Source organism: Enterobacter sp. 22499, assembly GCF_052044815.1.
GTDB lineage: Bacteria > Pseudomonadota > Gammaproteobacteria > Enterobacterales > Enterobacteriaceae > Enterobacter > Enterobacter bugandensis.
Genome location: NZ_JBQENR010000009.1, coordinates 1 through 57264, shown reverse-complemented (window position 1 = coordinate 57264; position 57264 = coordinate 1). Strand labels below are relative to the sequence as shown.

Genomic DNA, 57264 nt, shown 5'->3' with positions numbered 1-57264 from the left:
GTGGCGCTTCGCTTACCGGGCCTACAAAACCAGACCGTAGGCCGGGTAAGGCGTAGCCGCCACCCGGCTATTTTATTGCAGAGAGCACCCACCCCACCGACAGCAAATCCGCGCTGCCGCCCGGACTCAGGTTTCGTTCAATCAGTGCCTTATCCATCTTAAGCAACGCCTCGCGATCCCAGCCGTTAGCCAGCAGTTCCCGCGCATAGCCCTGAACGTAGCGCAGCCCCTGAATGCCGCCGCGTGACACGAGATTACTGTCCTGATTGACCGCCATCAGGCCCAACAGCAGGCCGTGAAGCGACTGTCCGTTCCACTGCCCTAGCGCCTTACGCACCGTCGCAAAGCCGCTCTCCGCCTCGCCTCGCGCCCCGGTTAAGCCATACTGCTGAAACTGCCGCTCGCCCGCCGTCGCCTGCCCGCTGCGCGCTGCCAGCTCCCGCGACACCAGCCCGCGGCAGATGTTACTCACCTCACAACAGAGGCTGTCCGCAGAGACATTTTTCACACGCCCGGCAGCGAAGCACAGCAGGCCGAGAGCAAAAATCCCGCCCTTATGCGTGTTCACGCCGTTCGTCGCGGCATACATCGCCTGCTCGCAGGCCAGCCCCATCGGGCGGAGAAGCCGCAGCTGTGCGTCAGCGGGTTTATCCGCATGCACGTTACCGAGTTCAGCAAAGCGCGAAAACCACGGCGTGATTGCCGCGATGCTGCGGACAAACAGCGCGTGGTCCATATCGCGATGGGAACCGTTGTTGAGCTTGTCCACCAGCCCCGGCTTGGGCGTCAGCTCCAGTTCCTGCCACAGCGCCGCTTCGGCAAGCGCGGGCACATCAATCGGGCGCGGTTTAGTCGCGAGCAAACCAGTCATCGATCGTCTTCTCCACGCGGGAAACAACCTGCTCAACGGGGTGATTGCGCGAACGGGAGCAGGCATGCGCGGGCTCGTCGCAGATCAGACAGCGCCTGAGGTTTGCCCCCAGCGACTGACGCCCGACGTGGCCGTGCTGAGGGCAGATCACGTCCAGATCCCACAGCCTGCCGAGCGGGTGCGTCTGCTCCAGTTCCGCGCAGTGCGCTTTGATTTCCGCCGCCGCATGGGCGACGCACCACAAGGCTTCCGGTCCGGTGGGCAGCCACAGCACCTGCCGGTCCAGCACCTGCCAGCGGTTCTCCCACAGCAGCTGGTCGCACATCTGGAGCGCCACGCCCATGGTGTTGCGATAGCGCAGGCTGTCCTTGATTTCCCCTGGCGTGACCAGCGTGAGGGAGATCACCGGCTGTTTATAGTGCTCAAGCATGTCAGCCTGACGGGCTGCGCGACGCTCTTTCGCCGCCAGCAGTTCCTCGAGGCTGACACCCGCCCGCACGGGTGTCGCTAAAATCATACTGACTCCTTCACCTGTCGTACGGTGTCGATCACGCTGCCGTCGCGGTAGCGGATCACCCCGACGATTTTGTCGGTAAATTCAATCGGTTTCGGTATGCCGGTCAGGGAAATCGCCCGCTCATAGAGCGCGCTGATGTCCACTACCTTCAGCCCGGCCGCCAGCAGCCGCTCGCGGATCTCCGGGCGCGCCGGGTTGACTGCAATACCGTGGTCGGTGACCAGCACGTCGATGCTTTCGCCCGGCGTGAGGCGCGTGGTGACGCGCTTCACGACCGTCGGAATGCGGCTGCGCAGCAGCGGCGCGACGACGATGGTCAGGTTGGCTGCCGCCGCCACGTCGCAGTGCCCGCCGGATGCGCCACGCATCACGCCGTCGGAGCCGGTGATAACGTTGACGTTGAAATCAACGTCAATTTCCAGGGCGCTGAGGATCACCACGTCGAGCTGGTCGCAGCTTGCCGCCTTGCTGCCGGGGTTGGCGTAGACGTTGGTGGAGATCTCTACGTGGTTCGGGTTGCGCGCCAGCGAAGCCGCCGCCTGACCGTCAAAGCACTGGGTGTCGAGCAGCTTTTCGATGAGCCCCTTCTCGTGCAGATCCACCAGGCTGCCAGTGATGCCGCCGAGCGCAAAGCGCGCCTTTACGCCGCTGCGCTCCATCTTCTCTTCCATAAAGCGGGTGCAGGCGGTGGCCGCCGCGCCGGAGCCGGTCTGCATCGAGAAGCCCGGTTTGAAATAGCCGGAATGCTCGATCACATCCGCCGCATAGCGGGCGATCATCAGCTCGCGCGGGTTGCTGGTGACGCGCGCCGCGCCGACGCTGATTTTCGCCGGGTCGCCCACGCTCTCCACCTGCACGATGTAGTCCACCTGGTCCTGCACCAGGCTGGCGGGCATATTCGGGAACGGCACCAGTTCTTCGGTCAGCAGCACCACCTTGCGGGCAAAGTGCGCGTCCACCATCGCGTAGCCGAGCGAGCCGCAGCACGATTTACCGTGCGTGCCGTTAGCGTTGCCAAACGCATCGCTGCACGGCACGCCGAGAAACGCCACGTCGATATTCAGCTCGCCGTCCTGGAGCAGCTTCACGCGCCCACCGTGGGAGTGAATCTGTACCGGCTCGTCCATCAGCCCGTGGGAGATGGCGTCCGCCAGCCTGCCGCGCATGCCCGAGGTGTAAATCCGGGTGATGACGCCGCTTTCAATATGCTCGATCAGCGCGTCGTTGCAGGTCATCAGCGAACTGGAGGCCAGGGTCAAATTTTTAAATCCCATCCGCGCCAGCAGCGCCACAACGGTGTTGATCACCCGGTCGCCTTCGCGAAAGGCATGGTGGAAGGAGATGGTCATCCCGTCCTGCAGGCCGCTGCGCGCTACGGCTTCTTCAAGGGAGGCACAGAGCTTGCGGTTGTGCTTCGCGTCACTGTCCGCCAGCCAGGGCGTCGCGCTGTGGGCGGTATCAAAGGGTTTCAGGTCCCGCAGATGCGGGAAGTTTACGTGGAGAAGTTCTGTTTGATTCATTTTGTCATCCTTACCGACGCACGCCGGAAGCCGCCGCGCGCTCCAGCACCACCTGCGCGTGGTTAATAATTGGTGCATCCACCATTTTGCCGTTGAGCGACACCACGCCCAGGCCGTTACGCTCGCCCTCTTCTGCCGCTTCAATCACCCTTTTGGCATGATCCACCTCTTCCTGCGTCGGTGCATAAGCGTTATGCAGCAGGTCAATCTGGCGCGGGTTAATCAGCGATTTGCCGTTAAAGCCCATCTTGCGGATCAGATCGACCTCGCGAAGGAACCCGGCCTCGTCGTTAACGTCTGACCACACCACATCGAAGGCGTCGATGCCCGCGGCGCGAGCGGCGTGCAGCACGGCGCAGCGGGCATAGAACAGCTCGGTGCCGTCGCCGCGCTCGGTCTGCATGTCCATCACGTAGTCAAAGGCGGCCAGCGCGATGCCGATGAGGCGCGGGGAGCTGCGGGCAATCGCCACGGCATTGATGACGCCAATGGCCGACTCAATCGCCGCCATCACGCGGGTGGAGCCGACCTCGCGGCCGCACTCGCGTTCAATGCGCTCAAGATGGCCCTCCAGCTCGTAGATATCATCCGGAGTGTCGGTTTTTGGCAGGCGGATCACGTCCACACCCGCGCGCACGGCGGCTTCCAGATCCAGCAGGCCAAACGGCGTGCTGAGCGGGTTAATGCGCACCACGGTTTCGATATCCCGATACATCGGGTGCTGTAGCGCGTGGAATACCAGCAGGCGCGCGGTGTCCTTCTCACGCAGGGCGACGGCGTCCTCAAGGTCAAACATGATGGAGTCGGGGCGGTAGATAAACGCGGTGGAAAGCATGGCGGCGTTGGCGCCCGGCAGGAACAGCATACTGCGGCGGAGTTTGCTCATTTCAGCGCCTCCCAGTTGATGGCCCGTTCATCGGCGGCACGCATCAGCGCGCTTTGCAGGCGGGCGCGAATAACACAGTCCAGCGCCCCTTTGTCTTCAATAATGATTAATCCCTGGCGCACGTTCATGGCGCGCAGCGTGTCGTTGACCACCTGGCGAATTTGCTCGCCAAACTGCTTAATCACTTCACTGTGGATGACAATCTCCAGCTCGCCGTGAGCGGGGGCGATTTTCACCATCAGGTCGCTGGACTCCTGCGTTCCGGCCAGCGCCTCCCTTACAATATTCATGATAAATTCCTGATAGTTATGCGACTTCCGCACTCGCACGATAGTGTGTTTCGAGATGCGCGAAGGTGGAGTCCGGGACGATCTCCCGGATCCGGGAAAACTGCTGTGTCTTGAGTAAACGGCGCACTTCGGACGCCGAAATGGCGTTGCCGGTGGCCTTGATGCGCGGCATCTCCACCACCTCGATATGCGAAGCCAGCAGATCGTGCAGCGTCTGGTTGTACTGGCGGGTGATGTCGCAAAACGGCTCCGAGCCGATGAAGCGGTGCGTGATGCCGAGCGCCGGGGCGATGAAGTCCCGGAAGATCAGCACGTCGATCTCGCTCCACGCCTGCTGCACTTTGCCGGTCTCCTTCAGGAAGTAGGCCGGGAAGGTGGCGCGGGAGATGATGTACTGCGAGCCTTCATGCACCACCACGTTCGGCAGATGGGCTACGCCCGCGCGCACCATCTCGAGACGCGCGCTGAACGGGAAGAACGAGGCGTCTTCACGCACCACGAACAGATGCAGGGTATCGCACCGCTGCGCCGCCTGCTCCACCAGATGGCAGTGGCCGAGGGTGAACGGATTGGCGTTCATCACTATCGCGCCAGTTTTCTCCCCGCCCTTTCGCATCCGGCTTAAGGTACGGCAGTAGCGCGCGATCCCCTGCGGGGTGTTCTCCATCAGCACCGCGTTGTTCCCGCTCTGGGCAATTGGCCAGAAGCCGCTGCGGGCAAAGCGCTCCCGGTTGCACGGACGGGTGCAGAGGAAGAGGTGAAAATGGCCGCGCTCCAGCGCCGCATTTTCCACCTCTGCCAGCAGCCGCGCGCTGAGGTTTTCCCCACGAAGCTGCTCGTTGACCGCCACGCATTTGATGACGTTGCCGGCAAGTCCTGCGCAACCCACCAGCTGCGCGCCGGACCAGGCTTCGACAAACAGCGTGATGTCGTTGTCCAGGCCAAGGCCGCTGTCTGCCAGCAGGTAGCGGATCTGGCTTAAGCGTTCCGGGTGCTTCGCCACCAGCGTCTGGCGAAAATCGATGGGTTGACTGTTCATGCCGCCTTTCTCAGTGTGCCGCCGCAAGCCCGACGGCTGGCGCTTCAACAATCACGTTGCTCAGATGACCGATATGCTCGATCTCCACTTCAATGCGATCCCCCTCTTTCATAAACAGCGGCGGGTTACGCTTTTTACCCACGCCGCCCGGGGAGCCGGTGATGATCACGTCGCCCGGGCTTAAGCGGGTAAAGGTGCTGATGTACTCGATGAGCTCCGCGACCTTGTGGATCATGCTGCTGGTGTTGTCCTCCTGCACCATGCGGCCGTTAAGCCAGGTGCGGATCGCCAGGCTGTGCGGGTCCGGGATCTCATCCGCCGTCGCCATCCACGGGCCAAACGCCCCGGTCTGACGCCAGTTTTTACCGGCGGTGAACCAGGTGTGCTGCCAGTCGCGGGCGGAGCCGTCCATGTAGCAGCTGTAGCCCGCCACGTGGCGCAGGGCGTCGTCGCGGCTGATGTTCTCCCCGCCTTTACCGATGATCACCGCCAGCTCGCCTTCGTAGTCGAATTCGCTGGAGTGGCGCGGCTTCAGCACCGGCTCGTTGTGGCCGGTCTGTGAATCCGGGAAGCGGACAAACAGCGTCGGAGCCGGGTTGTGCTGGTCAAACTCCTTGCGCTTGTCGGCGTAGTTCATGCCTACGCAGAGGATTTTTTCCGGCTGCACGATCACCGGCAAGAAGGTGATGGCGCTCAGCGGTACATCCACCGCGTCGTTCAGGTAACGGGTGGCCAACGCCAGCCCGTTGCCCTGCAGCAGCGCTTTAAGGTCGCCGTAGCGGTCGCCGAGACGGCGGCCTAAATCAATCACGCCCTCGGCCTGGACGATGCCGTAGCTGCGTTTTCCCTGGTATAAAAAGCTTGCGAGTTTCATTGTTTTTTCCTGAAGACTTAGACGAGGAAGTTGCCCAGAATCAGCAGAGAGATTGAGACGTTAATCGCCCCGCCGATACGGGTAGCAATCTGGGCGAACGGCATCAGGCTCATGCGGTTGCCTGCGGTCAGTATCGCCACGTCGCCGGTACCGCCCTGTCCGCTCTGACAGCAGGAGACGATGGCGACATCAATCGGGTGCATACCGATCTTTTTACCGACGAAGAACCCGGTCGCCACCAGCGCGGAGACGGTGCTGATAATCACCAGCAGGTTGGTCAGCGTGAAGGCGGCCACCAGTTCATGCCACGGGGTAATGGCCACGCCGACGGCGAAGAGGATCGGGTAGGTCACGGAGGTCTGGAAGAATTTGTACACCACCTGCGAGCCCTCCAGCAGGCGCGGAGAGGCGCCGTTGCAGAGCTTCACCAGCACCGCCATAAACAGCATGCCAACGGGCGCAGGCAGGCCAATCAGCTTGTGGCCGAGCATGCCCAGCATATAGAGCAGCACCGCCAGCAGCGCGCCGGAGGCGATAGTCGTCACGTCCGCTTTACCGGAAAACGCAGGCTGAGAGACGGTGGCATCGGCATTCGCACGGTTAGGCATCAGCTGGCCTTCACCGGTCAGGTGCGGGTAGCGTTTACCGAGCTGGTTCAGGCAGCCGGAGATGATGATTGCCGTCAGGCCGCCGAGCATGACCATCGGCAGCACGCGGCCGAGCGCTACGCCCTGGTCCATATGCAGCAGGGTGGCATAGCCGATGGAAAGCGGAATCGCCCCTTCCCCGACGCCGCCCGCCATGATCGGCAGAATGATAAAGAAGAAGATCTGGAACGGCTCCAGGCCCAGCACCAGCCCCACGCCCATGCCAACAATCATGCCGACGATTTCACCGCACAGCATCGGGAAGAAGATGCGCAGGAAGCCCTGAATCAGCACCGTGCGGTTCATGCTCATGATGCTGCCGACGATAATGCAGCAGATATAGAGGTAGAGAATGTTGGTGGATTTGTAGAATTTGGTCGTGGATTCCACCACCACGTCCGGCAGCAAACCGTAGTAGACCAGCGCGGAAGGGATAAAGGTGGCGCAAATCGCCGCCGCACCAAGCTTGCCGACAATCGGCAGGCGTTTGCCGAACTCACCGCAGGCAAAGCCGAAGAAGGCCAGCGTCGCTACCATCACCACGATATCGCTCGGCAGCTTTCCGCCCAGGCAATCAATCGCGATCAGCGCGCCCGCCAGAACGAACAGCGGCAGAGGAATAATCCCGATTTTCCAGGTATCCATAATATGCCACCACCGCTCCTTGAGGGATGGCCGCTGAATTTCAATCGGGTCGTGGGTAACAGAGAAAGAATCGTCAGTTGTGCTCATAATAAGCCCCTTAGTTATTTTGTGCGTTCAGCTTAGAGTCACAAAGGCCTACTTTATGTGAGGAATGGCATATTAAAAGCGAAGTTTTAATGGCAGCTATGGTTTTTATGGTTTCTTTTATTTAATGTGATTTATGCCTTATTTATTATCGTGGTTTTTATGGTTTCTTTTCTTAATTGAACGACCAAATAACATTTAACGTAGCAGCATGAAGATCATAAGCCTTCTGGATAAATCATTTACAGCCCTTGCTGTGCAAGGGATCACAAGTTTCCCGCAAAGCGGACATCCGCATGAAAAAAGATGATATATTGACGATCTTTGCCGCTACTTTGCGTGATAGTTATGAAAGTCTCTTTCCAGATTAAGCTGTTTATTTCGCTCGTTGCCTTTTTCTCAGTGCTTTTTGTGCTGCTGGGCGGATATTATTATGCCGATGTCGGAAAACAGCTTTATCAGGAAATGAGTGCGCGCGCTAAAATACAGGCGGAAGAGATTGCGCTTATTCCGTCATTGCGTACTGAAGTTGAACAAAAAGATATCAACGCCATTCATGATTTCATGCAGAAAATGGCCGCGCACAGCGACGCCAGCTTTATTGTCATTGGCGATAATACGGGACGGCATCTTTTTCACTCCGTCTTTGCCGACAGGGTGGGCACGACGCTGGTCGGCGGCGACAATGAAGCCGTATTGCAGGGGAAAAGCACGACAACCATACGTAAAGGCGGGTTGGGCATTTCACTGCGCAGTAAAGCGCCCATTTTCAACGACGCCGGGCAGGTGGTCGGCATTGTTTCAGTTGGCTATCTCACCAGCTACCTGGACACCATTACCGTCAGTAAAGTGGTCAATATCCTGATTGCCGCCGTGCTGCTGCTGATCGCCCTCTTTGTCTTCTCCTGGTTCTTTACCCGTAGTATTAAGAAGCAGATCTTCTCCCTGGAGCCACGAGAGATCGGCCTGCTGGTGCGCCAGCAAAAGGCGATGATGGAGTCCATCTACGAAGGCGTGATCGCCATTGATAACGAACGGCGCATAGAGGTGATCAACCAGGCGGCGCGCAAGCTGCTGGGCCTGAGCCAGCCGGCCCGGGAACTGCGCGGGCAGCTGATAAGCCAGGTGATCGATCCGGTCCCGTTCTTCGACACGCAGACGATGCTGGCGAAAGACACCCATGACGAGATTTGCCGCTTTAACGATCTCACGGTGATTGCCAGCCGGGTACACATCATGCTTGAGGGGTCGCTGCAGGGCTGGGTGATCACCTTCCGCGATCGCAACGAGATCGACTCTCTCAGCAGCCAGCTCAGCCAGGTAAAACGCTACGTCGATAACCTGCGCATTATGCGTCATGAGCAGCTGAACCGGATGACCACCCTCTCCGGACTGCTGCATATGGGCCGCTATGAAGAGGCCATTCGCTACATTCAGGCGCAGTCGGAGCATGCTCAGGAGCTGCTGGACTTTATCTCCTCCCGCTTTAGTTCCCCGACACTTTGCGGGCTGCTGCTGGGAAAAGCCGCCCGCGCGCGTGAGAAAGGTGTGGAGCTGAGTTTCGACCCGGCCTGTCGGCTGGACAAACCGTTCCTGCCGCTGGGAGAGCAAGAGCTGATTTCGATTATTGGCAACCTGCTGGATAACGCCATCGAAGCGACGCAGCGATCGCCGCTCCCGCATGCGCCGGTGGAAGTGCTGATAAAACTCAGCGAGCAGGAGCTGATTATTGAAGTGGCCGACCAGGGCGTTGGCATTACCCCGGCGATCCGTGACCGGATATTTGAACGCGGCATCACCACCAAAACGCGGGGCGATCACGGGATTGGCCTGTATCTGATTGAAAGCTACGTCACGCAGGCTGGCGGCACAATAGAAGTTGCCGATAACATGCCGCACGGGACCATTTTCTCACTGTTTATCCCGGCCTCGGGAACCGTCCGGCAACTGGAAGATACCGACTATGCAACATGAACTTATCGACGTACTGATTGTTGAAGACGAGAACGAACTGGCACAGCTGCACGCGGAGCTTATCGGTAAACATCCGCGCCTGAGGCTGGTGGGGATAGCCGCGTCGTTGGCCGACGCGCAGCGACAGCTGGAGAGCAAACAGCCGAAGCTGATGCTGCTGGATAACTACCTGCCGGACGGCAAAGGCATCACCCTTATCAGCAACCCGATGTTGGCCCGCGCCAACTGCTCGGTGATTTTCATCACCGCCGCCAGCGATATGGACACCTGTAGCCAGGCCATTCGAAACGGCGCGTTTGACTATATCCTTAAGCCAGTCTCCTGGAAGCGGCTCAGCCAGTCGCTGGAGCGTTTTGTGCAGTTTGCCGAACAGCAGCGGGTCTGGAAGATTGTCGACCAGCAGAACGTGGATTCACTCTATCAGTTACAGGCGAAAAACTATCGTCTGGACAACGGCAGTAAGGGAATAGAGGAGAACACGCTGGCGCGGGTGCAAACGCTGTTTAACAGCAAGGCGGCGCACTGCTTTACGGTGGATGAGGTGGTGAGCGAGACGGGACTGAGTAAAACCACCACCCGACGCTATCTGGAACACTGCGTGGAGGTGGGTTTTCTGACGGTGGAGATGCTGTACGGGAAGATTGGGCATCCGAGAAGGATGTACCGCCGCGCAGAAGCCTGACGAAGTATTCCAGGCCCGGTAAGCTTGCGCCACCGGGCCTACGTTCAGACATTCAATACGTACCCATACAGCCGCTTAATCCCGTCCGCATCCTTCTCGCTGTAAACGCCCTGCAACTCCGGCGAGAAGCCCGGCAGCATATTAATGCCCTCTTCCAGCGCCAGGAAATAACGCTGTACCGCCCCGCCCCAGACTTCTCCCGGCACCACGCACAGCACGCCTGGCGGGTACGGCAGCGCACCTTCGGCGGCAATGCGCCCTTCAGCGTCACGAATACGCACCAGCTCCACGTTCCCGCGAATGTACTCCTGGTTGGCATCCTGCGGGTTCATCACTACGGCGGGCAGGCTCTCCCGGCGGAACATCGCCTTCTGTAGATCCTTCACGTTAAAGCTGACGTAGAGATCGTGCATCTCCTGGCACAGTTGACGGATCGTGTAGTCGCGGTAACGCACCGGGTATTTTTGGTAGATGGTCGGCAGCACGTCGGCGAGCGGCGTGTCGTCTTCAATATGCTGCTCAAACTGCCCCAGCATCGCCACCAGCTGCGCCAGCTTCTCGCTGCTTTCGGCAGGCGTCAGCAGGAACAGGATCGAGTTGAGGTCGCACTTCTCCGGCACGATGCCGTTTTCGCGCAGGTAGTGGGCGAGAATGGTCGCCGGAATGCCGAAATCGGTATAGTGACCTGTTTCTGCATCAATGCCCGGCGTGGTCAGCAGCAGCTTGCACGGGTCGACGAAATACTGCTCGCTCGCATAACCCTCAAACCCGTGCCATTTGGCCCCCGGCTCGAAGCTGAAGAAGCGACGCTCGCTCGCAATGACATGAGTGGGGTGATCCTGCCATGGCCGCCCCGCCACCACCGGCGGGATAAACGGTTTAATCATATGGCAGTTGGCGATGATGGCCTTGCGCGCCTCAATGCCCAGCTCAACGCACTCCGCCCACAGCCTGCGCCCGCTCTCGCCCTCGTGAATTTTGGCGTTCACGTCCAGCGCCGCAAACAGCGGATAAAACGGGCTGGTGGAGGCGTGCAGCATAAACGCGTTGTTCAGCCGCTTGTGCGGACAGAAGCGCGCCTGACCGCGGATGTGGTTATCCTTTTTATGGATCTGCGACGTTTGCGAGAACCCGGCCTGCTGCTTGTGCACCGACTGGGTCACGAAAATGCCCGGATCGTTCTCGTTAAGCTCCAGCAAGAGCGGGGACGTTTCCGCCATCATCGGAATAAACTGCTCGTAGCCCACCCACGCGGAGTCAAAAAGGATGTAGTCACACAGATGGCCGATCTTGTCGATCACCTGGCGGGCGTTGTAGATCGTCCCGTCGTAGGTGCCAAGCTGAATGATCGCCAGGCGGAACGGGCGGGCCTCGTCGGCCTTTTCCGGCGCCGCCTCGCGGATCAGATCCCGCAGATACGCGTCATCAAAGCAGTGCTCGTCGATCCCGCCGATAAAGCCAAACGGATTGCGCGCCGCCTCAAGATACACCGGCGTGGCGCCCGCCTGGATCAGTGCGCCGTGGTGATTAGATTTATGGTTGTTGCGGTCGAACAGCACCAGGTCGCCGCGGGTCAGCAGCGCGTTGGTCACCACCTTGTTGGCCGCCGACGTGCCGTTCAGCACAAAGTAGGTTTTGTCCGCGTTGAATACTTTCGCCGCGAACTTTTGCGCGTGCTTGGCGGAGCCTTCGTGGATCAGCAGATCGCCCAGCTTAACGTCGGCGTTGCACATGTCGGCACGAAACACGTTCTCACCGAAGAAATCATAGAACTGTCGCCCTGCCGGGTGTTTTTTGAAAAAAGCCCCGTGCTGGTGGCCCGGACAGGCGAAGGTGCTGTTGCCCATCTCTACATACTGGCTCAGGGTATCGAAAAAAGGCGGCAGCAATTCCTCTTCGTAACGGCAGGCGGCGCTCTCCAGTTCCAGGAACTCCTGAGCTTTACCCGAGATAATCGCCGTGACGCCATCAGGCACCTCTCCAGGCTCTTGCGAGAACATAAACACCGGTAGCTGAAAGCCCGTACGCTTCAGCAACGCGAGAATGCCGCTGTAGCTTTCAACAACGCTAATGACGACTGCCGCCACATCGGTGAAATCGGTGTTATCCAGCGTCACCTTTTCACGGTGCGTAGAAACTTTGGATACCAGCTCATGGCTGACGGCAATTTTCATGGTTTTCATAAGCGCAAATACCCTCACCGAGCGGTGAGACAGGGAGGAGAAAATTCGCGCAATCATGTCACTTTTTATTTTCACGCGCAAGAAGGAATCAGTATGCACGAAACCACCCAAAGCTAAGGCTCGCGCAGCCCTGACGTGCCATAATAATGCAATATCAATGAGTAAATAACAGGAGTTAACTGTGGTTATCGGGCCATTTATTAACGCCGGAGCCGTATTGCTGGGCGGCGTACTGGGCGCAGTGTTGAGTCAGCGGCTGCCGGAGCGTATCCGTTCATCCATGCCCTCTATATTCGGCCTGGCATCCTTAGGCATCGGCATCCTTTTAGTGATCAAATGCGCCAACCTGCCCGTCATGGTGCTGGCTACACTGCTCGGCGCACTGATTGGCGAATTTTGCTATCTGGAAAAAGGCATCAATAGCGCGGTGGGCAAAGCCAAAAACCTGATTGCCCGACCGGGCAAGGCGAAACACGGCACGCACGAGTCGTTTATTCAGAACTACGTCGCCATCATTATTCTGTTTTGCGCAAGCGGCACCGGGATTTTCGGCTCGATGCAGGAAGGGATGACGGGCGACCCAAGCATATTGGTTGCAAAAGCGTTTCTCGATTTCTTCACCGCCACCATTTTCGCCACCACGCTCGGCGTTGCCGTTGCGGCGATTTGCGTGCCGATGCTGCTAATCCAGCTGGCGCTTGCCACCTGCGCCACCTTGATTCTCCCGCTGACCACGCCAGCGATGATGGCGGACTTCACCGCCGTCGGCGGCCTGCTGCTGCTGGCGACGGGCCTACGTATTTGCGGGATCAAAATGTTTGCCGTGGTGAATATGCTGCCCGCATTACTGCTCGCCATGCCGCTCTCTGCGCTCTGGACACACTTTTTCGCTTAAGATTGCGGCGAAATGGCGAGAGATTGCGCAGTCTGTAACGAAAACAACATTTTTCGTTGACGGCAACGGGCAGATCGGGTTTAATGCGCCCCGTTGCCCGGATAGCTCAGTCGGTAGAGCAGGGGATTGAAAATCCCCGTGTCCTTGGTTCGATTCCGAGTCCGGGCACCACTATTCAGAAAACCCGCCCTTGAGGCGGGTTTTTGCTTTTGGGCATTCCGTTATATAGCGGGTTGCTTTGTCTGCTGATGTCCTTAGGTCTTTGTCCTGATCCCACTTCAAACCGATATTTTTTAACCTGCCAAATTTAGCTTTAGTCAACTCTTGGATATTATGTGCACCAAACCCATATTATTTGTGAGGGATTGTGGCAACAGGTTTTTTCCTGTATCACCTGGATAAAACCACCTGCGGGGGGCGCATTCTCTCGGGTGCATCCGATGATACCTATGAGACTGGCGGCGTGATACGTCAGCAGGTCCGGGTCGGCGACCCGGTGACTTGCGGGAAGCATGAGGGGCGATACCGCGTCTGTGGGGGTATGGGAGACACCTATTCGGTGAACGGTGCCCCGAAAGAGTGGGCGGGTTCACTGGATAGCTTCAGCTCCTGCCCCTGCCGGGCCCGGTTCGTTCCGACTGTATTTTCACACACTTATGAAAGTGACTGTAATGCCGGGCGCGTGGCAGAACGGGTGCAGATTGAAAAACGAACGAAGCCCGATGAAGTGCTAATCAATCCGGTCCCCGTTTTTGCGAAATCCTGCCTGCGTGGAGCTGGGTGTACCGACGCAGGAATTGGGAACGAACCCCAGGCAAACTTTGCAGCGATGAGTTTTTACCAATCATTGCCAGCCTCCCCGGAACCCTCCCCAAGGTCTGACGGCTGCGAACCGGAACAGCACGCACAGGCGGCGAAAAAGGCTAAGACCTCCTCAGGGGAGGCAGATGCAGCTCCTGAGAGGAAAAAATCCCTCTTCGACAGGGTAAGCGGCTTCTTCTTCGGTGAAGCGGAAGCTATGCCACTTCCCCCATCTCCGGTGGTAGTAGCCGGTGGTGCGGAGGCGGGTATGGCTGCATCTGCTGGCGGAGCTACAGCAAGACTGAATCAGGACGCAGCAAAGGCGTTGACGTACCAGATGAAACACCTGTCCGGGCCAGCGGTCTGGGAAAGCAGGTTTGAGCTGAATTTACCGTTCGTGGTCATGGGTGCGGTGCTGCACTCAATGCTGAAAGGTGAAAAATCTGACCTGTTAACAGCTGAACAACTGCTGGCAGTAGCCCGTAGCGGCGGTACGGTGCCAACGCGGGTACGCTATAACTGGGTGGAAGATTCGGAAACCGGACGGCTGAAGGCCGTGGGGTATCACACCAGCCCGGAGAGCGGACGCGATCAGGTGAAAGTCAGGCTGATGGATAAGCGGTTTGACGGAAAATACCGCTTCTGGGGCAACGGGCCGGGCGGAAAGGTACAGATAACCTGGACACCAGTTGATGCACCGGGCAGTACAGATGCCAGTGGGTGGAACACCGGGAACCAAAGCCCGCAGGTCGGAACGGTAGCGATACCGGGGCTTGAGCATCCTGACATTCAGGGCGTGACTATCACCACCACGCCACCGCCAGAGGAAAAGGACTTCCTGGACTACATTCTGGTGTTTCCGGGCAACGTCCCCCCGCCAATCTACATCTACCTTAGCAAACCTCCGGTAGAATTCCTTGAGGTCAAGCTATACAGTGATTTTGATGGCAGATCGCGGCAAGGCGAGTTAGAGGTTGACCATATACCCTCCGCTGCCGCAGTAAAGGCACACTATAAGCGGTTGCACCCTGAACTAACCCCTAAAGAGCTGAAAAAGCTCTCTAAAAGAGTAGCAGCTATCGGAATCCCGAAAGGGGTACACCGCAGTGATAGCGAAACTTATGGGGGCAGAAACACTCCTGAAAAAATAATTGCTCATAGCTATGATCTCCGTGCCGCAGCAGATCAGAACTTTGACGCTGAAAAACCAGCCTTGAAAGAGTACGGGGCTACAGATGAACAATTAGAAGAAGCAAGAGCAGAACTGCATCAGATTAATGAAAGTGTGGGGTTATATAAAAAATGACAGTAAACGTAGAGGCATTACTGAGAAGCATCGGTAAAACCTATCAAGAAATTTTCGATAATGGCTTAATCCCATACAAAACTAAGCCTAGTGGCGATTCTGGCGATCCCGTTCTTGAACTAGATATGGTCAAGGAAGGGGTTTATCTAGCATTCCATCGTTCATCCCGAAAACTATTCTGTGTGACGCTCACGCTTTTGGATGAGGACAGGCCTTCAGTGCGATTTCCAAATGAATTACCATCGCCGCTACAGAAGGAAATGAGTATTAGCTGGATGCATGAGCATTTTGACGCCCCGGATAAGTCCATCCCCCCCAAAATAATTGGCGGTCTTCAGTTTGGATTGAAAGAACGCTATACACTTGAGGGCTTCCACATCCCCCTATCAATGCAGGCTGCCTATACCGCAAGCAACCAAGTAGAATCGCTTACGTTTATGCCACTTACTGATTCCACTTGGTAATAGCCGTATATCACCACAACGGCTCCTTTCGGGGCCGTTTCCAACATTCCCTGCCTCTCTCGGTACAAGAAACGTGCAGATCACTACAGGAGGCTGAATCATGCACGATGAAATCATTAATCAGGCCCGCGAAATCCTCCCTCAGCGGCTCAACCATACCGACACATTGGCATCACAGCAGGACACCGCGAACTATCTGGCCCTACAGTGAAGCGCAATGCTGCTATTATCTATTCCCCTATCCACGACATCCTGACCACTGCGTCAGCAGCGCATGCAGTTTAGCCGGCTCCAGAGGTTTGCGCAGCACCAGATACCCTTCCTGCTCCGCCTCCAGCAGAACCGGCGAATTAAATTCGCCGCTGACCATCGCGCCGCTCATGTCCGGCAGACGTTCAAAAAGCGCTTTCAGGATGTCGAAGCCGCTTTCGCCGGATCGCAGGCGCTGGTCGCACAGCACGGCGAACGGGGTGAAGCCGTCGTCGATGATGGCGAACGCTTCTTCAGCGGAGGCCGCGCAGCGCACCTTGATTCCCCAAACGCTCATCAGGCTCTCCCAGGCTGACGTCACCAGCGGGTCGTCATCGACGACCAGGCAAGAACCGCGCAGCGGCGCATAGCGTACCGGCGCAGAGGCGTTGTTATCGGCGGGCGGGATGTCCGTCGCGATCTCTTCGCCAGCATATTGAGTGAAGCGCATCCAGAAGCGTGAGCCTTTACCTTCTATGGATTGCATTCCGTACTTCACCTTCATCAGCCTGGCACAGCGGGCAACCACGGCGAGGCCCAGCCCGTGTCCGGCGCTGTCGATCTTCCAGGCCAGTTCGGGGCGGTAATAAGGGGAGAAGATTTTACCTTTCTCGTCATCAGCGATACCGACACCCGTGTCCCACACTTCCACCAGGCACTCGTCACCGCGCGGTCGGATGGCAACCAGCACGCCGCCCTGCTGCGTGTAGCGAAGGGCGTTTTGAATCAGGTTAATCAGCGATTGTCGCACCAGCAGCGGGTCGCCCATCACGTGGATGCGGCGTTTGGGTCGACGGGTGGACAGCCTAAGTGCACGGCTGTTGGCCTCTTCGCGAAACAGCGTGATCACCGAGTCGAGCAGAGCGCCGATGTCCACTTTGGTAGGGGCAGTGAGCACTTTCCCGGATTCAATCTTGCTGAGGTCGAGCAGAGAATTGAACATCAAATGCACCGAGCGAACGCTCTGCTGCAGGTCAAGCAGCTGGGGCGTCAGGCTGTCGTCCCGATTTCGGTGGATAATCGCTTCAATCAAAAATCCCATGGCGTGTACCGGCTGACGCAGGTCGTGGCTGGCTGTCGTCAGGAACTGATTTTTATCCAGCAGCGCCTGCTCCGCTTCCTCTTTGGCCTGGCGAAACTGTTCTGCCAGGCGTGAGCTTTTTTCCTCAAGCAGCGCTTGCTGAATAAAGTACGCGTGCGACGTTAACGCATGGCGGTAAATGGCGAAGCCGTACAGCAGGTTCAGCATCAGCACAATGAATATCAGCTCGTCCAGCCGCCAGATGATGCCGATATTCAATACTCCCCAAGAGGCGAAGAAAAAGCACGTAAAAGTGCTGATGACCGGCGTCAAATGCGTCGCATTGGCGGCGACGATGGCGGCAATACTGATATTAAGGAGCAGGAAAAAGTCAAAGTTCTGCGTCTGCGGAGTAATTAAATAGAGAGATGAAATCCCCAGCCCGTGAATAAAAGCGATCTTATTTATGCGCGGAAGCCAGCGGCGCAGGACGTCCTCTTCATCATGCTCTTTCACTTCGCGCTGGTAGCGTCGGTGCAATATGCGGATTGCCACGGCACATAGCAGGTAAATAATTATCCAGATAATAGTTGGGCCAAGTTCATCGCCCAGCAAATAGATCCAGATGGCAAAAGGAATACCGACAAATGGCACCGCGCTAAAGCTGAACACCAGCCGCAAAAAAGTGTTGTTTAGCAAACGGATCTGCGCGGGAGATGAGATACCATCTTTCTGTAAGCTCTGGAAAAACCTCATTCTGATGATTCCCGCTTGCCATGCAGAAGCGTGATGGCTTCGACCCGGCTGTTAACGCCTATCTTTTTCAATATATTGCTGATGTGTTCTTTGACCGTGGGCTCAGAAATTGAAAGCTGCGCGGCGATTCGTTTATTTGGCAGGCCGCGCATAATCATATTTAAAACGTCTATTTGTCGCGGCGTTAAGTTAAATTTACTTAACTTCTCATTATTCGATTCAACGGGCAAATCGTTTCTCTCAGGAAACCAGGTCAGATTATCAAGGAGTGCACAAACGGCCCGAGAGAACATTTCAGGCGGTTCGCTTTTCAATACAAATCCGTGTCCCCCGGCGGCGTGAACTTTCTGCCAGATGTCATTATTGTCATCCCCGCTGACCACCAGGAACCGTACCTGTGGGTAATGTTGTTTTACTTCTTTGAGTAATTTCAGTGCCGTTCCGGACGAAAGCCAAAAATCGATTACCAGCAAACGCGGCGGGCCATTATCCCTAATTTGACGGTAGCAATCTTCCTCATTCGTCACCACGCTCGCCAGCTTAAACTGGCAATGTGAAATCAGAAAATTAGCGATGCCGCTTGCTACCAATGGATGGTCATCAACGACCAACGCATAATTCTGCCCCAAAGGATCCTCCTTTTACCTTCGCATATCTGAGTGTACAGATGAATTATTATCTACCCACCCTACTTTAGGAGGGTTTTTTCGATTAGGAAAGGGAAATATATTATTCGCTGATTTGGGTAATTGAAAACATAAATACAATCAGTGAAATTAACTGATTGGATATCAAGGATAATTTATGAAAAAACCACTCATCTTTTTAAGCGTTACGTTGATGCTCGCCGGTTGTTCCACGCTAAAAACCGATCAGGCTATTCCACTCCTGCAGGCGGAGACCGCTAAAATGCTGGGGTTGGGCTCATCGGATGAAATAACCGTGACCAATGTTAATGGCGCCCAGCCGGACGCACTGGGGGGGCAAAAACTGTCTTATCGCGCTACGACGGAAAAAGGGCGTATTTTCGATTGCTCATCAATGATGATGCCGGGGATTTTAGGATCCGCCCCGACGCTCAGCGCACCAACCTGTACCCCTGTTGTCACGCATAAATAATTAACTGCAAATGAAAAGGCGTACATAAATAACGCCTTTTATATTTTCTGACGTATCTGAGTTTTCATAAAAACGATTTTCCAGACATCACGCTAATGAGTACGGAGATAGCCCGTGAATAACTCTACATCGCATGCTTTAGCGGTTAAGACGCCGCTTTCCAGACTTTACCTCGCTCTATTTTCCGCGCCGCTGTTACTGCTTTCACCTGCCGATTTCGCGCGTGCAGCCGATGCCATTTTTGATGGCGAGGCGCGTATAACCGAAACGCTGGGTTACACCGGAGATGTTTACGTTGGACGTAATCAACCCGGAAACCTGCTGATCGATAATGGCAAAATCACCGCCTATAACATCAACATCGGTCGGCTGTTCGACGGCCAAATTTATGAAAGCGTGGTCACGGTCCGTGGGCCAAACGCTGAACTTAACGCAGTCAACGATCAGTACGTCCTGCGCGGCGACCTGAATCTTGGCCTCGGCACCCTGCGAATCGAAGAAGGCGCGCTGGCCAGCGCAAAAGAAATCGTTGTCGGCACCACCCGCGGCTACGACAGTCACCTTATCGCCACTGGCGCCGGCTCTCGCGTGACCAGTAATTTTCTCAGCGTAGGTACCGATCTGGGGGCACGCTCCACGCTGGCGATTGAAGACGGCGCGACGCTCAGCACCGCCTATGATGCGCGCATCGGCAATGGTACCGGGCCGGGTGAAACCGACACGCTAAGCCCGAAAGCCACCGTAACGGGGAGCGGCTCACAGTGGAACGTTGGCCGTACGTTGACGCTTTATGGCGACCTGGACGTGCTGAACGGCGGTGCGGTTAACGTTGGCGGCGTGCAGGTGGCGGGCGTCTCCGGGGCAGGTAAAACCGCCGAGCTGGTTATTGCGGGCAAAGACTCGCGCTTTACCAGCGGCAGCAGCGTGAGCGTGGGCGATTATGGCAATGGCGTGCTGTCGGTGATTGACGGAGGTTCATTTTCCGCTGGCAGCAATACGCTGATCGTGGGGACCTCGGGTTCCGGCTCGAACCGGGGTGCGCTCATTGTCGGCAGCCGCGGCAATATGGACACCGGAACGGGTTTAACTGAGCCAACGCTTGGCACAGCGGGCGGCGCGGGTACTCTCGATGCGAATACGGCAATCAGCCTGCGCGGCGGGCTGTTCGGCAGCTATGTCTACTTCAACCATACCGACGAAAATTACGTCTTCAGCAACAAGATGAGCGGCGAAGGTGAGGTGATCAATACTTCCGGGCAGACAACGCTGAATGGCGATCTTTCAGCCCTCCAGGCGAACGTGACCGCGCGCGGTGGCAAAGTCATTATCGCCAGCAACATCAACACCCAGCCAGAAGACGATATTTTTGATATTCAGACCCTTAGCGCCGAGAACGGCGGGACGCTGATCCTCAACGCGACGGCGGGATCCGACGTTAGCGACGGGCTGGGCTACAGCAGCGCCGCCTCAATCAAGGCCGGCGGAACGCTGGGAGGGAACGGCACGCTGGGCCAGACCGAGATCCTTTCCGGCGGGCATATCTCGCCCGGGGATGGCGATATCGGCACGCTGACGCTGAAACGTTATCTGAATTTTGTGGGTGACTCTTTCTATGATGTCGATATCGCCGGTGATGGCCGCAGCGACCAGCTGCTGGTCGCAGGCAAAACGACCATCAGCGATCGGGCTCAGGTACAGGTCACTGCGCTGGATCCGCAAACCAGCTACAAAACGGGCCAAAGCTACCGCATTTTAACCTCCGACGGGGGAATTGACGGTCAGTTCGCGGGGGCGGTGTCTAAATCCGCCTTCCTGGACGTGGCGCTCAACCAGAGCACCAACGCCGTCGATCTGACTATCGCGCAGAAAGAGACCGGCGGCGAGAATCCGGGAGGCGAAAACCCGGGAGGTGAAAATCCAGGAGGAGGAAACCCAGGCGGTGAGAACCCGGGCGGTGAGAACCCGGGCGGAGAAAACCCGGGCGGAGAAAACCCTGGCAGTGAGAATCCGGGCAGCGGCAAGCCGGGGATTTTCCAGACCGTCGCCAAAAGCAGCAACCAGTGGAATACCGCCGGCGCACTCTCCACCCTGACGCAAAGCGGCCCGTCGCTGGCGCTGTATAACTCGCTGCTGGTACTCAGCGCGCCGGAAGCGCGCGAGGCGTTCAACCAGCTGTCCGGTGAAGTTTATCCGTCAATGCAGTCCAACCTGATCGCCGGCAGCACGCAGGTGTTTAACGTCTTAAACCAGCGTATGCAGCGTGCGTTTGATAACGACAGCCTGCCAATACCACCATTAGCGATGTCGCTGGTGCAGCAGCCGGAGCCGCAAAACAATGGCGTCTGGGGCCAGACCTTCAGCTCCTGGAGCCGAAACGACGGCGACGGTAACGTGGGCAAGCTGGACGGCAACACCACCGGCTTCCTGCTGGGAGCAGATCGCAAGCTGGCGGATCATAACGTGCGTGTCGGCGGCTACTTCGGCTACAGCCGCGGTGATTACGACGTCGACAGCCGTCGTTCCTCAACGGATACCGATAACTACCACCTTGGCCTGTATGCGGCGGGTCAACAGGATGCGTTCTCCCTTCGCGGCGCGCTGGGTTACACCTGGCACAAGATCGAAGGCGAGCGCAGCGTTGATTTCAGCGGCTTCTCAGATCGGCTGAAGTCGGATTACGACGCCAACTCGCTGCTGGCGTTCACCGAAGCGGGTTACCGCTTCGGCCAGCCTGATATGAATATCGAGCCGTTCGTCAATTTATCGTACATTCGACTGCATACCGACAGCTTCAGGGAAGACGGCGGTGCCGCCGCGCTGAGCGTAAGTAACGAAACGATGAACACCTTCTACTCCACCCTCGGGGTGCGCGGTGTGACCGAGCTGCCAAAGAACGTGAACCTCTACGGTTCGTTGGGCTGGCAGCACGCCTATGGCGATAAGAATACCTCTTCGCGCATGGCGTTTGCGGGCAGCGACGCGTTCATTACTCAGGGGCAGGCCGTGGATGAGGACGTGATGGTGGGTGATATCGGCGTGAGCGTACAGCTGTCGCGTGCTGCGACGCTGGATGTGGGTTATCAGGGGCAATATGGTGCGGATACCCGCGTCAACTCGGTTAACGCTAATCTGCGCTGGTCGTTCTGAATTATTTCCAGTAAAAGAACCCGCCCTCGTGGCGGGTTTTTGCTTTTAGGCTCTCAGGAATTCAGGGATCGTTCCCAACCGCATCCAGCAGTTTGTTTTTAAAGATAAACAAACACGCCTCGTTGAAGTTCTCCGCCCCCAGGCGTTCCGACAGCGCCGTCCGTTTGCGATAGAGGCTCTTCACCGACGTGTTCAGTTCATCGGCAATCGCTTCCATCGACATCCCTGCCCTCAACAACCGCAGCATGATCGCTTCGTGCGTGCCAAGCCGTAAGTTAAGCAGCCATTTGGTGGTCAGACGCCTGCCCTTCATATTGAGCACCAGGTTAAATAACGATGCCATATCCGGCGCCGTAAGCGACGTGTTCATAAACAACTTCATACTGAGTAGATTCTCCTCGCGATGTCGCATATCCAGCATAACGCAGCAGATCGTTTTTTTTGTTCTGGCCGGATGGCGTATCAGGTAATCATATAAACGGAGCGGAGAACGGCTATCAATCAACACAGAATATTCATCTGCACCGTTATCAAATATGTTTCTGTCAATCGAGTCGAGCAGGATAATATCCGGGAAAAATAGCCTCATCCCCCTGACAAGATAGCGATCCTGGGTCACTAACACTATTGAAGTTGCCACTAACCATCCCTTTTAGATTAAAGCAAGAACGCACCTTCAGAAAGAAGGCCGCCTTCGTTTTATAGCGCTGTAATATTAACGACAATATGTATTCTGGCGTTGAACATCCCTCAATACAGACATTGATGAGTAAGACTTCCTGTAGACTTTCATTCAATGGCTGGCGTTAATTATAAATAAAAAACAATCGCAGAAAAGTCACTTCGCTGAACATTAAGACTTTTTGTCATGAAACTTCCCAAACATGCACCAGAAAGTACTTTAATTGCTACAATAAAACCTCGCCAGGAATATAAAAAAACTCAAAAAGACATAAATAAAACACATCAATATCAAAAAGTTACAAATACACAATCAATTCAAAATAATCACAAAAGACATTTCATTCCAGAATTATCCCAAAACTAACCCTCTGCTTTTCACCATATTTATCCGGCAACATATCAGGTGTACATTACCTTCCACCCAGTTCCCAAAGAGGAGGTTCCATAATTACCTTAAAGTAAGTACCCCATAACGTTACTGCATTCAGATTTAATGTTCTCATTTATGGCCTTTAACGCAGCGTTAAAAGGCAGCCGTGTTATGCAATGGATTCATGATAAACAAATGGCAAATAGATATGGAAAGATCGCTTCGCTTCAATACGTTATTCTTTTATCGCGCCCCAGGATTATTGTTTCTGCTATTTCTGTTTCCTGTTCTCGTTCAGGCAACGGAATCCGTTTATGAGCAACAGATTCAACAGGCTCGTAACGGTAATTACACGCCGTTTCTCAATTATCTTCAGCGGTATCAGCAACAGCATGCTCTGACGCCCGAGCAAGTGGCGGACTGGTTACAGGTGGCTGCGTGGGCAGGTCGTAATGACGAGGTGATTCAGCTCTGGCAGCGCTATGGCATTTATATGCCGCTGCCCGCTCGCGGCGTTGCGGCTGTCGCGCAGGCCAGAAGAGATCAAAAAGCGTGGCAGCCTGCCTTATCACTGTGGAAAGAGGCGCTTAGCCTTGCGCCACATAATGACGATTATCGTATCGGCTATATCAAAACCCTGGCCGATGCCCGCATGGATACGCTCGCTCTGCAGGAAGCCCGCCAGCTGGTGACGGAGGATCCCTCTCCGGCGCATCTTCAGACGCTTTCGTACGTCTGGTTACGCCAGGGAAAAAGCTGGGATCGGCTTTTAGCGGACACGCGCGCGCTGACCCTCGCGCCGGAGAATAACGCGCTCCTTAGCGAGCTGACTGACGCGCTAACGGATAACCGGGTGAGTACTCCCGCGCTGATGCTGTCACAAAGGGTAACGCTGCCCCCCGCGCAGCGCCGCCGTCTGGAGCTTAATGCCGCCGCAGAATGGGTTCGCCTTGCCGACGTGCCTGGCAGAACGGAAAAGGAGCGCCTGCAGCTGGCGCAAACGGCACTGAATCGTTACGACGCCCTGCTCTCACGCTGGCAACACGAACCGCAGGCAGCGGAAGACATCATCCTCGCCCGTATCGACAGGCTGGGTGCGCTGTACGCGCATGGCGATTACCCGCAGGTCATCCGTGAATATCAGGCGCTGACGGAGGCGCAGCATCCGGTGCCGGGCTGGGCGATCGGCTGGGCGATCTCCGCGTATCTGCAGGAGAAAAACGCCACTGCCGCCTTCTCGCTGCTGCAACGCTATCCGCAATACGCCGCCGATCCGCAGGACGAGGAGCATGCGCTTTTCTACGCCTGGCTGGACACGGGGCAGTATCAGGCCGCTCGCCAGTACGTAGAGCGCCAGACCCGCAGCGTTCCGTGGATCCGCTACGATTTCGGCTCGCCCACTCCGCAGCCCAACGATCGATGGCTTACCGGGCAGTCGCTCAAATTTAACTATTTGCTCTCAACCAACGCCCTGCCGGACGCGGATAAGCTGGCGCACCGTCTGGCCACAACGGCGCCGGGCAATCAGGGGCTGCAGATTGACTATGCCACCCTGCTTCAGGCGCGGGGCCAGCCGCGCGCGGCCGAGCAAACGTTAAAAAGGGCGGAGGCGCTGGAGCCATCTAATCTGGAGCTGGAACAGCAGCAGGCTTACGTCGCCATGGATCTGCAGGAGTGGCGCCAGATGGATTTACTGGCCGACGACGTGCTTGCCCGCGCGCCCGTTGCTCGCAGCGCCAGGCGTCTGGACAGGCTCAGAACGGTGCATCACATGTCCGAGCTGCGCCTTAACGCGAGCAAGGGCTTGCACTCCGATAACCCCATCAGCGGGACGCACGACCTGAACGGGGATGCCACGCTCTATGGTCCACCGGTAGCGGATAGCTGGCGGCTGTTTGCGGGTACCCGCTATGCGCAGGGTAATTTCGATGAAGGCAAAGGCACCAGCCGTCACCTCCTGGGCGGCATCGAGTGGCGTCCTCGCGACCTTCAGCTCGAAGCCGAGGTATCCAGCAACCGCTATCACGGTGAAAACAAGCCAGGTGCTCGCCTCTCAACCACGTACTTTCTCAATGATAACTGGCAGGTCAGCGGCAGCCTTGAACGCTTATCCCGCACCGCGCCGCTACGGGCATTACGCAACGGGATTAGCGCCAACCGGGGTGAAGGCGGGATCCGCTGGTATCAAAACGAGCGCCGTGAGTACCAGTTCAGCGCCGCCGTCAGCCGCTTCTCAGACCATAATCGCCGACAGGAATACACCCTTACGGGTAAGGAGCGTCTCTGGCAGACCCCGACCCTGACGCTGGATCTTGAACCGGGGATCGCCGCCAGTAAAAACAGCCTGCGGGACACGCTCTATTACAACCCGGCGCGGGATCTGTCCGTGACGGCCGCCCTGTCCGTGGACCATGAGATGTACCGCCATTACGACACCCTCTGGAGCCAGCAGTTGGTGGCGGGAGGCGGCAGCTACTGGCAGAAAAACCAGCCCGTTGGCGCCATCGCCCTGCTGGGCTACGGGCAACGCGTCCAGTGGAATAACGTCATTGATACCGGCGTGATGCTGAACTGGGATAAACGCCCTTACGACGGCAAACGCGAGAGCAACCTCTCCGTCACGCTTGATGCGACTTTACGCTTTTAAGGATGAATATGCTGAACACACGTTTTTCCGTGAGCCTGATCCTCATCGGCTGGCTCTGCCTCAGCGCGAGCGTCTGGGCGCAGGCGATCTCGTTCATTGCGCCCGGCGAGCGGCCGCAGCCGGAGGCGAGCAAACCCTGGCCGCAGAACCAGTTTCTGGTGCTGGCCTACCACGACGTCGAAGACGATGCCGCCGATCAGCGCTACCTCTCCGTGCGCACCAGCGCGCTAAACGAGCAGATTAGCTGGCTTCTGCACAACGGCTATCACGCCATCAGCGTGCAGGATATTCTGGACGCGCATGACGGCAAAAAATCGCTGCCGCCGAAAGCCGTTCTGCTCAGCTTTGACGACGGCTACAGCAGCTTCTACACCCGCGTCTGGCCGCTGCTTAAGGCCTGGAATGTGCCTGCGCTCTGGGCGCCGGTGGGCAGCTGGGTGGATACGCCAGCAAACCAGAAGGTGAACTTTGGCGGCCTGATGACGCCCCGGGATCGCTTCGCGACCTGGGACATGGTGCGCGAGCTCAGCCAGTCTCCGCTGGTTGAGATCGGATCGCATACCTGGGCCTCGCATTACGGCATCGTCGCCAACCCGCAGGGCAGCCGCGAACCGGCCATCGCCAACCGCTTTTATGATAAAGCGACGGGGCGCTATGAAACTGACCAGCAGTTCAGCCAGCGGATCGGCGATGACGTCCGCAAGGTGACGGAGAAAATCGCGCAGGTGACGGGCAAAGCGCCGCGCGCCTGGGTCTGGCCTTACGGTGCCGCCAGCGGTACGTCGCTCGCCATCGCCAGGCAGCAGGGCTACCGGCTCGCCTTTACTCTGGAGGACGGGCTGGGTGACGTGCGCAATCTCGCTAGCATTCCCCGTTTGCTGATCGCCGGCAACCCCTCGCTCAAAGCGTTTGCCAGTTCGGTCAGCCGGGTTCAGGAGCACGATCCCGTGCGCGTGATGCACGTCGATCTCGACTACGTTTACGATCCCGATCCGGCTCAGCAGACCCAAAACATCAACAGGCTGATCCAGCGGGTCTACGACATGAAAATCAGCCACGTCTTCCTGCAGGCGTTTGCCGACCCGCAGGGCGACGGCAGGATCAGGGCGCTCTATTTCCCCAACCGCCGGCTTCCGGTCCGGGCCGATCTCTTTAACTTCGTATCCTGGCAGCTGCAAACCCGCGCGGGGGTGAAGGTCTACGCGTGGATGCCGGTGCTCTCGTTCGATCTCGATCCTGCCCTGCCGCGCGTGCAGCGCCGGGACGATCGAACCGGCCAGCTGCGCGAGGCCAATGAGCCCTACATCAGGCTTTCACCGTGGGACCCGCAGGTTCGCCTGCAGGTGACGGAAATCTATGAAGATCTGGCCCGCCATGCCAGCTTCAACGGGATCCTGTTCCATGACGATGCGGTACTGACGGACGTTGACGCTGCCGGGCAGGACACGACGCGCCAGAAAAGCCGGAGGCTTATCGAATTTACCCGCGCTCTGAGCCAGGCGGTGAAGCACATCCGCGGCCCGCAGATAAAAACCGCGCGCAATATGTTCGTCCTTCCCATTCTGCAGCCCGAAAGCGAAGCGTGGTTTGCGCAGAATCTCGATGATTTTCTGGCGGCCTATGACTGGACGGTGCCCATGGCAATGCCGCTGATGGAGTCCGTTCCGGCGAACGAGAGCAATGCCTGGCTGACGCGTTTGATCAAGGCCGTCGCCGCGCGGCCCGGCGCGCTGGATAAAACCATTTTCGAGCTGCAGGCCAGAGACTGGGAGCAGAAGCCGCAGCGCGCCGTCTCCGACAGTCAGCTTGCGGCGTGGATGCGCGTCCTCCAGCTGAACGGCATCAAAAACTACGGCTACTACCCTGACGATTTCATCAATAACCAGCCTGATATCTCGCGCATCAGGCCCGTCTTTTCTTCCTACTGGTACCCTGACAATGACTGATCGCATAATCGCCTTTTCAATTTTGTGTCTGGTATTCGGGCTGCCGTTAGGGGTGGCCGCCCTCTTTACCGGCGAGCTGATTCTGGATTTTGTCTTCTTCTGGCCGCTGTTTATGTCCGTGCTCTGGGTCACCGGCGGCCTCTATTTCTGGTTTCAGCTTGAACGCCGCTGGTCGTGGGATAAAGACACGCCCGCCCCGACGCTCGCCGGCGAGCCGCTCATCTCAATTCTAATCCCCTGCTTCAATGAGGAAAGAAATGCCAGAGAGACCATCAGCGCCGCGCTGGCTCAGCGGTACGAGAATATTGAAGTGATCGCCATCAACGACGGCTCGTCTGATAACACCGCGCAGGTGCTGCAGCAGCTGGCGCTGGAGCAGCCGCGCCTGCGGGTGATTAACCTCGCGGAGAACCAGGGAAAAGCGGTGGCGCTCAAAGCCGGGGCGGCGGCGGCCCGGGGCGATCTGCTGGTCTGCATTGACGGCGACGCCCTGCTCGACCGCGACACCGCGGCCTATCTGGTCGCGCCGCTGATTCAGTATCCCCACGTCGGGGCGGTTACCGGGAACCCGCGCATTCGCACGCGCTCCACGCTGATTGGCCGCATTCAGGTTGGCGAGTTTTCGTCCATCATTGGGCTCATCAAGCGGACGCAGCGGATCTATGGCCGGGTCTTTACCGTCTCCGGCGTCATCGCCGCCTTTCGTCGGCAGGCGCTGGCGGACGTCGGGTACTGGAGCCCGGACATGATCACCGAAGACATCGACATCAGCTGGAAGCTCCAGCTGCGCCACTGGGATATCTTTTTCGAGCCGCGGGCGCTGTGCTGGATCCTGATGCCGGAGACGCTGAAGGGCCTGTGGAAGCAGCGTCTGCGCTGGGCACAGGGCGGCGCGGAGGTATTTCTGGTGAACCTGCGCAAGATGGTGCGCTGGGAGCATCACCGCATGTGGCCCCTGTTTCTGGAGTACGCGCTGTCAACGCTGTGGGCCTTCGCGTATGCGATAACGGTGCTGCTGTACATCATCAGCCACGTCGCGCCCATTCCCGCCAGGCTGACCGTTGAAACCCTGTTTCCCCCGGCGTTTACCGGGCTGCTGCTGGGCGTGATGTGCCTGCTGCAGTTCCTGGTCAGCTTGTACATCGAGCGGCGCTATGAGCGCAAGGTGGCCAGCTCGCTTTTCTGGGTGATTTGGTTCCCGATGGTCTACTGGATGATTGGTCTGTTCACCACCCTCGTCGCATTTCCAAAAGTCATGCTTAAACGTCAGCGCGCCCGCGCGCGCTGGATCAGTCCGGACCGGGGAAAAGGAAGCCTTCAATGAACGAAAATACCTTAATTTTGACTGAACATCGGTTGCTGCCACGACTTTTTGATGCCGCGTTAACCGTGGTGGCGTGGGGCGGGTTTCTGTTCTTCCTGTATGCCAGGCTGTGGATGCAGTTAACCGAGGAGAGCGACCACCGGTGGAGCGTGATTATTGCCTCCTTTAATACGGTGTTGATCTATTTGCTGTTCGCCGCACTCAACGGCTGGCTGCTGATTTTGTGGTATCAGTACAACCGCCGCCGCGCGAACGTAAGACGACGTCAGCCAGGCTTGTTGCATCATGACGAACTTGCCCGCAGCTTTAACGTCTCACCGCAGCTCATCTCGGAGATGAGCCAGCACAACCTGCTGACGGTTTATCATGACCAGATTGGTCGCATCATCGAATTGAAAACCAGCGCGCAGCAGGACGAGGAAGCGCAGTAACAAAAAGCCCCCACAGAGAATACCCTGCGGGGGCTTTTTAGCGCAGATGCACGTTACTTATCCTTGAGTACAATCAGCGGCTCGATATCGCTCTCTTTTTTCACCACCAGCGAGTCATCGCCACGCAGGCAGGTCCCGCCGTAATTTCCGCCCACGGTAAAGGTACAGACCTGTATGTACTTGCCGTCGACGTTTGGCAGGCACCACAGCTGCTGGTAGATATTTTTGCGGTCAACAAACTTGCCGCTGGATTTATCCAGCAGCTCGTCCTGGGCGCTGATGAGATCGATATTGCTGCCGCAGCGTCCGGCAATCGGCTTGACGGCGTATCCGGTCTGCTTCAGCAGGTCGTTCACCTCAAAATCGGTGTCGAGCAGGTAACGGTGGTTCGGGAACAGCTGCCACAGTACCGGAAGAATCGCCTTGTTGCCGGGAATAACGGTCCACAGCGGTTCAAAGACCAGCACTTCCGGGCGCAGCAGAACATCAATCAGGCGTACCTCGCCCGCAGGATGCCCGGTGCGGATCGGCACGGCGGCGTATTCGGTTTCGCTGACCTCGCGGATCTGCTCTATCGCCGTCTCCCACGCCCAGGTTTTCCACACGCAGTTGACGTGGCGACCTTCGTCGTCAATCAGCTGCCCGGCGCCATCCCAGCTCAGCACCTCCAGCCCGTGCAGGATTTTGGTCTCGAACCCGGCCTGCATCAGCGAACGCTGAATAAAGAGCGCGTGATAGTCCTCTTCGACATCGTTGTCCTGCATGATGTGAACGAACGGCCGCGCGTGGCTGTGCTTCCATGCGCCGGTCAGCTCTTCCAGCAGCCCTTCCGCCGGGTTGTGCCCGCTGCCGCGATAGCCGTTTTTGACCCACTCTTCGAGGATCAACCCGCCTTCTGTGTGACAAGACGCGGAGTCGGCATTGTACTCGTAGACCTTAATCCCGCGCTCATCCATGCAGAAATCCATACGACCGGTGATCATATGGTGGCGGCGCCACTGCCAGGAAAGGCGCAGGCGCGGCCAGAGGATTTTCGGGATGTCGAACAGCGCCAGCAGATTGTCGTCTTTCAGCACCTTGTCCGTCGCGTGCAGGTACATCAGGTGCAGTTCGTTGGTGGCCTTGATCAGCTCCTGCTCGGCGCTTTCGGTAATGGTGAAGTACTGGCAGGGATCTTTGTTGATCACATGGCCGTTGGCGCGGATATATGCCTGCTGCAGCGCGTCATTTTCGTTCAGCCATTTTCCGTCGAACTGACGTTTGTTTTTCAGCCGCGCACCGCGGATTTTCAGCAGTTCACCGTCCGGTTCAGGCTGGGGAATGCTGTGCTCCGTGTCGTCCGTCTGGATCATCCAGCCGAGAATTTCGGTATCGCTGAAGGTGTCATGAAGGGTATAGCAGCCATTCTCCACGGTCATGCGCAGCTCGCGCGTCCACTGCTGCCCGAGCGGCAGCGGGGAGTGAATCACGTTCTGCTCCGCAATACGCACCTTATCGCCCAGAAGCTGGGTGATCACCGCCACGTGGCCGGTCTCGTGAAACTCGCCGCCTTTTTGCCAGATCAGCAGCGCCCCGGCGCGCGGTGCGCGCTTCGAGCCGTTGGCAAAAGCCTGAAGGGGCAGAATGTTATCGTTCACCACCTGGCGCAAAAAGCGCAGGGAGAAGATTTCCCACGCCATGCCGACGTCGGTAAACACGAAGCCATAGTTGAGGAACAGGAAACGGCGGGCGAACTCAACGCACTGCCACTTGTGGCCCATGTATTCGTTGCCAATATAGCTGCGGAAATCCGCGTCTTCCGGGTATTTTCGCGGATCCAGACTGCCGTAATTCGATGAGTAAATCGCCACGCCACCCGGCGCATAACCTAACAATGTCCCGAATGGCGCATCACTGCTTAACTTTCCTTTACGCATGTATCCAACCTAAAACAGGCAGGCGGCAATTTTTTATGGGTTGTCGTCGTCTGCACGTTGTAATTAACCTGACAGAGGAGCGTTTATCATACACCTGCGCGACGCGTGAATAACATTTAAAACAACCAGCATGCCGCGAAATGCCCTGGCGCAATCTCCTGCATCGCAGGCTCCTGCGTCTGACAAACCGGCATGGCGTGCGGGCAGCGGCTGCAGAACTTACAGCCCGGCAGCACGGACGTGGGGCCGGGAATGTCGCCGCGCAGGGTGGCGTCTTCGAGATTGCGGATGCGCGGATCGGGCTGGGGAACCGCCGCCAGCAGCGCGCGGGTGTAAGGGTGTGCCGGGCGCTGATACAGTTCATTCGCCGGGGCCACCTCTACCAGTTTGCCGAGATACATCACCCCAATGCGGCTGGAGATATGGCGCACCATGGAGAGATCGTGGGCGATAAACAGATAGGTTAGCCCCAACTCCTGCTGCAGGTCCTGCAAAATATTCACCACCTGCGCCTGCACCGATACGTCCAGCGCCGAGAGCGGCTCATCACACAGCACAAATTCAGGATGCACGGACAACGCGCGGGCAATACTGATGCGCTGACGCTGCCCGCCGCTGAACTCATGCGGGAACCGTTCAAGGTGTTCGTGCTTCAGCCCCACTTTGTAGAGCAGCGTTTCCGTACGTTCTCGCTGTTCTTCGCGGCTGTAGCCGTGGATCTGCATCGATTCGGCCACCAGCTGTCGCACCGTCATACCGGGGTTGAGCGAGGAGTAAGGATCCTGAAAAATTGCCTGCATCCGCTTACGCAGCGGCTTGAGCTCTCTTTCGCGGGCGTGGGCGATTGCCTGTCCGGCAAAGTGGATCTCGCCAGAGGTAATATCGAAAAGGCGCAGTATGGCGCGCCCGAGGGTGGATTTTCCGCAGCCGGACTCACCCACCAGGCCAAACGTCTCGCCGGGCTGGATATCAAAGCTCACGCCATCAACCGCCTTCACGGCCACGCCTTTACGCAGCAAACCGCCGTTGAGCGGATAGTGCTTGCGCAGATCGCGCACGCTCACTAATGGCGCCTGTTGTTCACTCATGCCTGAATCTCCTCGGCCCATAGCCAGCAGGCGGCGCGATGGCCCTCTCCGGCGGTGTAAAATGCGGGTTGCCGTTCACACTGGGGCATGCGCTTCGGGCAGCGTTCCGCAAATGGACAGCCCGGCGGCGGGTTAAGCAGGCCAGGCGGCGAACCTTCAATGGGCGATAAACGTTGATTCACCTCATCCGGGCGCGGCAGCGAGGCCAGCAGACCCTGGGTGTAAGGATGCGCAGGGCGATAAAAAATGTCCTCCACGCTCCCCTCCTCCATCACCAGGCCGCCGTACATCACCACCACGCGGCTGCAGACCTGCGCCACCACGCCGAGATCGTGGGTGATCAGCAAAATCGCGGTCCGGGTCTGCTGTTGCAGACTTTTCAGCAGGCGCAGGATCTGCGCCTGAATGGTCACGTCCAGCGCGGTGGTCGGCTCATCGGCAATAAGAAGCTTCGGATTACAGGAGAGCGCAATAGCGATCATCACCCGCTGGCGCATCCCGCCGCTGAACTCGTGGGGATACTGGTCGTATCGGCGTTCCGCTTCAGCAATGCCCACCTGATCCAGCATGGCTATTGCTGCCGCTTTGGCCGCTTTTTTCGACAGTTTTTTATTTCGCACCAGGATCTCAGACATCTGCTTGCCGATAGTGAGCACCGGGTTCAGGGCGGTCATCGGATCCTGAAAAATCATCGCGATCTCGTTGCCGCGAATGGCACGCATCTGCGCGGGCGTTTTCTGCGCCAGGTCCTCATTCTGGAAGCGAATGCTGCCGCCGGTTATCCGTCCGTTGCTCCCCAGAAGCTGGATAATCGACTTACAGGTGACGCTTTTCCCGCAGCCCGACTCGCCGACAATACCGACGAGTTCCCCCGGCTGAACCTGAAAGCTCACGCCACGCACCGCGTGAACCTCGCCCTCGCGGGTGCGGAACGTGGTTTGCAGGTTCTCAAGCGCTAATAAGTTACTCATCGCGATTTGCTCCCGGCTCAAAGGCGGTACGGAACACATCGCCCAGCACGTTAAAGCTGAACACCGTCAGCAGGATCAGAATGCCGGGGAACATCGCCAGCCACGACGCTTCGCCAATATAAGACTGGGCGTTGTTAAGCATGCTTCCCCATGATGCCGCCGGTGCCTGCACGCCCAGCCCTAAGAAGCTGAGCGTTGACTCCATCAGAATGGCCGAGGCGATATTCAGCGTGGCCGCCACGATAATGGTCGGCAGCACGCCGGGAATGATGTGGCGCACGATAATACGCAGCGGATGCGCTCCCGACGCGCGGGCATAAAGCACGTACTCGCGCTCTTTCACTGATAGGGTTTCAGCACGCACCAGACGCGACATGTTCATCCACGTCAGCAGGCTGATAATCAGAATGATGTTATCCACGCCCGGCTTGAGGTAAGCATTCACCACCAGCAGCAGGAAGAAGGCCGGAATGGCCATCAGGATATCCACGGCGCGCATCATCAGGTTATCCAGCCAGCCGCCAAAATAGCCGCTCACCGTTCCTACCACCGTGCCGATAAGCGTGGAAAAGAGCATGGCAAGAAAACCGACCATCAGGGAGATCTGGCCGCCGTACAGCGCGCGGGTAAAGTAGTCGCGCCCGTATTCGTCGGTGCCGAACCAGTGCGCGGCATCCGGCGGCAACGTGCGCGCGCCGAGCGCCATCCGATCTGGATCGTACGGACTTAACCCCGCACAGAGCGCGGCGACAACGAAAATAAAAAGCACAAACAGGGAGAACTGCGCCGGACGGTTGCGGCGCAGCTGGTGACGAACCTGCTGCCAGCGTCTGCTCATCCGGTTACCTCAGCGTACGAATGCGGGGATCGGCGAAGCGATAAAGCACGTCGGCGATCAGGTTACCGACGATCAGCATTATCGACGAGAGCATGATGATCGCCATAATCAGCGGGTAGTCCAGCGAGGCGATCGACTGGATCCCGAGCAGCCCCATCCCCGGCCAGGAGAAGACGCTCTCGGTCACATAAGCTCCTACAATCAGCTCACCGAACGACAGGCCGAACAGGGTAATCACCGGCAGCAACACGTTTTTCAGCACGTGGTGGAACAGAATACTGAAACGCGTGGCGCCGTAGGCAAGCTGGGTCTGTACGTAGTCGGCGGAGAGCTGCGAGATGGTGTTAGAGCGGATGTAGCGCACGTAGCTGGAGAGGTTATAGAACGTGAGCGCAATACACGGCAGCACGCCGTGGCGCAGCAGATCCAGCCCGCTATCCTCCATGCCGATGGTGCGCATCCCCATGCTGGGGAACCAGTTAAGCTGCACGGCAAAAACGGTGATGAGCAAAATGCCGAACCAGAAAATCGGTACCGAGATGCCGATATAGGCAAACAGGTTCAGCAGGTGATCCAGCCAGCGGTGCTTAAATGCCCCCGCCAGCAGCCCCAGCGGGATCGCCAGCACGATAGCAATCAGCAGCGACGCCCCCATCAGCCCCAGCGTGGCCGGAATGCGTTCGCCGATCATCTCCAGCACCGGACGGTGGTAAATCAACGAATAGCCGAGATCGCCCTGCAGGACGCTTTTCAGCCACAGGACGTACTGCGTGACCAGCGGCTTATCCAGCCCCAGGCTCTGGCGAATGCGCTCAATATCTTCCGGCGCCATACGCGGCGTGATGTACGCGGCCACGGGGTCGCCGGGCGCGAGCTTGACCAGCAAAAACGCCACCAGCGAAATAAAGAAAAGCATCGGCAGCAGCTGCAGCAGCCGACGCGTGAGGAGTGTGTTCACGACGTGCCCTTAAAAGGCCCCGATCTTACGACCGGGGCAACAGCCTATTTTTGATAAATTTTTGACAGATCCTGGAACAGATAAACCGGCTTCGGCTCCGCTTCCTTCGTACCGCCGAAGCGTTTATCCACGGCGACGGTCGCATTGGTGTAGGCGATCGGGTAGTAGGTCATCTCGTTCGCCACGGTCTGCTGAATTTGCTTGTAGATATCGGCACGTTTCGCGGCGTCGGTTTCCACCGCACCTTTATCCCACAGGGCATCAAACTGCGGATTTTTGTAGTGCGCGTAGTTATAGGCTTCGTTGCTCATGAACAGCGATTTGTAACCGTCCGGCTCTGATCCCATAATGTAGCCGCCCAGGTTCAGTTCCCACGCGGTGTTGTTCATATCAAGACTGCGCTGAGACATGGCGTTGGAGTCCAGCGGCATCAGCTCCACGTTCACCCCAATGCCCTTCAGCGCCTGCTGAATGTAGAGCGCCATGCTCTCCTGGGTTTTGTTGGTGTTCACATACGCCAGGCGCAGCTTGAGGTTGTCCGGCGCGCCGGATGTCTTGAGCAGGTCTTTGGATTTTTGCAGATCGAATTTGTACTGTTCAACGTCATCCGTCTTATAAAGCGTATCTGGCGTCAGAAACGACGTCGCCGGTTTAGCGTAGTCCAGCGAGGTAAACGCGGTCTGGGTTAGCTCGTCTTTGTTGATGGCGTACGCGATGGCCTGACGCAGTGCTTTGCTCTTCATCACCGCCACGTTCTGGTTGAACGTCATATAGGCCAGACGGCCTTCCGGATAGACCACGAAGTCAAATTTCCCGGTATTTTTCAGGCGGTTCACATCCTGCGGGTCAACCATCTTGAGGTTGATTTCACCGTTTTGCAGCGCCAGGTTGGCGGCGTTGCTGTCTTTGGCGAAACGGTGGGTGACGGAATCGAGCTTCGGTTTGCCGTTCCAGTAATCGTCGAAGCGCGTAAGGGCGTAATACTGACCGGCGCGATACTCTTTAAATTTGAACGGCCCGGAACCGACCGGCGCATCGTTTTTGGTGCTCTTTTCCAGGTCGCCTTCACCGGCGAACACGTGCTGCGGGATCGGGTAGATCTGCACCAGGGTGCCGGTAAAGGCCGCGCTGACCTGCGGTAAGGTGAACTTAACGGTGCGCTCATCAACCTTGCTCACTTCAACAGGCTTGCCGCCGTAGGTAAACATGCTGCGGAAGAAGCTGTGCTGTTTGGCATCCAGCAGCTTATTGAAGGTGAAGACCACGTCGTCCGCCGTCAGCGGCTGGCCGTCCTGCCATTTCAGGTTCGGTTTTAACGTCAGAGTGTAGCTCAGGTTGTCGGCAGAGGGCGTCAAGCTTTCCGCCAGGCTCCACTCAATGTTGCCGTTATTAAAGCTGTACAGCGGGGCATAAAGCGCCTGCATGATGGTTAACGTTGTGCGGTCGCTGGCGTAGAGCGGATTAACGGCTAACGGGTCGCCGGAGGTAATCCCGATAATGAGCGAACCGCCCTCTTTTGGCGCGTCGCTTTTTGCCGCCGCGGCCGAATTTGTCTCTTTATTTTTCGCATCATCACAGCCCGCCAGGCCTAACGTGAGCGAAACGACCACTGCCGATAACAGAAGCTTGCGCATCTCACTAACTCCTTGCCTTATAAAGTGTTTATTACTGCATCTTTTATTTATGTTGAAGCATCATATTCAGCTTTAGTGGTTTACGCATTAATTATGAAAATGCGATTTTCGATTAAGCTTATGCCGGATTTGATATATATAAGCAGCAGAAGGAATAGCGGTTAATTGCTTGCGCTCACAACGTTAAACGCTTCACAAATCTCCTGCTACACTGCCTCAACACATCACTAAAAAGGCAGGCCAACATGTCAGACAACACGTATCAGCCACCAAAAGTATGGGAATGGAAAAAGAACGGCGGCGGCGCGTTCGCCAACATCAACCGTCCAATTTCCGGCGCAACGCATGAGAAAGATCTTCCTGTCGGCTCTCACCCGCTGCAGCTCTACTCGCTGGGCACACCGAACGGCCAGAAGGTGACGATCATGCTCGAAGAGCTGCTGGCGCTGGGCGTGACGGGCGCGGAATACGATGCGTGGTTGATCCGCATCGGCGAGGGCGACCAGTTCTCCAGCGGGTTTGTCGACGTGAACCCGAACTCGAAAATCCCGGCGCTGCGTGACCACTCTACAAACCCGCCAACGCGCGTCTTTGAATCCGGCAATATCCTGCTTTACCTGGCAGAGAAATTCGGCCACTTCCTGCCGAAAGATCCGGCGGGACGCACCGAGACGCTGAACTGGCTGTTTTGGCTCCAGGGCGCGGCACCGTTCCTCGGCGGCGGCTTTGGCCACTTCTACAACTATGCGCCGGTAAAAATCGAGTACGCGATTGACCGCTTCACCATGGAAGCTAAGCGCCTGTTCGACGTGCTGGATAAACAGCTGGCGCGCGGTCGCTACGTGGCGGGTGAGGAGTACACCATCGCGGATATGGCGATCTGGCCGTGGTTCGGCTGCGTGGCGCTGGGTAGCGTTTATAACGCCGCCGAATTCCTGGATGCAGAGAAGTACACTAACGTGCAGCGCTGGGCGAAAGACGTGGCGAATCGCCATGCCGTTAAGCGCGGACGTATCGTTAACCGCACCAGCGGCGAGCTGAACGAGCAGCTCCACGAACGCCACGCGGCGAGCGACTTCGATACCAATACGGAAGACAAGCGTCAGGCGTAACGTTTCGCCGGGCGGCTCCCCGCCCGGCAGCCGCGATCCTTGCCCAGGGCATGATTAGCCTAAAGGTTGAGTGGCTATTGCTGGCACTATCTGGACGTTTTTCTCACCTCAGAATGAGAAACGCCGTATCAACTGACAGCAGTCACAAAGGATCTGTTATGAAACTTATTAAAACAACGCTGGTTATCAGCGCCCTCATTTTTTCCACCTCGGGAATGGCCATCGACAAAACCGCCGCCGGCGCGGTAGCAGGTGCTGCTATTGGCGCAGCCACGGGCAAAGATCTGAAATCAACCGTGGGTGGTGCCGTGGTTGGCGCAGGCACGGGTGCAATGTTCAAAAACGGCGAAAAAGGCAAAGACGCACGTAAGGGCGGTGCCGTGGGTGCCGTCGTTGGCGCGGGCGCGGCTGCGGTGACGGGCAATAGCGTGCTGAAAGGCGCGGCCGTGGGTGCCGGCACGGGCGCGCTGATCGGTGAAGCGACGCACTGATATGGTGTTCTACCTTGTGAACCGATATGAATAATAAACCCAGCGATCGCGCTGGGTTTTTTGTGTTGTCGGAATCAGATACGCGCACGTTCGAACAGCCGACGCGCGGCTGGCGTTAACCCTGTCATATGAATGCAGGCGTGCACCATGCCCGGCAGCCGTTCGCAGCGTACTGGTACCCCCGCCTCGTCAAGCCGCCGCGCATACACTTCAGCCTCATCGCGCAGGGGATCGTATTCACAGCTCAGGATGGTTGCTGGCGGTAACCCCCTCAGCGAGGCCATATGCAGCGGTTCGGCATAGGGATGACGACGTTCTCCCAGATAGTTTTCCCAGCAAAACGCCATCGCATCACGCGTTAAAAAATAACCTTCAGCAAATTCACAATAGCTTTCGGTTGACATCTCGCGACTTAACGCCGGGTAGAGCAGCAACTGATGCTCTATATGAGGTCCGCCGCGATCCCGGGCCAGCAGCGTTGCCGCGGCAGCAAGATTCCCGCCTGCACTGTCACCGGCCATCGCCAGACGGGTCACATCTATCCCCAGAGCCACGGCCTGTTCACTGGCCCAGCACAGTGCCTGATAAACATCTTCTAACGGCCTTGGGAAGGGGAACTCCGGCGCCAGACGGTAATCCACGGAGAGTATTTTCCGGCCAGTAGCATTAGCCAGTGCCTGACAGGGCCGATCGTACAGCGACAGCGACCCCAGACACCATCCACCGCCGTGAGCAAACAGCATTGCAGGCTGCGCGATATCTGCGTTTGAGGCAGCAGGCGTATACGCGCGAAGACCAATAGCGTAACCATCATCAGCGATAACAACGTAATATTGAATGCCGCCACCTGCTTCCTCCTCACCCTGTAGCCGCAACAAACCCACGTCGGTGGCGGCACGCAGGTCGGCTAGTGATGCCGGCTGTGTCGCGCCCGATGATGCAGCCAGAAAGTCAGCAATGTGTTTATCAAGCGGCACGATCGGTGTCCTCTGAGAGAAAGGGTACAATCAGCCCAATAAACGCCTCATAGCACTCTTCGGTAATAAAATGCCCGCAGTCAGCCACCGTCTCGCCCCGTAGATCCAGGGCATTACCCTGCAGGGTCGTCAGCGGCGCATCGCGCGTCGCATGTTCCGCTCCCACCGTCAGTACCGGCATGGTTAAAGGCGTTTGCGCGCGGAGTTGGTTTTGCCTGATGGTTTCCGGGATCGCACGATAATAGTCAAAGCCTGCACGCAGTCCTCCCGGTGTCGAATAGGCGTCGATATACACCTGAGCAGCCACCCGCTCGCGGCGATGTGCCCAGCGGTCGAAAATAAAGCTGAGATAGTGTGATTCACGCCCGCAGGTCAGGGTTTCGGGTAAATCCGCCAGCTGATTAAACATGAAGTGCCAAAGAAAAATGTTCTCTTCCGGTGCGACGAAAATCGGCGGCGGAGGAGCCAGGCCAGGGATAACCGCTTCGGTCAGCACAAGACGCTCCACCGCATCAGGAAAATCGCTTGCCATGGCGTAACCAACCCACATGCCAATATCGTGGCCCACTATGCGGTACTGTGAATGCCCCAGTTGCGCCATCAGTGTATGCAGGATGGTGCCAACGCGTCCGGTGTCATAGCCGTCGCGCGGTTTATCAGAATTCCCGATGCCGGGTGGATCAACCGCTATCGCCTGAAACCCCGCCTGCGCCAGCGCCTGCATGACGTAGCGCCACGTATACCAGGTTTGAGGCCAACCGGGTATCAGCAGGACCGGATGACCTTTGCCCGCTACGACGCAATGAATACGTTGTCCATCCACTTTCGTATAGACATGTTCTGCCCTGAGATCCTGGTTCAGGATCCCATCATATTGTTGTTCCATAAGAATTCCCTGTGATGTGACGGTTTAGCGAATGCCGAGTAACGAGTTGATTTGTTGAGCATTGACCGGCGCACCGGCGAAGTCATCGAAGACTTTATCGGTGATATGGATGATATGGTCGCGGATAAACGCAGCGCCTTCACGTGCGCCGTCGAACGGGTTTTTCAGGCAGCACTCCCATTCCAGGGTTGCCCAGCCGGCATAATCATATTGTGCAAATTTCGAGAAGATCGCTTTGAAATCAACCTGACCGTCACCTAATGAACGAAAGCGCCCCGCGCGATCGATCCATGACTGATAGCCGCCATAAATTCCCTGACGCCCGGTGGGATTAAATTCTGCGTCCTTAACATGGAACATGTTGATGACATCCTTATAAATATCAATAAATTCCAGGTAATTCAGCTGCTGTAGCACCATATGGCTGGGATCAAAGAGTATCCGGCAGCGAGGATGCTCCCCCACGCGCTGATGAAACATTTCAAACGTCACCCCGTCGTGCAGATCTTCGCTCGGATGAATTTCGAAACAGAGATTTATGCCCTGCTCATCACAGGCGTTAAGCACCGGAAGCCAGCGTTTGGCCAACTCGTCAAATGCGGTTGCGATTAACCCCTCCGGACGCTGCGGGAACGGGAAAAGATAAGGCCATGCCAGCGAGCCTGAGAATGTCCCCAGATCGCTGAGGCCAAGCCGGGCGGAAGCCTTCACCGCCATCAGCAGCTGTTGCCGTGCCCACTCGCCGCGTGCTTGCGGGTTGCCGTGTATTTCCGGCGGCGCGAAGCTGTCGCACAGGCTGTCATACGCCGGATGGACCGCCATTAGCTGGCCAAAGATATGGCTGGTCAGCTCACTCACGACCAGGCCATGTTCCGCCAGCATGCCGGTAAGATCGTCACAATAGGTCTGGCTTTCCGCCGCCGTCGAAACGTCAAACAGCCGACGGTCCCAGGCCGGGATTTGTAATGCCTTAAAACCGGTTTCCGCGGCCCACCGGGCTATTGTCGGTAAACTGTCAAACGGGGCAACCTCGTCACTGAACTGTGCGAGATGAAGAGAGGGTCCTTTGAGGGTTTTCATCATAAACTCCTATTGTTTGTCGATTGACAAACAATAGGAGTAAAATCCGTTAACCGCAAGCAAAACTTATAAATTCATTGGTAATCCCAACGAATTAAGCGATCCTGTTTGCAGTGAACAGAAGACAAACCGGAGCAACAAAATGGCAGGAAGACCGCGCCAGTTCGATCGCGACCAGGCGCTTATCAAAGCGCGTAACCTGTTCTGGCGACAAGGGTATGAAGGGACCTCAATGTCAGATTTGGTGGCTGAGCTGGGCATCGCTTCGGCGCGCATTTACAAGGCGTTCGGTTCAAAAGAACAGCTCTTTCGGGAAGCAATTGCTCATTATGAAAACGAAGAAGGCAGCTTCGCGGATCGCGCATTAACCACCGAGGGTGATGTACGGCAGGCAATCAAAACGCTGCTGAGTGATGCCATTACGCTTTATAGCCAACCTGGCAAGCCGCATGGGTGCATGGTGGTTTCTACAGCCGCTAGCGTCAGTGCAGAAAATGACGGCATTAAATCCTGGCTGGCTGAGCATCGCCTGCAGCGCACGCAGCAGATCATTGACCGGCTGCGGCTGGCGGTGCAAAACGGTGAATTGCCCGAAACGACCGATCCTGACAGTCTGGGAGACTTTTTTGCCGTCTTTTTACATGGCTTATCCGTTCAGGCTCGGGATGGCGTGCCGTCATCACGATTGCTGGCGTCCGCTGAGCAGGCGATGAGCATCCTGCCGCCCAAAGAGTAAGATCCAACAGACGAAAAAGCAGAAAGGCCGCACGGAGCGGCCTTAGCAGAAGGCTCACGCCGTCAGGCGGAACTTCTGCACCGAACGCTGAAGCTCTTCGGTCTGGCGTTCCAGCGCCGCGGCAGCCGCGGAAACCTCTTCGACCAGCGAGGCGTTCTGCTGGGTGACGCCGTCCATCTGCGTAATGGCAATCCCGACCTGCGAAATGCCCTTACTTTGCTCCTCAGAAGCCGACGCGATTTGCTTCATAATGGTCGTCACCTCCGTCACGTCGCGCAAAATCGCATCCATGGTGGTGCCGGTGTCGCTCACCAGCTGCGCACCCTGCTCGACGCGGGTCACGGAATCGGTAATCAGACCCTCAATTTCTTTTGCCGCATTGGCGCTGCGGCTTGCCAGGTTGCGGACTTCACCCGCCACCACGGCGAATCCACGCCCCTGCTCGCCCGCGCGCGCCGCTTCTACGGCCGCATTGAGCGCCAGAATATTGGTCTGGAAGGCAATGCTGTTGATGACGTTGGTGATTTCAGCAATTTTCTTCGAGCTTTCCGAAATACCGCTCATGGTGGTGACCACCTCTTCCACCAGCGAGCCGCCGCGGCTGGCGGTGGTTGAGGCCACATCGGCAAGCTGGCTGGCCTGACGCGCGCTTTCGGCGTTCAGCTTCACGGTAGCGGTCAGCTGTTCCATGCTGGCCGCCGTCTCTTCCAGCGCGGCAGCCTGCTCTTCGGTACGGGAAGAGAGATCGTTGTTGCCGCTGGAGATCTCCGTCGCGCCGCGCCAGATATTCTCACTGCCGGAGCGAATGGTGCTGACCGCTTCACGCAGGCTGTCCTGCATGGCGCTCAGCAGCGGCACCAACTGTCCCACGCAGTTGCGGCCGAAAGGCGCAATGGGCTGGCTGAGATCGCCCTGGGCAATCTGGCGAAACTGCTGGCGAATGCGCTCCAGCGGTTTGACCAGCATCGCCACCAGGTAGCGGTCGGTAAAGAGCAGGATCAGCAGGCCGATAATGGTGGCGACGATAATAACCGTGCGGGTCATGCTGGTCAGGCCGTCGACCACCATGCGGGTGCTGTCGAGCGTCTTCGCGGCGGCATTATTGAACTTCTCGGCGGCGGCACCGAACGCACGGCTTAGCGGCGGCGTAACGTTGTTGGCCTGCTGGCGGTAGCCGTCCAGGGTCGCCTGCTTCGCCTGCTCCATTTGCGGCGTCACGCCCTGTTCAAGCAGCGCCTGCCAGGCACCGATCACCTGTGCAGAGACCTGCTCATCCATTGGGCCAGGCGAGATCGCCTTCATTTCGGCCAGTTTCTTACCCATGTTGTCCAGCGCCTGTTGGGCAGAGGACAAATCCGGCGTGCCGCCAGCGGCTTTGACCTCCATGGCGCGGCTCAGACGGGTCACAAAGCGGAAATACTGATCGTTGCCCTGGCTGAGCACCATCATCTGTTTGACCAGCTGGCGATCGACTTCATTGCCGTCTGATACCCGTGACAGGGACCAGGTGCTGTACAGCCCGACGCCCGCCCACATTAAACAAAAAATCCCGAGGATCGTCAGCATGACGAAACGGATCGTGAAATTACGGAGCATATTCATAAGTCTTCCTTGCCGTGAGGGTGAATTCGCCCAGAGGCGAGTGCTACTCTCGTTATCGGCAGGGTGCAGGGAAATTATAACCTTTTGTGATTATTTTTAGTTAGCGTGGCTTCACAGGTCGCACAGCCACCGTTAACCCTTATCTTCGCACGATATGATGTGATAAGTTCAGAATGAAAACGACGTTTCAAAAAATCATCTATAAGAAAAGGAGACATCATGTCCTGGTACCCTGACGCTACCCGCTACGAGAATATGCAGTACCGCTACTGTGGCAAGAGCGGCCTGCGCCTGCCCGCGCTGTCGCTGGGCCTGTGGCATAGCTTCGGCCACGTTCAGCCCCTTGATTCCCAGCGCGCGCTGCTGCGTAAAGCCTTCGACCTCGGTATTACCCATTTCGATCTTGCCAATAACTACGGACCGCCTGCGGGAAGCGCGGAAGAGAACTTTGGCCGCCTGCTGCGTGAGGACTTTGCCCGGTATCGGGACGAGCTGATTATCTCCACTAAAGCCGGTTACGACATGTGGCCAGGCCCGTACGGTTCAGGCGGCTCACGCAAGTATCTGCTCGCCAGTCTCGACCAGAGCCTGAAACGTATGGGCGTCGAATACGTGGATATTTTCTATTCCCACCGCGTGGATGAAAATACGCCAATGGAAGAGACGGCCTCCGCGCTGGCTCATGCTGTTCAGAGTGGGAAAGCGCTGTACGTGGGCATTTCCTCCTACTCTACCGAGCGCACACAAAAAATGGCCGCGCTGCTGCACGAGTGGAAGATCCCGCTGCTGATCCACCAGCCGTCCTATAACCTGCTTAACCGCTGGGTCGATAAAACCGGCTTGCTGGATACGCTGGAAGCAAACGGCACGGGGTGTATTGCCTTTACCCCGCTGGCGCAGGGTCTGCTGACCGGAAAATACCTGAACGGTATTCCGGAAGGTTCTCGTATGCAGCGCGAGGGGAACAAAGTGCGCGGCCTGACGCAGAAAATGCTGACGGAAGCTAACCTGAACAGTCTTCGTCTGCTTAATGAGATGGCGCAGGCGCGCGGGCAGACAATGGCGCAGATGGCGCTGAGCTGGCTGCTGAAAGATGCTCGCGTGACGTCAGTACTGATTGGCGCGAGCCGCCCGGAACAGCTGGAGGAGAACGTTCAGGCGCTGGGTAATCTGCGCTTTACGGAAGATGAACTGACGCGGATTGACCAGCACGTGGCGGACGGGGAACTGAATTTGTGGCAGGCGTCGTCGGATAAATAGTGTGGTTCGATGCTTTCTCCCCTAACCCTCTCCCCGGGAGAGGGTTAGGGTGAGGGGAGAAATGTGTACCTTATTTCTTACTGATCTTATCCAGATACCCCATCACAAACGCCGACAGCACAAACGTCAGGTGGATAATCACATACCACATCAGCTTATTATCCGGGACGTTTTTCGCGTCCATAAACACGCGCAACAGGTGGATAGAGGAGATTGCCACTATAGATGCCGCAACTTTATTCTTCAGCGACGAGGCGTCCATTTTCCCCAGCCAGCTGAGCTTTTCTTTATGCTCGGCGATATCAAGCTGAGAGACGAAGTTCTCATAACCGGAGAACATCACCATCACCAGTAAGCCGCCCACCAGCGTCATATCCACCAGCGACAGCAGAACCAGAATTAAATCGGCTTCCGCCACGGAGAAAATGTTAGGCAATACGTGGAAAATCTCCTGGAAGAACTTGATCGTCAGGGCGACCAGCGCCAGGGAAAGACCGAAATAGACGGGTGCGAGCAGCCAGCGAGAGGCATACATTGCGTTTTCAAAGAAGCGTTCCATAAAATCCTGTCTGCAAACGAAACCAGCGCTCAGTATATCTCAACGGCGCTGACTGTTTGCAAGAACTAACCAGTACGCCACTCAGACGTCGTCCGGGTTAACCTCAGGACGCGCATACTCCGCCCAGACCAGCACCACCAGCTCCGGGTAGGCTTCCAGGCTAAACTCGCGAAAACACTGGCGAAGGTTTAATACGTCCAGGTCGGAATACGAGACCTTCTCACCGTTAAGACAGCGCTTTTTGATGTTGTCGTAATATTTATAAACCGCTGAATTCAGATCGCTACAGCGACGCTGCGCCTCAAACAGACCGGGCGTGTCATTAATTTCCGACATTTTCATGCGCTTAATTGTCGCGTGTAAGAAGTCGATATATTCATGATTCACCCGCCAGTACCAGACAGGCGTAACGGAGTTCATCAAAACAGAGAAATGATCTTCTCCTTCCTCTTTTGTCATCAGTTCAGGTTGTGGCGGTTCACTGGTGTCTTTCGACACTTTCGTTTTATTGAACTCCTGCATCAATAAAAGCACACCAGCGGTCAGTAATAGTAATGTGATGACCGTAAAAAAGATGCTGTTCATGGGTTGGCTCCATTTTTTTTGATTTTAAAATTGCCTCATGATATTGTCAACGAATCTCACGCCTTTACCAACCCCACCCTGTTGAAATTAAAGGAAATTAAAAATGCTGCCCGACTATCTCGTCCCGGCTAAGTACCACATTACGCCTGTGGAACAGCAACCGACGGAAGAAGAAAAAAAGGCCAGTTTCACTCAGGGGAAAAGAAAGCTCTCTGATTTCGAGCCTGATATATTAATTGGCGTTTCTCACACTGGCAAATCCCGTAATATGCTGCTGGAAGAGCACGATCGCCATATAAAAGACCGCTTATTTCGCGCTATAAAAATTGAAGCCTTCGTCCACCTGCTGAATGACCTGCAGGCAGAAGGCGAAATAGATGCCCAGAAACTAAGTCAAATAATGGCTGAAAAAACGAAGGAAATAAATGAGGCCGGCAATGAAATTTGGCTTAATCTAATTACGCGAGAAAAAAACAACCCTATTTTTTATACCCTGGGGGAAGATTAACGTGAAAGAAGTTAAAGACAATAACGTTTATTTGACTTTAGATGATAAAAAAAGTGATGAATTTATCTTAAAGCAAAATATCGAGGCGCTAAGAAATGCAAAAAATGCCGAGATGACGCGTATTACACAAGACCTGGTATCGATCCCGGCAACGCTGGTGCGTCTGAAATGGCAGAATCGCCGCGAGATTTATCCGTTACAGGTCAAAGAAGAAATTTACGGCGCCGTGATGAACGCCATCATCGAACAGTTTCCAGAACTGAAAGAGAAACTGCTGGGACGTCTTGAGGCCAACTATCAGTATCTGCTTGCCAGAGAAGTCGCCACCCTGCGCCTGACGCGCAAACTGTCAGCCGGTGAGTACCGTACGTCAAACGTCACCTGCGTTGCGCTCGATGAGGACGCGCTGACCACCACCTCCTCTACCGCACCGACGGACAACAAAAACGCATAAACCAACAGGCATAAAAAAAGCCGGCTTTCGCCAGCTTCTTTATCACTTCGAGGCCGCTTTCTCTTCCCCGACCAGCCCAATCTTCAGATAACCCGCCTGATGCAGCGTGTCCATTACCTTCATCATGGTTTCGTAGTCGACGGTTTTGTCCGCCCGGAAGAAGACGGTGGTGTCCTTCTTGCCGCCGGTCAGCTGGTCCAGCGCCGGAATAACGGAGGCATCCGTCACAGGGTCGTTCCCCAGGAACATGGATTTATCCGCTTTCACCGACAAATAAATTGGCTTTTCCGGACGCGGCTGCGGCTGGCTGGAGGAGGCAGGCAGATTCACCTTCACGTCGACCGTCGCCAGGGGTGCTGCCACCATGAAGATAATCAGCAGCACCAGCATGACGTCGATAAACGGCGTCACGTTGATTTCGTGCATTTCGCCGTTATCGTCCAGATTTTCGTTTAGACGCATTGCCATACAATCAACCTACGCGCAGTTTAGACGCCGCATGCACCGGCTTCACGGCGCTGGCATTCAGGTCAAGATCGCGGCTTTGCAGCAGCAGAACCTGAGCGGCAACGTCGCCGAGCGTGGCTTTGTAGTTGCCGATCATACGCGCGAAAATGTTGTAGATAACCACCGCCGGAATTGCCGCGACCAGACCGATTGCCGTCGCCAGCAGCGCTTCAGCGATACCCGGGGCAACTACCGCCAGGTTGGTGGTTTGGGTCTGGGCAATGCCGATAAAGCTGTTCATGATGCCCCAGACCGTACCGAAAAGACCGATGAACGGTGAAATCGCGCCGATGGTCGCCAGATACCCATTGCCGCGTCCCATGTGTCGGCCAACGGCCGCAACGCGACGCTCCAGACGGAAACCGGTACGCTCTTTAATGCCTTCGTTATCTTCACTGCCGGCGGAGAGTTCCAGCTCGTTCTGAGCTTCATTCACTAACAGGGTGGTCAGGCTTTTCGGGTGGAAGGATGTGGTCATCTCAGAAGCCTGATCCAGAGAGCGGGCTTCTGCCAGCTGCTGCTGTTCCCGCTTGAGGCGACGCTTCTGCGAAAGCAGCTCGGCGCTTTTGCTGAAGAAGATAGCCCAGGTGACAACGGACGCCAGAATCAGGCCGATCATCACAATCTTAACCACGATGTCAGCATGATGATACATGCCCCAAACGGAGAGATCCGTCTGCATCAAATTATTACCCACTCTGTATCTCCAGGACGCAAATCACAAAATCTGAACGTAATAATATCAAAAAGCCGTCGAATTGATAGTCGTTCTCATTAGTATTTACATGGTGCCGTAATTTTCGCTCAGTTTCCTTGCGCTTACGCAGTAAAAATTCCTTATGCGCTTTTTTGCTAATATTTTCTGCTTATTCGATAAGCATGCGGGTGCAGTTTTTTACAATCGTGGTAGTCTGGACGTCCAGACGTATAAAAACAGGGTTAGCGAACATGACGAAGAAGCATCTTGATACCACGCTGGTGCAGGCGGGACGCAGCAAGAAATACACTCAGGGATCGGTCAACAGCGTGATTCAACGCGCCTCTTCGCTGGTGTTTGATACCGTTGAGGAGAAAAAAATCGCCACCCGTAACCGCGCAAAAGGCGGGCTGTTCTATGGTCGCCGCGGCACGCTAACCCATTTTTCGCTGCAGGAAGCGATGTGCGAGCTGGAGGGGGGCGCGGGCTGCGCGTTGTTCCCGTGCGGTGCGGCGGCGGTCGCCAACACCATTCTGGCGTTTGTGGAACAGGGCGACCATATCCTGATGACCAACACCGCCTATGAACCCAGCCAGGATTTCTGCACCAAAATTCTCAGCAAGCTCGGCGTGACCACCAGCTGGTTTGACCCGCTGATTGGCGAAGGCATTGCTGAACTTATCCAGCCAAACACGCGCATTGTGTTCCTGGAATCTCCTGGCTCCATCACCATGGAAGTGCACGACGTTCCGGCTATCGTGAAGGCCGTGCGCAGCAAAGCGCCAGAGGCAATTATCATGATCGACAACACCTGGGCGGCAGGCGTGCTGTTTAAGGCGCTGGAATTCGATATTGATATCTCGATTCAGGCGGCAACGAAATACCTGATTGGACACTCTGACGGGATGATTGGCACCGCGGTTTCCAACGCGCGCTGCTGGGACCAGCTGCGGGAAAATGCCTACCTGATGGGCCAGATGGTGGATGCAGACACGGCATACATGACCAGCCGGGGCATTCGTACGCTCGGCGTGCGTCTGCGTCAGCATCATGAAAGTAGCCTGAAAATCGCTGAATGGCTGGCGCAGCATCCGCAGGTTGAGCGCGTGAACCATCCGGCGCTGCCGGGTAGTAAAGGCCATGAGTTCTGGCAACGTGACTTTACGGGCAGCAGCGGGCTGTTCTCGTTTGTCCTTAAAAAACGGCTAAGTAATGACGAGCTGGCAAGCTATCTGGATAATTTTACTCTCTTCAGCATGGCCTACTCCTGGGGCGGTTTTGAATCCCTGATCCTGCCGAATCAGCCGGAGCAGATCGCGGCCCTGCGCCCCGGTGGTGAAGTGGACTTCAGCGGCACCCTCATTAGATTGCATATCGGTTTAGAAAATGTGGACGATTTAATTGCGGATTTATCTGCAGGCTTTGAACGTATCGTGTAGAGTGCGGGCTGAAAATGTACTCCCCGGACGCTTTTGTGAACACTGCAAGCAGAAAAGTCTGCATGAGTTGCGCCTGCGATCAATCCCGACAGGTGAAATTGGGAGTACAATAGCGTTATCTCTGCTGTTCCACAGGAAAGTCCATGGCTGTTATTCAAGATATTATCGCGGCGCTCTGGCAACATGATTTTGCCGCCCTGGCGGATCCCCACGTTGTAGGCGTCGTCTATTTCGTGATGTTCGCGACGCTGTTTCTGGAAAATGGATTACTGCCAGCCTCGTTTTTACCCGGTGACAGTTTGCTTTTGCTTGCCGGGGCGTTGATCGGCAAAGGCGTCATGGACTTTACGCCAACGATGGTTATCCTTACCTCCGCCGCGAGCCTGGGCTGCTGGCTGAGCTATCTGCAGGGCCGCTGGCTGGGGAACACGCGCGTGGTGAAGGGCTGGCTGGCGCAGTTGCCCCATAAATATCACCAGCGTGCGACCTGTATGTTTGACCGCCACGGCCTGCTGGCGCTGCTCGCCGGGCGTTTCCTGGCGTTTGTGCGCACCCTTCTGCCCACCATGGCAGGTATTTCCGGGCTGTCTAACCGCCGCTTCCAGTTCTTCAACTGGCTGAGCGCCCTGCTGTGGGTTGGCGTGGTAACCACCCTCGGCTACGCGCTGAACATGATCCCCTTTGTGAAGCACCATGAAGATCAGGTGATGACCTTCCTGATGATCCTGCCGATATTCCTGCTGGTTGCTGGGCTGGTGGGTACCATTGCGGTGGTGATTAAGAAAAAGTATTGCAGTGCATAAACAAAAGCCGGGTGGCGCTACCGCTTTCCCGGCCTACGTTTACCCTCAGGCGCCCTGCATCGTTCTTATACGTGACGCATCTTCTCCCGGCGTGACGCCGAAATAGCGCTTAAACTCCCGACTGAACTGCGACGCACTTTCGTAGCCGACGCGCATGGCCGCCGCGCTGGCCTTCATGCCGTCGTGGATCATCAGCATCCGTGCTTTATGCAAACGGTAGGTTTTGAGGTACTGCAGCGGCGAGGTGCTGGTCACCGACTTAAAGTTGTGGTGAAACGCCGAAACGCTCATGTTCGCTTCCGCCGCCAGCTGGTCAACGCTGAGGTTCTCCGTGTACTGGCTTTCAATACGCTTGAGCACGCGGCTGATCAGGCTGAAGTGGGTCTGTCGGCTCACCAGCGCAAGTAACGCCCCGCCGCCCGGCCCCAGCAGCACGTGATAAAGAATTTCGCGGATAATCTGCTTGCCGAGGATACGCGCGTCCAGCGGCCTTTCCATGACGTCCAGCAGGCGCTCAATGGCGCAGAGGATCTCTTCCGACAGCGTCGCCGAGTTAATCCCGCTGGAGGCCATCGACGGCTGGAAAAGCTCGTCTTCGCCAATCTCCATCAGCAGCTCCTGCAGTTGAAGAATATCGACGTTGACGCGAATACCCGCCAGCGGGACCGCCTCCGTCGCGAAGGTTTCACATTCGAAGGGTAAAGGTACCGTCAGGAGCAGATATTCATTGGTGTCGTAGCGGAACACCCGCTCGTTGATATAGCCAATCTTATGGCCTGAAAAGAGAAAAACGATGCCCGGCTGGTACATCACCGGCGTGCGCGTCCCGGGCTGCGTGCCGTAGAGCAGGCGAATGTCCGGCAGCAGGTCGCCAACATTATTTTCTTTATCTATCAGCCTTTTAATCTGCGAGGTAAGCTGAAGGCAGATCGCATCACGGTTCATTTTACGTTACTCCGGGTACGGTTTCCGACCCTCACAGTCTGCGCATTTTTACGAAGTTTCTCCAGCGCTCTGTAGAAATGGGCAAGACATCGGCAGGAATGTGCATTGAGAGCCTGGCCCCGGACGGCCACAATGAGCAGCATCAGGTAGCCGTCAGCGCCACCACGGTTTTTCACCCACTAAAGGGAACGAGCAATGAACAACTTTAATCTTCACACCCCAACCCGCATTCTGTTTGGTAAAGACGCTATCGCCGACCTGCGCGCGCAGATCCCTGCTGACGCCCGCGTGCTGATCACCTACGGTGGCGGCAGCGTGAAAAAAACCGGCGTGCTGGATCAAGTTTACAGCGCTCTGGACGGACTGGACGTGCGTGAGTTCGGCGGCATTGAGCCAAACCCGTCTTACGAAACGCTGATGAACGCGGTGAAAATCGCCCGCGAAGAAAACATCACCTTCCTGCTGGCGGTCGGCGGCGGCTCCGTGCTGGACGGCACTAAATTCATCGCGGCGGCAGCGCACTACGCTGATGGCATCGATCCGTGGCACATCCTGGAAACCCGCGGCAGCGACATCAAAAGCGCTATCCCGATGGGATCCGTATTGACCCTGCCAGCGACGGGTTCTGAATCCAACAAGGGCGCGGTGATCTCCCGCAAAACCACCGGCGACAAGCAGGCCTTTATGAACGAACACGTTCAGCCTGTCTTTGCCATTCTGGATCCGGTTTACACCTACACCCTGCCCGCGCGTCAGGTGGCGAACGGCGTGGTCGATGCCTTTGTACACACCGTCGAGCAGTACGTGACCTACCCTGTTAATGCCAAAATTCAGGATCGCTTCGCGGAAGGCATTCTGCTGACGCTGATTGAAGACGGCCCGAAAGCGCTGAAAGAGCCGGAAAACTACGACGTGCGTGCCAACATCATGTGGGCCGCGACGCAGGCGCTGAACGGCCTGATCGGCGCTGGCGTGCCGCAGGACTGGGCAACCCATATGCTGGGCCACGAGCTGACGGCGATGCACGGCCTGGACCACGCCCAGACGCTGGCCGTTGTGCTGCCTGCGCTGTGGAACGAAAAACGGGATACCAAGCGCGCCAAACTGCTGCAGTACGCCGAGCGCGTGTGGAACATCACCGAGGGTTCTGACGATGCGCGTATTGATGCCGCCATTGCAGCGACCCGTAACTTCTTTGAAAGCCTGGGCGTGCCAACGCGTCTGTCCGGCTACGGCCTGGACGGCAGCTCCATCCCTGCCCTGCTGGCAAAACTTGAAGAGCACGGCATGACCCAGTTGGGCGAGCATGGCGACATTACGCTGGACGTCAGCCGTCGAATCTACGAAGCGGCACGCTAAGCGTTTTTGGCATCCTGACTTTCGTTTTTTGACATTTCGTCCAGACTTAATGCACACCCCATCGCCGGAGTCCCCCTCCGGCGATGCGCACCTGAAGGAGGAAAAATGGCAAACCAAACCGTAATCAAGCTGCAGGACGGCAACGTGATGCCCCAGCTGGGGCTAGGTGTATGGAAAGCCGGTAACGACGAGGTCGTCTCCGCCATTCATAAAGCACTCGAAGTCGGCTATCGGTCGATTGATACCGCCGCCGCGTACAAAAACGAGGACGGCGTGGGGACCGCGCTGGCCAGCGCCGGCGTCCCTCGCGATGAGCTGTTCATCACCACTAAACTATGGAACGACGATCAAAAGCGCCCCCGCGAAGCGTTGCAGGAGAGCCTGGAGAAACTCCAGCTTGATTTCGTCGATCTGTACCTGATGCACTGGCCGGTTCCGGCCATCGACCATTACGTTGACGCCTGGAAAGGGATGATTGAACTGCAGAAAGAGGGGCTGGTGAAAAGCATCGGCGTCTGTAACTTCCAGGTGCATCACCTGCAGCGCCTGATTGACGAAACGGGCGTCGCTCCGGTGATTAACCAGATCGAGCTGCACCCGCTGCTGCAGCAGCGCCAGCTTCACGCCTGGAACGCCACCCACAAGATCCAGACCGAGTCCTGGAGCCCGCTGGCGCAGGGCGGTGAAGGCGTGTTCGATCAGAAAATCATCCGCGACCTGGCGGATAAATACGGCAAAACCCCGGCGCAGATCGTCATTCGCTGGCATCTGGACAACGGCCTGGTGGTGATCCCGAAATCGGTCACGCCGTCGCGCATTGCCGAGAACTTCGACGTCTGGGATTTCCGACTGGACAAAGACGAGCTGGGTGAAATTGCGAAGCTGGATAAAGGTAAGCGGCTTGGGCCGGACCCGGATCAGTTTGGCGGGTAATCGCGTTAAAACGCCGGGTGGCGGCTTCGCCTTACCCGACCTACAAAAAACCCCGGCAAGCCGGGGTTTTCTTTTACGCTTTACGCTTCACAGGTTTCTTCACACTGGAATTACCGTTCGAACGCTGATGCACAATCGGCGTATGTTTGGTCAGCGCCGGGCGCGTATTGCGGTTCTGGCGACGCGCTTCGCGCATCTCATCCAGCGTAGGAGCCGGAACCAGGCAGTCGCGGCGCGAGCCAATAAGGTGTTTTTTACCCATCTCTTCCAGCGCCTGGCGGATCAGCGGCCAGTTTTTCGGATCGTGGTAACGCAGCAGCGCCTTATGCAGACGACGCTGTTTATCCCCTTTCGGCACCACCACCTCTTCACTCTTGTAGCCAATCTTACTCAGCGGGTTTTTGCCGGTGTAATACATGGTCGTCGAGTTGGCGAGCGGTGAAGGATAGAAGTTCTGCACCTGATCCAGACGGAAGCGACGCTGCTTCAGCCACAGCGCCAGGTTCACCATGTCTTCATCGCGCGTGCCAGGATGCGCGGAGATGAAGTACGGGATCAAATACTGCTCTTTGCCCGCCTGCTTCGAGTAGGTGTCGAACAGCTGCTTAAAGCGATCGTAGCTGCCCATGCCCGGCTTCATCATCTTCGACAGCGGGCCTTCTTCGGTGTGCTCCGGCGCAATCTTCAGATAACCGCCGACGTGGTGCGTCGCCAGCTCTTTGATATAGCGAGGATCTTCCACGGCGATGTCATAACGCACCCCGGAGGCGATGAGGATCTTTTTGATGCCCTTCAGGTCGCGCGCGCGGCGGTAGAGGTTGATCGTCGGCTCGTGGTTAGTATCCATGTGCTCGCAAATGCTCGGGTAGACGCAGGAGAGACGACGGCAGGTCTGCTCCGCGCGCGGCGACTTGCAGCGCAGCATATACATGTTCGCGGTTGGGCCGCCGAGATCGGAGATCACGCCGGTAAAGCCCGGCACCGTGTCGCGAATGGCTTCGATCTCATTGATGATCGAATCCTCAGAGCGGCTCTGGATAATACGGCCTTCGTGCTCGGTAATGGAGCAGAAGGAGCAGCCGCCGAAGCAGCCGCGCATGATGTTGATCGAGAAGCGGATCATCTCATACGCCGGGATACGGGCGTTGCCGTACGCCGGGTGTGGCACGCGCTTGTACGGCAGCGCAAAGACGCTATCCATCTCTTCGGTGGAGAGCGGGATCGCCGGCGGGTTGATCCAGATGAAGCGCTCGCCGTGCTTCTGCATTAGCGCGCGGGCGCAGCCCGGGTTGGTTTCATGGTGCAGAATACGGGACGCGTGCGCGTAGAGCACCTTGTCGGCTTTCACCTTCTCGTAGGACGGAAGCAGCACGTAGGTCTTTTCCCACGGCTTCGGGCGCGGCGGCTGCACAACGATAGCCTTCGCTTCCGCTTTCTTCGGCTCAACCGGCTTGTTATCGGCACACGGCAGATCTTCACCGTACGGGTGCGGGATCGGGTCGATTTTGCCCGGCATATCAATAATGCGTGAATCCACCCCGCTCCAGCCCGGCAGCGCTTCTTTCACCATGATCGCAGTATTGCGCACGTCGCGGATGCTGCTAACCGGCTCGCCCTGCGACAGACGGTGCGCCACTTCCACCAGCGGACGCTCGCCGTTACCGTAAATCAGCATGTCGGCCTTGGAGTCCACCAGCACCGAGCGGCGCACGGTATCTGACCAGTAGTCGTAGTGCGCGGTGCGGCGCAGGCTCGCCTCGATGCCGCCGAGGATCACCGGCACGTCTTTCCAGGCTTCTTTGCAGCGCTGGGTATAAACCAGGGTCGCGCGGTCCGGACGTTTGCCCGCCACGTTATCCGGCGTGTAGGCGTCGTCATGGCGCAGCTTACGGTCGGCGGTATAGCGGTTGATCATCGAGTCCATGTTGCCGGCGGTCACGCCGAAGAACAGGTTTGGTTTTCCCAGACGCATAAAGTCGTCTTTGCTGTTCCAGTCGGGCTGGGAGATGATCCCCACGCGGAAGCCCTGCGCTTCGAGCATACGGCCACAGATGGCCATGCCGAAGCTCGGGTGGTCAACGTAGGCATCGCCCGTGACCAGAATGATATCGCAGCTGTCCCAGCCCAGTTGGTCCATCTCTTCCCGGGACATCGGCAGGAACGGCGCCGGTCCAAAGCAGGCCGCCCAGTACTGGGGCCAGGAGAAGAGGTCACGATCCGGCTGGATCAGGGAAATTGCGCTCATAGTGCTTCCGAAGAAAAAATAGACAAAAGGGCGGGGATTATACGCTGGAACATTGTGGGAAATGAAGGGGTATTATGCGGGCTGTTGCCCTCACCCCAACCCTCTCCCACTGTACAGTCCGGGGACATGGTAGACAGGTGTTCGGGGACATGGTGAACACTTTTTAACATCCTTTACCCATGGTGATCGACTTTTTCTTCAGGTCGATCACCCCCACTTTCGTGCTGTACCACCACACTTCATAGCAGCCGTCATCCTGCGTCTCCCTCAGCCCGACCCGTTCTCCCCTGAACGCCTTGCCTGCGCTCAGACTGACACCCTGTATGCTCAGCTTTCCGCTGACATCCACTTTCCTGACCTTCACCCCTTCATCGTACTCAGGTGGCGTTACGCTGCCGCTGTACTGCCGGGCAGACGGCTGATAACGCGAGGCCGGTACCGCCATATCCAGCGCCTCGTGCGGGCGTTCAAGGTTGTACACCGTGCGCCAGTGATCGAAAGCGCGTTGCAGCTCTCCGCTGTCCGCGAACCATTTTCCCTGCAGCACTTCCGCCTTCAGGCTGCGGTGAAAACGCTCCAGCTTGCCCTGCGTCTGCGGATGATAAGGCCGGGAGTGCCCCACCCGGATACCGTGGCGCATCAGCCACAGCTCCAGCGCCGTCCAGGTGCCGGTGGTGTCGCCCCACGGTGAGCCGTTGTCCATCGTCATCCTGTCCGGCAGGCCGTAGCGTTCAAACGCGCTGACCAGCTGCTGCTGCACGGTCTCGCGCCGTTCATCGGTACAGTGCGCCAGGCACAGGGAAAAACGGGAGTGGTCGTCCAGCAGGGTGAGCGGATGGCAGCGGCCACCGCCAAAGGGAAAGTGGCCCTTAAAATCCATCTGCCAGAGCCGGTTCGGCGCGTCATGTTCGAAGCGTCCCGTAGCCGGAACGCCCGGTGATGCGCCCGGCAGCAGACCGTGACGGGCCATCAGATTATGGACGGTGCTGAAGGCGGGCATACGGTGCCCCTGGTCTTCAAGCCAGCGCTTAATCTTGCGGGCGCCCCAGCGTTGATGACGGTCATGCGCCATGCGCAGCAGGGCCGTGATGTCGTCAGATGAGCGGTTCGGGGAATGATGAGGTGCGCGGGAGCGGTCCTGAAGACCGGAGGCACCTTCCTCAGCCCAGCGCTGAAGCCACTTGTAGCCGGTGGCAGGAGAAATGCCGAACTGACGGCAGAGGAAACGGATGTTCGCCCCGTCCTGCGAGGCGAACAGCACAAACTCGGTACGTAATGACATGGTATCTCTCGCATCCCAGGGCATAAG

The 57264-nt window shown here is 57.0% G+C and carries 51 protein-coding genes and 1 tRNA gene; 23 read left to right on the top strand and 29 right to left on the bottom strand.

From position 1 onward, the window contains the following. Positions 1-67: 67 nt before the first annotated feature. From citG to ACTJI7_RS20540, 8 genes are read right to left on the bottom strand one after another with little or no spacing between them, the layout of a single operon-like run. Positions 68-871, bottom strand: a complete 804-nt coding sequence (gene citG, locus ACTJI7_RS20575) for a triphosphoribosyl-dephospho-CoA synthase CitG (RefSeq protein ID WP_063155146.1) — start codon at positions 869-871, stop codon at positions 68-70. After that, the gene (gene citX / locus ACTJI7_RS20570) at positions 849-1388 is read right to left on the bottom strand and encodes a citrate lyase holo-[acyl-carrier protein] synthase (RefSeq protein WP_063155147.1); all 540 of its coding nucleotides are present in this window, start codon (positions 1386-1388) and stop codon (positions 849-851) included. The genes citG and citX overlap by 23 nt, the downstream gene beginning before the upstream one ends. Beyond that, positions 1385-2908 (bottom strand): citrate lyase subunit alpha, encoded by a 1524-nt coding sequence (citF, locus tag ACTJI7_RS20565; protein WP_063155148.1) that lies wholly within the window; start codon positions 2906-2908, stop codon positions 1385-1387. Before citF ends, citX begins: the two co-directional genes overlap by 4 nt. Before the next feature lie 10 nt (positions 2909-2918). Next, positions 2919-3794, bottom strand: a complete 876-nt coding sequence (gene citE, locus ACTJI7_RS20560) for a citrate (pro-3S)-lyase subunit beta (protein WP_048957281.1) — start codon at positions 3792-3794, stop codon at positions 2919-2921. Continuing rightward, positions 3791-4084: a citrate lyase acyl carrier protein gene (gene citD, locus ACTJI7_RS20555; RefSeq protein WP_063155149.1), complete on the bottom strand. Its 294-nt coding sequence runs from the start codon at positions 4082-4084 to the stop codon at positions 3791-3793. The genes citE and citD overlap by 4 nt, the downstream gene beginning before the upstream one ends. Positions 4085-4100: 16 nt before the next feature. Next, on the bottom strand, positions 4101-5123 hold the full coding sequence (gene citC, locus ACTJI7_RS20550; protein ID WP_063155150.1) for a [citrate (pro-3S)-lyase] ligase: 1023 nt from the start codon (positions 5121-5123) through the stop codon (positions 4101-4103). Positions 5124-5133: 10 nt separating this feature from the next. Next, positions 5134-5997 (bottom strand): fumarylacetoacetate hydrolase family protein, encoded by an 864-nt coding sequence (locus ACTJI7_RS20545; RefSeq protein ID WP_045630636.1) that lies wholly within the window; start codon positions 5995-5997, stop codon positions 5134-5136. Positions 5998-6014: 17 nt separating this feature from the next. Further along, complete coding sequence (locus tag ACTJI7_RS20540) at positions 6015-7376, bottom strand: 2-hydroxycarboxylate transporter family protein (protein WP_063155151.1); 1362 nt, start codon at positions 7374-7376, stop codon at positions 6015-6017. 345 nt (positions 7377-7721) lie between these two features. On the opposite strand from ACTJI7_RS20540, the gene ACTJI7_RS20535 reads away from it, so the two are divergent. Then, positions 7722-9347, top strand: coding sequence for an ATP-binding protein (locus tag ACTJI7_RS20535; RefSeq protein WP_041908310.1), 1626 nt, complete (start codon positions 7722-7724; stop codon positions 9345-9347). Next, positions 9337-10029: a response regulator gene (locus ACTJI7_RS20530; protein WP_047367414.1), complete on the top strand. Its 693-nt coding sequence runs from the start codon at positions 9337-9339 to the stop codon at positions 10027-10029. The genes ACTJI7_RS20535 and ACTJI7_RS20530 overlap by 11 nt, the downstream gene beginning before the upstream one ends. A gap of 44 nt (positions 10030-10073) precedes the next feature. Here ACTJI7_RS20530 and ACTJI7_RS20525 read toward each other — a convergent pair whose 3' ends face one another. Continuing rightward, entirely contained in the window at positions 10074-12212 is a 2139-nt protein-coding gene (locus ACTJI7_RS20525; protein ID WP_063155171.1) for an ornithine decarboxylase, read from the bottom strand. A 181-nt stretch (positions 12213-12393) separates the two neighbouring features. Here ACTJI7_RS20525 and ACTJI7_RS20520 point away from each other — a divergent pair, with 181 nt between their 5' ends. From ACTJI7_RS20520 to ACTJI7_RS20505, 4 genes are all read left to right on the top strand, one after another. After that, a complete protein-coding gene (locus ACTJI7_RS20520; protein WP_063155152.1) occupies positions 12394-13107 on the top strand; it encodes a DUF554 domain-containing protein in 714 nt (237 codons plus the stop codon). Between the two features lie 95 nt (positions 13108-13202). Further along, positions 13203-13278 (top strand) — tRNA-Phe (locus ACTJI7_RS20515). 370 nt (positions 13279-13648) lie between these two features. Then, entirely contained in the window at positions 13649-15214 is a 1566-nt protein-coding gene (locus tag ACTJI7_RS20510; protein ID WP_080461436.1) for an S-type pyocin domain-containing protein, read from the top strand. Then, on the top strand, positions 15211-15678 hold the full coding sequence (locus ACTJI7_RS20505) for a DUF6392 family protein (protein ID WP_048959540.1): 468 nt from the start codon (positions 15211-15213) through the stop codon (positions 15676-15678). The genes ACTJI7_RS20510 and ACTJI7_RS20505 overlap by 4 nt, the downstream gene beginning before the upstream one ends. 238 nt (positions 15679-15916) lie before the next feature. On the opposite strand, the gene ACTJI7_RS20500 is transcribed toward ACTJI7_RS20505, so the two are convergent. Continuing rightward, a complete protein-coding gene (locus tag ACTJI7_RS20500; RefSeq protein WP_063155154.1) occupies positions 15917-17704 on the bottom strand; it encodes a hybrid sensor histidine kinase/response regulator in 1788 nt (595 codons plus the stop codon). Next, complete coding sequence (locus ACTJI7_RS20495) at positions 17701-18333, bottom strand: response regulator transcription factor (protein WP_063155155.1); 633 nt, start codon at positions 18331-18333, stop codon at positions 17701-17703. Before ACTJI7_RS20495 ends, ACTJI7_RS20500 begins: the two co-directional genes overlap by 4 nt. Positions 18334-18508: 175 nt before the next feature. Here ACTJI7_RS20495 and ACTJI7_RS20490 point away from each other — a divergent pair, with 175 nt between their 5' ends. Both ACTJI7_RS20490 and ACTJI7_RS20485 read left to right on the top strand, forming a co-directional pair. After that, entirely contained in the window at positions 18509-18823 is a 315-nt protein-coding gene (locus tag ACTJI7_RS20490) for a lipoprotein (RefSeq protein ID WP_028014394.1), read from the top strand. Positions 18824-18937: 114 nt separating this feature from the next. Beyond that, complete coding sequence (locus ACTJI7_RS20485; protein ID WP_192979108.1) at positions 18938-21970, top strand: autotransporter outer membrane beta-barrel domain-containing protein; 3033 nt, start codon at positions 18938-18940, stop codon at positions 21968-21970. 61 nt (positions 21971-22031) lie between these two features. Here ACTJI7_RS20485 and ACTJI7_RS20480 read toward each other — a convergent pair whose 3' ends face one another. Next, complete coding sequence (locus ACTJI7_RS20480; protein WP_045260784.1) at positions 22032-22559, bottom strand: helix-turn-helix domain-containing protein; 528 nt, start codon at positions 22557-22559, stop codon at positions 22032-22034. Positions 22560-22838: 279 nt separating this feature from the next. Between ACTJI7_RS20480 and ACTJI7_RS20475 the strand changes: the two genes are divergently transcribed. From ACTJI7_RS20475 to pgaD, 5 genes are all read left to right on the top strand, one after another. Then, positions 22839-23018 carry a hypothetical protein gene (locus ACTJI7_RS20475; RefSeq protein WP_136431128.1) on the top strand — a complete coding sequence of 60 codons (180 nt, stop codon included), beginning with the start codon at positions 22839-22841 and terminating at the stop codon, positions 23016-23018. Positions 23019-23232: 214 nt separating this feature from the next. Next, positions 23233-25671 (top strand): poly-beta-1,6 N-acetyl-D-glucosamine export porin PgaA, encoded by a 2439-nt coding sequence (gene pgaA, locus ACTJI7_RS20470; RefSeq protein WP_063155157.1) that lies wholly within the window; start codon positions 23233-23235, stop codon positions 25669-25671. A gap of 8 nt (positions 25672-25679) precedes the next feature. Then, positions 25680-27617 (top strand): poly-beta-1,6-N-acetyl-D-glucosamine N-deacetylase PgaB, encoded by a 1938-nt coding sequence (gene pgaB, locus ACTJI7_RS20465; protein WP_063155158.1) that lies wholly within the window; start codon positions 25680-25682, stop codon positions 27615-27617. Continuing rightward, positions 27610-28941, top strand: a complete 1332-nt coding sequence (pgaC, locus tag ACTJI7_RS20460; RefSeq protein WP_028014399.1) for a poly-beta-1,6-N-acetyl-D-glucosamine synthase — start codon at positions 27610-27612, stop codon at positions 28939-28941. The genes pgaB and pgaC overlap by 8 nt, the downstream gene beginning before the upstream one ends. Continuing rightward, positions 28938-29372, top strand: a complete 435-nt coding sequence (gene pgaD / locus ACTJI7_RS20455; protein WP_045260787.1) for a poly-beta-1,6-N-acetyl-D-glucosamine biosynthesis protein PgaD — start codon at positions 28938-28940, stop codon at positions 29370-29372. The genes pgaC and pgaD overlap by 4 nt, the downstream gene beginning before the upstream one ends. A 53-nt stretch (positions 29373-29425) precedes the next feature. Here pgaD and gss read toward each other — a convergent pair whose 3' ends face one another. From gss to ACTJI7_RS20425, 6 genes are all read right to left on the bottom strand, one after another. Beyond that, entirely contained in the window at positions 29426-31288 is a 1863-nt protein-coding gene (gss, locus tag ACTJI7_RS20450) for a bifunctional glutathionylspermidine amidase/synthase (protein WP_063155159.1), read from the bottom strand. Positions 31289-31404: 116 nt separating this feature from the next. Next, positions 31405-32376 (bottom strand): ABC transporter ATP-binding protein, encoded by a 972-nt coding sequence (locus ACTJI7_RS20445; protein ID WP_063155160.1) that lies wholly within the window; start codon positions 32374-32376, stop codon positions 31405-31407. Then, positions 32373-33347, bottom strand: coding sequence for an ABC transporter ATP-binding protein (locus tag ACTJI7_RS20440; RefSeq protein ID WP_047367402.1), 975 nt, complete (start codon positions 33345-33347; stop codon positions 32373-32375). Before ACTJI7_RS20440 ends, ACTJI7_RS20445 begins: the two co-directional genes overlap by 4 nt. After that, complete coding sequence (locus ACTJI7_RS20435; RefSeq protein ID WP_028014404.1) at positions 33340-34185, bottom strand: ABC transporter permease; 846 nt, start codon at positions 34183-34185, stop codon at positions 33340-33342. The genes ACTJI7_RS20440 and ACTJI7_RS20435 overlap by 8 nt, the downstream gene beginning before the upstream one ends. Positions 34186-34189: 4 nt before the next feature. Next, positions 34190-35143, bottom strand: coding sequence for an ABC transporter permease (locus ACTJI7_RS20430; protein ID WP_440670916.1), 954 nt, complete (start codon positions 35141-35143; stop codon positions 34190-34192). 44 nt (positions 35144-35187) lie between these two features. After that, a complete protein-coding gene (locus ACTJI7_RS20425; RefSeq protein WP_440670918.1) occupies positions 35188-36777 on the bottom strand; it encodes an ABC transporter substrate-binding protein in 1590 nt (529 codons plus the stop codon). A gap of 245 nt (positions 36778-37022) precedes the next feature. Between ACTJI7_RS20425 and yghU the strand changes: the two genes are divergently transcribed. Further along, positions 37023-37889, top strand: a complete 867-nt coding sequence (gene yghU / locus ACTJI7_RS20420) for a glutathione-dependent disulfide-bond oxidoreductase (protein ID WP_028014407.1) — start codon at positions 37023-37025, stop codon at positions 37887-37889. A 158-nt stretch (positions 37890-38047) separates the two neighbouring features. Further along, positions 38048-38380, top strand: a complete 333-nt coding sequence (locus ACTJI7_RS20415) for a YMGG-like glycine zipper-containing protein (RefSeq protein WP_041908148.1) — start codon at positions 38048-38050, stop codon at positions 38378-38380. 74 nt (positions 38381-38454) lie between these two features. On the opposite strand, the gene ACTJI7_RS20410 is transcribed toward ACTJI7_RS20415, so the two are convergent. From ACTJI7_RS20410 to ACTJI7_RS20400, 3 genes are read right to left on the bottom strand one after another with little or no spacing between them, the layout of a single operon-like run. Then, a complete protein-coding gene (locus ACTJI7_RS20410; protein ID WP_440670921.1) occupies positions 38455-39357 on the bottom strand; it encodes an alpha/beta hydrolase in 903 nt (300 codons plus the stop codon). Further along, positions 39347-40243, bottom strand: coding sequence for an alpha/beta fold hydrolase (locus ACTJI7_RS20405; RefSeq protein WP_063155163.1), 897 nt, complete (start codon positions 40241-40243; stop codon positions 39347-39349). The genes ACTJI7_RS20410 and ACTJI7_RS20405 overlap by 11 nt, the downstream gene beginning before the upstream one ends. 24 nt (positions 40244-40267) lie before the next feature. Beyond that, positions 40268-41323 carry a sugar phosphate isomerase/epimerase family protein gene (locus ACTJI7_RS20400; protein ID WP_063155164.1) on the bottom strand — a complete coding sequence of 352 codons (1056 nt, stop codon included), beginning with the start codon at positions 41321-41323 and terminating at the stop codon, positions 40268-40270. Between the two features lie 142 nt (positions 41324-41465). On the opposite strand from ACTJI7_RS20400, the gene ACTJI7_RS20395 reads away from it, so the two are divergent. Further along, positions 41466-42059: a TetR/AcrR family transcriptional regulator gene (locus ACTJI7_RS20395; RefSeq protein WP_063155165.1), complete on the top strand. Its 594-nt coding sequence runs from the start codon at positions 41466-41468 to the stop codon at positions 42057-42059. 54 nt (positions 42060-42113) lie between these two features. Here ACTJI7_RS20395 and ACTJI7_RS20390 read toward each other — a convergent pair whose 3' ends face one another. Next, a complete protein-coding gene (locus ACTJI7_RS20390) occupies positions 42114-43661 on the bottom strand; it encodes a methyl-accepting chemotaxis protein (protein ID WP_045260793.1) in 1548 nt (515 codons plus the stop codon). A 219-nt stretch (positions 43662-43880) separates the two neighbouring features. On the opposite strand from ACTJI7_RS20390, the gene ACTJI7_RS20385 reads away from it, so the two are divergent. Further along, on the top strand, positions 43881-44921 hold the full coding sequence (locus tag ACTJI7_RS20385; RefSeq protein WP_028014410.1) for an aldo/keto reductase: 1041 nt from the start codon (positions 43881-43883) through the stop codon (positions 44919-44921). A gap of 70 nt (positions 44922-44991) precedes the next feature. Here ACTJI7_RS20385 and ACTJI7_RS20380 read toward each other — a convergent pair whose 3' ends face one another. Together ACTJI7_RS20380 and ACTJI7_RS20375 are read right to left on the bottom strand one after the other, a co-directional pair. Continuing rightward, on the bottom strand, positions 44992-45480 hold the full coding sequence (locus tag ACTJI7_RS20380) for a TIGR00645 family protein (RefSeq protein ID WP_003862473.1): 489 nt from the start codon (positions 45478-45480) through the stop codon (positions 44992-44994). A gap of 81 nt (positions 45481-45561) precedes the next feature. Next, entirely contained in the window at positions 45562-46065 is a 504-nt protein-coding gene (locus tag ACTJI7_RS20375) for an ESA_00282 family adhesion-associated protein (protein WP_063155166.1), read from the bottom strand. A 103-nt stretch (positions 46066-46168) separates the two neighbouring features. Here ACTJI7_RS20375 and ACTJI7_RS20370 point away from each other — a divergent pair, with 103 nt between their 5' ends. Continuing rightward, positions 46169-46573 (top strand): hypothetical protein, encoded by a 405-nt coding sequence (locus tag ACTJI7_RS20370; protein ID WP_041908138.1) that lies wholly within the window; start codon positions 46169-46171, stop codon positions 46571-46573. 1 nt (position 46574) lies between these two features. Next, the gene (locus tag ACTJI7_RS20365; protein ID WP_048959530.1) at positions 46575-47027 is read left to right on the top strand and encodes a hypothetical protein; all 453 of its coding nucleotides are present in this window, start codon (positions 46575-46577) and stop codon (positions 47025-47027) included. A gap of 42 nt (positions 47028-47069) precedes the next feature. Here the strand turns inward: ACTJI7_RS20365 and exbD are convergent, their stop codons facing one another. Further along, positions 47070-47495, bottom strand: a complete 426-nt coding sequence (gene exbD, locus ACTJI7_RS20360; protein ID WP_032643392.1) for a TonB system transport protein ExbD — start codon at positions 47493-47495, stop codon at positions 47070-47072. Between the two features lie 4 nt (positions 47496-47499). Continuing rightward, positions 47500-48231: a tol-pal system-associated acyl-CoA thioesterase gene (gene exbB, locus ACTJI7_RS20355; protein ID WP_059355484.1), complete on the bottom strand. Its 732-nt coding sequence runs from the start codon at positions 48229-48231 to the stop codon at positions 47500-47502. A 251-nt stretch (positions 48232-48482) separates the two neighbouring features. Between exbB and metC the strand changes: the two genes are divergently transcribed. Then, positions 48483-49670 carry a cystathionine beta-lyase gene (metC, locus tag ACTJI7_RS20350; protein ID WP_045631555.1) on the top strand — a complete coding sequence of 396 codons (1188 nt, stop codon included), beginning with the start codon at positions 48483-48485 and terminating at the stop codon, positions 49668-49670. A 143-nt stretch (positions 49671-49813) separates the two neighbouring features. Continuing rightward, positions 49814-50473 carry a DedA family general envelope maintenance protein YghB gene (gene yghB / locus ACTJI7_RS20345; RefSeq protein ID WP_028014419.1) on the top strand — a complete coding sequence of 220 codons (660 nt, stop codon included), beginning with the start codon at positions 49814-49816 and terminating at the stop codon, positions 50471-50473. A 45-nt stretch (positions 50474-50518) separates the two neighbouring features. Here the strand turns inward: yghB and ACTJI7_RS20340 are convergent, their stop codons facing one another. Beyond that, positions 50519-51418 carry an AraC family transcriptional regulator gene (locus ACTJI7_RS20340; protein ID WP_063155168.1) on the bottom strand — a complete coding sequence of 300 codons (900 nt, stop codon included), beginning with the start codon at positions 51416-51418 and terminating at the stop codon, positions 50519-50521. A 195-nt stretch (positions 51419-51613) separates the two neighbouring features. On the opposite strand from ACTJI7_RS20340, the gene yqhD reads away from it, so the two are divergent. Both yqhD and dkgA read left to right on the top strand, forming a co-directional pair. Continuing rightward, positions 51614-52777: an alcohol dehydrogenase gene (yqhD, locus tag ACTJI7_RS20335; protein WP_048959529.1), complete on the top strand. Its 1164-nt coding sequence runs from the start codon at positions 51614-51616 to the stop codon at positions 52775-52777. 105 nt (positions 52778-52882) lie between these two features. After that, entirely contained in the window at positions 52883-53710 is an 828-nt protein-coding gene (dkgA, locus tag ACTJI7_RS20330) for a 2,5-didehydrogluconate reductase DkgA (protein ID WP_021242117.1), read from the top strand. A 73-nt stretch (positions 53711-53783) separates the two neighbouring features. Here dkgA and ACTJI7_RS20325 read toward each other — a convergent pair whose 3' ends face one another. Both ACTJI7_RS20325 and ACTJI7_RS20320 read right to left on the bottom strand, forming a co-directional pair. Beyond that, complete coding sequence (locus ACTJI7_RS20325; protein WP_048959528.1) at positions 53784-55955, bottom strand: YgiQ family radical SAM protein; 2172 nt, start codon at positions 55953-55955, stop codon at positions 53784-53786. A 163-nt stretch (positions 55956-56118) separates the two neighbouring features. Beyond that, a complete protein-coding gene (locus tag ACTJI7_RS20320) occupies positions 56119-57261 on the bottom strand; it encodes an IS481 family transposase (RefSeq protein ID WP_028013617.1) in 1143 nt (380 codons plus the stop codon). Positions 57262-57264: the final 3 nt, after the last annotated feature.

Excerpts from the sequence above, each read along its gene's own strand:
- ACTJI7_RS20490 (WP_028014394.1), top strand. The coding sequence starts at position 18,509 with ATGAAAAAACCACTCATCTTTTTAAGCGTTACGTTGATGCTCGCCGGT.
- ACTJI7_RS20540 (WP_063155151.1), bottom strand. The coding sequence starts at position 7,376 with ATGAGCACAACTGACGATTCTTTCTCTGTTACCCACGACCCGATTGAA.
- ACTJI7_RS20325 (WP_048959528.1), bottom strand. The coding sequence starts at position 55,955 with ATGAGCGCAATTTCCCTGATCCAGCCGGATCGTGACCTCTTCTCCTGG.
- ACTJI7_RS20475 (WP_136431128.1), top strand. The coding sequence starts at position 22,839 with ATGAAACTTCCCAAACATGCACCAGAAAGTACTTTAATTGCTACAATA.
- ACTJI7_RS20320 (WP_028013617.1), bottom strand. The coding sequence starts at position 57,261 with ATGCCCTGGGATGCGAGAGATACCATGTCATTACGTACCGAGTTTGTG.
- citX (WP_063155147.1), bottom strand. The coding sequence starts at position 1,388 with ATGATTTTAGCGACACCCGTGCGGGCGGGTGTCAGCCTCGAGGAACTG.
- ACTJI7_RS20390 (WP_045260793.1), bottom strand. The coding sequence starts at position 43,661 with ATGAATATGCTCCGTAATTTCACGATCCGTTTCGTCATGCTGACGATC.
- ACTJI7_RS20510 (WP_080461436.1), top strand. The coding sequence starts at position 13,649 with ATGGGAGACACCTATTCGGTGAACGGTGCCCCGAAAGAGTGGGCGGGT.
- yqhD (WP_048959529.1), top strand. The coding sequence starts at position 51,614 with ATGAACAACTTTAATCTTCACACCCCAACCCGCATTCTGTTTGGTAAA.
- ACTJI7_RS20535 (WP_041908310.1), top strand. The coding sequence starts at position 7,722 with ATGAAAGTCTCTTTCCAGATTAAGCTGTTTATTTCGCTCGTTGCCTTT.
- ACTJI7_RS20500 (WP_063155154.1), bottom strand. The coding sequence starts at position 17,704 with ATGAGGTTTTTCCAGAGCTTACAGAAAGATGGTATCTCATCTCCCGCG.
- citD (WP_063155149.1), bottom strand. The coding sequence starts at position 4,084 with ATGAATATTGTAAGGGAGGCGCTGGCCGGAACGCAGGAGTCCAGCGAC.
- dkgA (WP_021242117.1), top strand. The coding sequence starts at position 52,883 with ATGGCAAACCAAACCGTAATCAAGCTGCAGGACGGCAACGTGATGCCC.
- pgaC (WP_028014399.1), top strand. The coding sequence starts at position 27,610 with ATGACTGATCGCATAATCGCCTTTTCAATTTTGTGTCTGGTATTCGGG.
- ACTJI7_RS20530 (WP_047367414.1), top strand. The coding sequence starts at position 9,337 with ATGCAACATGAACTTATCGACGTACTGATTGTTGAAGACGAGAACGAA.
- ACTJI7_RS20375 (WP_063155166.1), bottom strand. The coding sequence starts at position 46,065 with ATGAACAGCATCTTTTTTACGGTCATCACATTACTATTACTGACCGCT.
- pgaA (WP_063155157.1), top strand. The coding sequence starts at position 23,233 with ATGGAAAGATCGCTTCGCTTCAATACGTTATTCTTTTATCGCGCCCCA.
- ACTJI7_RS20440 (WP_047367402.1), bottom strand. The coding sequence starts at position 33,347 with ATGAGTAACTTATTAGCGCTTGAGAACCTGCAAACCACGTTCCGCACC.
- ACTJI7_RS20505 (WP_048959540.1), top strand. The coding sequence starts at position 15,211 with ATGACAGTAAACGTAGAGGCATTACTGAGAAGCATCGGTAAAACCTAT.
- citC (WP_063155150.1), bottom strand. The coding sequence starts at position 5,123 with ATGAACAGTCAACCCATCGATTTTCGCCAGACGCTGGTGGCGAAGCAC.
- ACTJI7_RS20385 (WP_028014410.1), top strand. The coding sequence starts at position 43,881 with ATGTCCTGGTACCCTGACGCTACCCGCTACGAGAATATGCAGTACCGC.
- ACTJI7_RS20405 (WP_063155163.1), bottom strand. The coding sequence starts at position 40,243 with ATGGAACAACAATATGATGGGATCCTGAACCAGGATCTCAGGGCAGAA.
- ACTJI7_RS20340 (WP_063155168.1), bottom strand. The coding sequence starts at position 51,418 with ATGAACCGTGATGCGATCTGCCTTCAGCTTACCTCGCAGATTAAAAGG.
- ACTJI7_RS20525 (WP_063155171.1), bottom strand. The coding sequence starts at position 12,212 with ATGAAAACCATGAAAATTGCCGTCAGCCATGAGCTGGTATCCAAAGTT.
- ACTJI7_RS20545 (WP_045630636.1), bottom strand. The coding sequence starts at position 5,997 with ATGAAACTCGCAAGCTTTTTATACCAGGGAAAACGCAGCTACGGCATC.
- ACTJI7_RS20415 (WP_041908148.1), top strand. The coding sequence starts at position 38,048 with ATGAAACTTATTAAAACAACGCTGGTTATCAGCGCCCTCATTTTTTCC.
- ACTJI7_RS20395 (WP_063155165.1), top strand. The coding sequence starts at position 41,466 with ATGGCAGGAAGACCGCGCCAGTTCGATCGCGACCAGGCGCTTATCAAA.
- ACTJI7_RS20380 (WP_003862473.1), bottom strand. The coding sequence starts at position 45,480 with ATGGAACGCTTCTTTGAAAACGCAATGTATGCCTCTCGCTGGCTGCTC.
- ACTJI7_RS20435 (WP_028014404.1), bottom strand. The coding sequence starts at position 34,185 with ATGAGCAGACGCTGGCAGCAGGTTCGTCACCAGCTGCGCCGCAACCGT.
- ACTJI7_RS20370 (WP_041908138.1), top strand. The coding sequence starts at position 46,169 with ATGCTGCCCGACTATCTCGTCCCGGCTAAGTACCACATTACGCCTGTG.
- gss (WP_063155159.1), bottom strand. The coding sequence starts at position 31,288 with ATGCGTAAAGGAAAGTTAAGCAGTGATGCGCCATTCGGGACATTGTTA.
- yghB (WP_028014419.1), top strand. The coding sequence starts at position 49,814 with ATGGCTGTTATTCAAGATATTATCGCGGCGCTCTGGCAACATGATTTT.
- ACTJI7_RS20400 (WP_063155164.1), bottom strand. The coding sequence starts at position 41,323 with ATGAAAACCCTCAAAGGACCCTCTCTTCATCTCGCACAGTTCAGTGAC.
- ACTJI7_RS20480 (WP_045260784.1), bottom strand. The coding sequence starts at position 22,559 with ATGAGGCTATTTTTCCCGGATATTATCCTGCTCGACTCGATTGACAGA.
- metC (WP_045631555.1), top strand. The coding sequence starts at position 48,483 with ATGACGAAGAAGCATCTTGATACCACGCTGGTGCAGGCGGGACGCAGC.
- exbD (WP_032643392.1), bottom strand. The coding sequence starts at position 47,495 with ATGGCAATGCGTCTAAACGAAAATCTGGACGATAACGGCGAAATGCAC.
- citG (WP_063155146.1), bottom strand. The coding sequence starts at position 871 with ATGACTGGTTTGCTCGCGACTAAACCGCGCCCGATTGATGTGCCCGCG.
- citE (WP_048957281.1), bottom strand. The coding sequence starts at position 3,794 with ATGAGCAAACTCCGCCGCAGTATGCTGTTCCTGCCGGGCGCCAACGCC.
- pgaD (WP_045260787.1), top strand. The coding sequence starts at position 28,938 with ATGAACGAAAATACCTTAATTTTGACTGAACATCGGTTGCTGCCACGA.
- pgaB (WP_063155158.1), top strand. The coding sequence starts at position 25,680 with ATGCTGAACACACGTTTTTCCGTGAGCCTGATCCTCATCGGCTGGCTC.
- ACTJI7_RS20445 (WP_063155160.1), bottom strand. The coding sequence starts at position 32,376 with ATGAGTGAACAACAGGCGCCATTAGTGAGCGTGCGCGATCTGCGCAAG.
- yghU (WP_028014407.1), top strand. The coding sequence starts at position 37,023 with ATGTCAGACAACACGTATCAGCCACCAAAAGTATGGGAATGGAAAAAG.
- citF (WP_063155148.1), bottom strand. The coding sequence starts at position 2,908 with ATGAATCAAACAGAACTTCTCCACGTAAACTTCCCGCATCTGCGGGAC.
- ACTJI7_RS20425 (WP_440670918.1), bottom strand. The coding sequence starts at position 36,777 with ATGCGCAAGCTTCTGTTATCGGCAGTGGTCGTTTCGCTCACGTTAGGC.